This is a genomic window from Streptomyces sp. NPDC048297 (genome assembly GCF_043201585.1).
In the GTDB taxonomy this organism is placed as follows: Bacteria; Actinomycetota; Actinomycetes; order Streptomycetales; family Streptomycetaceae; genus Streptomyces.
Window position 1 is genome coordinate 393,063 of the sequence record NZ_JBICZA010000002.1, and the last position, 43,807, is coordinate 436,869.

A 43,807-nucleotide genomic window follows, 5' to 3' on the forward strand; every position below is an offset into this window, starting at 1 on the left:
CCCTGGCCCTGTTCGTGCTGGCGGCGGTCGTGTGGTGGGCGGGCCGGCGCCCCGCGGCGGAGCCCGGACAGGGCGGCGGCGGTCTGCGCTGGTCCGCCCTGCCGGTGCGGATCGTCGTGGGCGTGCTCTCGCTGGCCGTGGCGGTAGGGGCCGTGGTGGACGTCTACCGGATCGGCGACTCCGGGGCGAAGGCGGCCTGGCACGACGGCTACTCGAAGACGGCGACGGGGACGCCGGACGGCTCCTGATCCGGCGCAGCCGGCACGGGACGCTTCGGCCCCCGGCGTATGGCCCGAGTGGCACGTGGCGAGCCGGGCCGGGCTCGCCCACCCTGGAAGCAGAAGCCATGAAGGGAGCCGGTGCGATGACCTCCACCACCAGCAGCCCGCACCGGGTGGGTGACGTGATGACGCGCGCCGCTGTCGCCGTGGGCCGCGGGGCTCCGTTCAGGGACGTCGTCGAGCACATGAACCAGTGGCAGGTCAGCGCCCTTCCCGTGCTGGAGGGCGACGGCCGGGTGGTCGGCGTGGTGTCCGAGGCCGATCTGCTGCCCAAGGAGGAGTTCCGGGACAGCGATCCGGACCGGTTCACCCAGCGGAGCCGCCTGACCGACCTGGCCAAGGCCGGCGCGGTGACCGCCGGGGAGCTGATGAGCACTCCGGCCGTCACCGTCCACGCCGACGCCACGCTCGCCGAGGCCGCGCGCATCATGGCGCTGCGGCACGTCAAGCGGCTGCCGGTCGTGAACGCGGAGGGCGTGCTCGAAGGCGTGGTCAGCCGCGGGGACCTGCTGAAGGTCTTCCTGCGCCCGGACGACGACCTCGCCGACGAGATCCGGCGCGACATCGTCGACCCCTTGTTCCCCGCCCCGGTCGAGCCCGTCCACATCGCGGTCAGCGACGGCGTCGCGACCCTGACCGGACGGGTCCGGGACGCCACCCGGATCCCGCTCGCCACGCGCCTGACGCGTGGCGTCGAAGGTGTCGTGGGCGTGGACTGCCGGCTCACCGTGGCGGACGGATGACGGCCGCACCGGTCGCGTGACGCTGCGCACCGGTCGCGTGACCAGCCCCGGCTGAGTCGTGTGACCAGCCCGGCCGGTCAGCCCCGGCCGCCGCCGCTCAGGTTTCCCCACCGCGGCCCGATCTGCTTCCACTCCTCGTCCCATTCGGCCAGACGACGCCTGACGAGCCGGAAACGGACCACCCACCCCACGCACCACACGGCCGCACCGGCCAGTGGGGCGACGAGGGCGCCGGTCAGGACGGCCTGCACCGTCGCCGACGTACCGGTGACGGGCGCGGGCACCACGTGGTCCGTACGGTCCGTCCACACCGTCACCCGGCTTCCCGCGGGCGCCCCCGCGAGGACCTGCGCGCGGTCCGTGTGCACGGAGCCGTCCGCGTCGCTCCAGCGCACGGCCGCCCACACGCGGCCGTTTCCGTATCCGCCGTCGGCGGCCGGGTTCTTCGGCGCGGCGTCGGTGAGCCGGGCGGACACGGCGTGTACCCGCGCCGCGCGCGCCGCGAACGCCGAGTCGGTTGCCTGCGCGGCCACCGCTCCGGCGACCACTCCCCCGGCCAGGACGAGCAGCCAGGTGGCGATCACGATCCAGGCCTCGACGACATCGCTGTGCCGCCTCAGGGAATTGGGCCTCCAGCGCCACAGCCACCGCCGGGACACCGTCGTGGGAGGTGTCCGCGCCATCGTCGCCGCCTCCTCTCGCGTGCCTCCCGCCGGTTCGGGCCACCCCGGCGTGGAGACCGGGTTGCCCGCGGACAATGCCCAGGCTGCGGCGGCGGGTGCGTGCGGGGCAAGGGCCGAGTGGCCCGATTTCCCTGCCTCGCGCACCGCGCACGTTCCCCGCCCCACATACCGCGCACTTTCCCCGCCCCACATACCGCGCACTTTCCCCGCCCCGCACACCGCGCGCGCAACCGTACGCTGGCATTGGGGGCCGCTTCGGCTTCCGCTCGGACGCCCGGCGGCGTCGGGCCCGGACAGCCCTCCACCGGGGTCCGGTCGGCCCCTCCTTCGATGGTTCGCACCGCGCGACAGTCAAAGGGACGAGGTGAGGTTCATGGACGAGACACTGTCCCTCGGCAGGATCGCCGGAGTACGGGTGGGCCTGCACTGGAGCGTCCTGGTCATCGTCGCCCTGGTGACGGTCGCGCTGGCGCGCGGCCGTTTCCCCGCGGCTCACCCGGGCCACCCGGCCGTCGCGTACTGGGCGCTCGCTGCGCTGACCGCGGTGCTCTTCCTCGTCTCGCTGCTGGCGCACGAACTGGCGCACTCCGTGGTCGCCCGGCGCAACGGGGTCCAGGTGGAGGGCATCACGCTGTGGATGCTGGGCGGTGCCGCCCGGCTGCGCGGCGAGGCCCCGTCACCGGCCGCCGAGGTGCGGATCGCCGGGGTGGGCCCCCTCACGAGTCTGCTGGCCGGTGCCGTGTTCGCGGGTGCCGCGCTGGCGCTGGACACCCTGCACGCGTCGGGGCTGGTGGTGGAGGCGGTGACATGGCTGGCCGCGATCAACGTGCTGCTGGCCGTCTTCAACGCGCTGCCCGCCGCCCCGCTGGACGGCGGACGGCTGCTGCGGGCGTACCTGTGGCACCGCACAGGTGACCGGCTGCGGGCCACCCGGGGCGCCTGCGCCGCCGGGCGGGCGCTGGGCTGGTTCATGGTGCTGGCCGGGTTCGTGGACGTGCTGTTCGCGGGAGACCTCACCGGTCTGTGGCCCGCTCTGATCGGCTGGTTCCTCATCGCCGCCGCCACGGCCGAGGCCCGTCACGCGCAGATCAGCGGTGCCCTGGACGGGGTTCCGGTGAGCCGTGTCATGACCCCGGATCCGGTCACCGTCCCGGCGACGGCGACTCTCGCGGGCTTCCTGGCCGAGGGCCCTTTCGGTCCCTACCGGCACTCGGCGTTCCCGGTCGTCGCGCAGGACGGTTCGGTCGTCGGCCTGGTCACCGTACGACGCGTGACCGCGACAGCGCCGCAGGAGCGTGCGCGTACGACGGTCGCCGAGGTGATGTGGCCGCTGGCCGAGGTCGTGACGGCCGCTGCGCGGGAGCCGGTGCTGGATCTGCTGCCGCGCATGGAGTCGAGCCCCGCGCGCCGCGCCCTGGTCCTCGACGACGGCCGCCTCGTCGGCATCCTCACCGTCGCCGACGTCACCCGCGCGCTGACGTGGCCGGCCACCGCCGCACCTCCCGGACCTCCCGGACCTCCCACGCCTCCCGCGCCCGACGGGGCGCACCGGCGCCCCCCGAAGTCCTGGGCGCCATGGACGCCCCGGACGTCTTCGAAGCAGGCGCGATGACACCCCACCGATCCCACGGAGTACCGACACCGATCCCACGGAGTACCGATCCCACGGAGTTCACCATGCACGGCACCCCGCACATCGTCAGCGATGTCATGACCCACACGGTCGCCGCCGTCGGGCGGCGGGCGCCCTTCAAGGAGATCGTGCACATGCTGCAGGACTGGCAGATCAGCGCCCTGCCCGTGCTCGAGGGCGAGGGCCGCGTGGTCGGCGTGATCTCCGAGGCCGACCTGCTGCCCAAGGAGGAACTGCGGGACGACCCGGAGACGGGCTACCTCCAGTTGCGGCAGCCGGTGGACCTGGCGAAGGCCGACGCCCTCACCGCGGGCGACCTCATGTCGTCCCCCGCCGTCACCGTTCAGGCCAACGCCACCCTCGCCGAGGCCGCGCGCACCATGGCCCGGGAGGGGGTCAAACGACTGCCCGTGGTGGACGGGACCGGGCTGCTGGAGGGGATCGTCAGCCGCGCCGACCTGCTCAAGGTCTTCCTCCGGGACGACGAGGACATCGCCGAGGAGGTCCGCCGCGAGATCGTGTCGTACCTCTTCCCGCTGTCCTCCCCGGCCGTCCAGGTGGAGGTCCGCGACGGAGTCGTCACGCTGAGCGGCCGGATCCGCGACACCTCTCTGGTCCCGGTGGCCGCACGGCTGGTGCGGGCCGTGGAGGGGGTGGTGGACGTGGAGTTCGACCTCGCCCTCGACGCCCTCGACACGGACGCGGCCCGTCACCGTTCATGACGTCCATGGTGAGCCGGTGCGTCCGCCACCAGTGACCCGGTGCGCCTCACGGACCCGGTACGCCTCACGGCCGCCGTTGCGGTACGACCGCGACCGGGCACTGAGCGTGGTGCAGCAGTGTGTGGCTCACCCGGCCGAGTTGCAGACCGAAGAGGCCCGTCCTGCGGCGCGCCCCGACGATCACGAGGTCGGCGGCTGCCGACCGGTCCACGAGGACCTTGCTCGCGGGCCCTTCGGGCACCCAACGGGCCACCCTGACCTGCGGATACTCAGCGGTCATGGCCTTGAGCCGCGCGTCGAGCAGTGCGGACGCCCGCGCGTCGGCCGGTTCGTCCGCCCGCGCGTGGCCGCCGGGCCCATGGGCGGGACGGCGCCAGGTCCGTACGACGTCCAGGGTGCAGCCCCGTACGTCGGCCTCGCGGAAGGCGAACCGCAGGGCCTCGGTACCGGTGTCGGTGTCGCCCAGGCCGAGCAGGATCCGTTCATGCGTGCCGGCGACCCCCGCTCGGTCGCCCCGGACCACCACGACGGGGCAGTGCGCGCGGGCGGCGGCGGTCAGACCGACCGAGCCCAGCAGCAGCCCGGTGAGCCGGCCACGGCCGCGTGAGCCCGTGACCAGTGCAAACGCGCCGTCACCCGCGCGTACGAGGGCGTCCGCGGGCTCGGCCGGGGCGACCTCGGTGGTGACCTTCACCTCGGGGTCGCGCCGCTCGGCGCGCTCGGCCGCGGAGGCCACGATGTGCTCGCCCATCGCCTGCTCGGAGGGGCGCCCGGTGTCGGTCGTCGGCAGCGCGCCCTCGTAGCGTTCCCAGAGGGAGGCGTAGACGAGCCTCAGGGGAAGGCCGTGCCGGGCGGCCTCGTCCACGGCCCAGTCGACCGCGAGCAGACACGAGTCCGAGCCGTCGACGCCCACGACCAGGGGGAGTGTCATCGTCGTCATCGTCTCCACCGCCTTTCAGGGCGCCGCCACGTCGTGCGGCACCGGGGCTCACTCCACCGTCGCACCCCTGCGGCCGGCGTCGCGAGGGCGCTTCGGCCCATACCGGAGGACCTTCGGCGCAGGCCGCGTAGTGTTGCCATGTGATGTGGGCCCCGGAAGTTGGGGCCGGTGTGGTTGTTCGGGAGGTAATGGCATGGTTGCTGGTCGTGTTGTGCGGTTCGACGGTGCTCGGGGTTATGGGTTCATCGCTCCGGCCGACGGCTCCGAGGATGTCTTTCTGCATGTCAACGACTTGCTCATCCCCGAGCAGCAGGTGCGCCCGGGTATCACCGTCGAGTTCGACGTCGAAGAGGGGGAGCGCGGGCTCAAGGCCTCGTCCGTGCGGCTGGCTTCGACGGCCGGCGGACGCTCGTCGGCACCGATGAGCGGTGTGGGCAGGTCCCCGTTCCCGGGTGCCGCCCATGATCTGGACGGGGACGACTCGATCTGCGACGTCTTCACGGCCGCCGAGTACACCCACAAGGTCACCGAGATCCTGCTGTCCAGCGTGCCTTCCCTGACAGGGGAGCAGATCGTCCAGGTGCGTCGCGCGATGCTCCAGTTCGGCAAGGACCACGGGTGGACCGAGGAGTGAGGTCCGGCTCCGCCGAGGGGGTGTGATCAGGCCCGGTCGGGCCTGCATCCGCCCTACCGGCCGCAGGTGTGCTCGGTCAGTTGGAACCACACCTGGTTGCCGGTGCCGCTCGGGGAGGACCGTATGCCCCAGCGCGTCGCACAGGCGTCGACGAGGAGGAGGCCCCTGCCGCCTTCGGTGAGTTCGTCCGCTGGACCCGGCGAGGCCGGCCGGAAGCGCGGGCCCGTGTCCTCGACGGCACAGTGCAGCACGCACCCGTCGTCCCGGAGCAGCACGCGCACCGAACAGTCGCCGTGCCGCAGCGCGTTGCCGACGACTTCGGTGGCCAGCAGGCATGCGACGTCGACGAAGTCCTCGGATGCGCGTGCCCCGAGCGCGGTGCGCAGCAGGTGGCGCACGACCCCGACCATGTGCAGGTCCTGGTGGATGTGTAACTCGCACGTCCAGTGGGGGCGGTCCGGACCGGGGGCCGCGGCATGGTGCTTTCTCGTCTGCTCGGGCAGGCAGTACATGGCGGTGATCCGTTCTGTCCGCGAATCGCCGGGGGACGAGTGCCCCTGATGAGCACAAACGGATTCCCCGTGCCCGACTACACGTATCGGACAGCCGGTTCGGTTCACCGCTCGACCGCACGCCTACCGACCCGCGCACCCACCGTCCCGCGCGCCCGCTCCCCCGCGCACCGGCCTTGAGGAGTCCGTCCCGGTCAACGCGCGCCCCGCGACCCGCCGTTCGCCTGCCGGGCCAGCAGGTCACGCAGTTCGCGGGCGTTGCGGCGGCTCACCGCGAGGATCTGGTCCCCGGTCCGCACCGTCAAGTTGCCGCCGTTCAGGCGGAGTTCCTCGATGCTCGCGAGACGGACCAGATACCGCCGGTGGATACGGACGAACCCGCGGGAACGCCAGCTCTCCTCCAGTGTGGCCAGCGGGGTGCGGATCAGGTGGCTGACGCCCTGGCGGGTGTGCACGCGCGCGTAGTCGCCGTGGGCCTCGACGTGGGAGATGTCGTCGATGTCGACGAACCGGGTCACACCGCCGAGTTCGACCGGGACGTGGGAGACCTCGGACTCCGTGGCGGGGGCCGCGGCGCGGTCGTGCCGGTCGGTGGTGTCCGCGGAAGTCGCGGAAGTCGCGGAAGTGGCCGAAGCGGCGGAAGCGGCGGCTCCCGCAGGCGTGGGCGCCGAGTGCGGGGCCGGGCCGGCGGTGATCGCCTCGGCGACCCGTCGTACGGCCTCCGAGAACCGCTCCTGCCGGATCGGCTTGAGCAGGTAGTCCACGGCCTTGAGGTCGAAGGCCTGCACGGCGAAGTCCTCGTGGGCGGTGACGAACACGATCAGCGGAGGCGCCGCGAAGCCGGTCAGGAGCTTGGCCATGTCGAGGCCGCTGAGACCCGGCATGTTGATGTCGAGGAACACCACGTCGATTCCCGCGTCGCCGCTCTCACCGTCCCCCATGGCCTGGCCCAGCCTGCGCAGCGCCTCGGTGGCGCCCCGTGCCCCTTCGACACGGCCCACCCGGGCGTCTCGGCCCAGCAGGTACAGCAGTTCCTCCAGGGCCGGTTGCTCGTCGTCGACGGCGAGCACGCGCAGGCCCGTGGCACCGTCCGCCCGCTTCGCCGTACGGGCCCGGTGCTCCGCGTCGGCCACGCTCCACTCACCCATCCGCCATGCCCCCTCGGTATTCGTCCAGCGGCCGATCCCACCGGGCCGGATCGACTCCGCCGCGGCAGGCGGCGGTTACACAGATCCGCCCCGGCCGTCGATCTCGGACGGTGTCTCGTCGAAACCGTCGAGCAGATCGGCTTCGGTGATCAGCGACAGAAGGCCCTGGACCTCCACCAGCTCCAGGTACTCGGTCCGGCAGGCATCGCACACCTGAAGGTGCCCGGACGCCTGCCGCTCCTCGCCCGCGGTGAGGCCGCCCAGTACATAGGCTCCGAGCAACAGGCGCACATGCGGCTCCTCGTCATGCGGTAGTGGCACGACTGCCCCCTCTCCTGGTTCGGGTCACCCGGCGCGGCATCGGAACCTCCCTCCAGAAGTATTCACCACCCTCGCCCGAACGCGTCCCCGGCAGCACGGTCTTGTCGTGACGGCGACGCCGGCGGGCGTGTGATCGCGGACTTGGGCTGCCCGTTCAGCCCTTGTGCACGGTCGGCTCCTCTCCGCTGCTCCCGATGGGAAACCCCGAACAATTCAACGGACAAGTAATGAAGGGCCGTGTGCTCGTGCCGGAAAAATTGATGCTGAATCCCCGCCGGCAAACCCGTGAACCGGCGCGCCCGGCGACCGGGAGACGGAGGGCGCGGGCTGGACACAGTCCCCCGAGTGCGCGCTGACCTCCGCCGACGCCCTCCCGGCCGCGAGTCCGGGACCGCGCCGAACGTCCGTATTGGCGGCGATTGAGGCGGAAGCTCATTTATCGGTTGCCTTGTACGGGCACCGACTGATCTTACTGACTGATCGTCAATTTCCACCAGTGTGCAGAAATTGGCGGTCGGTGAAGCTGTTGCGCGATGATACGATCACGCTCGTTTGTAGAACGGGCGGATGGGAACAGGACGGCATCCCCGACCACGGGGGCGGTCCGGGCGCAGACCCTGGTGCGGGCGGTCCGCCGGTCCATCCGTCGACGGGAATTCAGCAACTGGCCGTCGGTCGCCTGAAGAGAGTCTTATGACGCATTACATACCTGACCCGGTGTCCTGGGTTCTCCTTGTCGCCGTCATCGCCGCCATCGCGCTGGTCGTTCGGCAGCGCAAGGCGGCGCGAGGGCTCCGGCGGGAGATGACGGGCCTCCGTGATCACTATGCCGAGCTGGAGAACCAGTACGCGCAGTCCGTCGAGGCCGCTCAGGAGCGTGCCGAGGACGCGACGAAGACCGTACTGAAGTCGGCGATGCGGACCCTGCAGGGTCTCGCCGCGGAGCAGCAGCTCATCGTCTCCAGACTGCAGACCAAGTACGGCGAGTCGGTGATCCTCCAGGACCTGCTGGAGATCGACCACACCAACTCGCAGTTCGGCCGCCGCGCCCAGTCCATCGCCGTGCTGTGCGACGGCTGGCTCGGCCGGCAGCGCGACGTCGCATCGGTCTACGACGTGGTCCGCAGCGCGCAGGGCAGGGTCCGGCACTACCGGCGGGTGGAGATTCTCTCCCAGGTCGATTTCGGTGTCACCAGCCGTGCCGTCGAACCGCTGGCGCTGGCCCTCGCCGAGCTGCTCGACAACGCCACCAGCTACTCCAGCCCCGACACGGTCGTGGAGATCAACATCCGCACCGTGCCGAAGGGCATCTGCATCGTCGTCGACGACGCCGGTGTCGGCATGAACGACGAGGAGCGGGCGCGGGCGGAGAAACTCCTCACCTCCGAGCGCGTCTCCGGCGTCTCCGCGCTCGGCAACCCGCCACAGTTCGGTTTCGCCGTCATCGGTGTGCTCGCGGAGCGCTTCGGCTTCGAGGTCTCCGTCGACTCGTCCTCCCCGTACGGCGGCGTCCGCGCGGTCCTGCTGCTGCCGCACGATCTGCTGACCACTGCCCCGGAGCAGAAGGAGCCCGCGCCGATCGTGTCCACCACCGCAGCCTCCGCACCGCTCCCCGGCGGCCCCGAGCCGGTGGCCGGCACCGCCACCACGTCCGACGGCCTGCCCAAGCGACGCCGTAAGCGGCCCATGGCCATCGTGCCCGGCGGCACCTCGTCCGCCCCCGCTCCCGCCCGCACCGGCGCGGAGTCGGCGGCGATCATGGGCGCCTTCCAGCGGGGCACGCAGTCGGGCCGGGCCACGCAGTCGGACACGGCGGAGAAGACGAACACCACACGTGGTGCGAGCAGTGAAGGACATGATTTCTCGTGAGCGACGACCTGTCATGGATGCTTGACAGCGCCCTGGAGATCCCCGGGGCCCTGCACGCGGTCCTGATCTCCGCGGACGGCCTGCTGATGGCCCGTACCAAGGAATTCGAGAGGGACGACGCCGACCGGGTGGCCGCCGCGATGAGCGGGGTGCAGTCCCTCAGCCGTTCCCTCGCGTTCTTCTGCGGGAGTGCCGACCAGCAATGGCGGCAGACGCTGGTCGAGTTCGACGGCGGCTGGGTCTTCCTGATCTCCGCGGGCGAGGGCGCCTACCTCGGTGTCTCCGCCTCGCCGGACGTCGACATGGCGGACATCACCTTCCGGATGCAGCAGCTCGTCGGCCAGCTCGGCAAGGCGCTGATGACGCCGCCGCGCGAGAACATGGGCGCGCGGTCATGACCGGGTTCGGCGAACTCGAGCCCCAGACGCCGGAATTAGTGCGACCGTACGTCATCACGAAGGGGCGCGGGCTGCCGGACGAGCAGCAGTTGTCGCTCATCACCCTGGTCACGGCGGTGGCCGACCACCAGCAACGGCCCACCCGCCTGTCGCCGGAGGAACACAACCTGCTGGAACTGTGCTCCGCCGGCTATCTCTCCGTGGCCGAGATCGCGGGCCACACCCAACTGCCGCTCGGCGTGGTGAAGATCCTCCTCGCCGCTCTCACCGAGGGCGGATACCTCATCACCCGCCCGCCGGTGCAGCGGGCCCATCTCGCCGACAGGGACATCCTGGAGGAGGTGCTGAATGGTCTCAGGGCCAAGTTTGGATGAGACGGCATACGTGCGCGACGGCGCGTCCCAGACCGCCGTGAAGATCCTTGTGGTGGGCCACTTCGCGGTCGGCAAGACCACGTTCATCGGGGCGATCTCGGAGATCGAGCCGCTGACCACCGAGGAGACGATGACGCGGGCCGCCGAGGCCATCGACGACCTCAAGGGCGTCCAGGGCAAGACCACCACCACGGTCGCCATGGACTTCGGGCGTCTGACCATCAGCGACCGGGTCGTGCTGTACCTGTTCGGCACGCCCGGCCAGCAGCGCTTCGTACAGATGTGGGAGGACATGGCGCGCGGCGCGCTCGGCGCGCTGGTGCTCGTCGACCCCGAGCGGCTCGCCGACTCCTTCACCGTGATCGACCTGATCGAGCAGTACGGGCTCGACTACGCCATCGCGGTCAACCACTTCGCGGGCTCCCCGCTGCGCGACGAGGACGCCCTGCGCGAGGCACTGGACCTCCTGGACGACACCCCCGTCGTCACCTGCGACGCGCGAGACGAGAAATCGTCGGCCGAAGCGCTCATCACCCTCGTCCGGCATCTGCAGGACCGCGCCCACTAGGAGCAACCATGGACGCTCAGACCACCCCCGTGCCCCCGCCCGGGTGCCCGGCCCACAACTCCGGGGCCCGAGTTCCCCTGTACGGTCCCGAGTTCGCGGCCGACCCGCAGGCGTACTACGCCTTCCTGCGTCACTACGGGCCCACCGCGCCCGTCGAACTCGCTCCCGGCGTGGAGGCCACCCTCGTCACCGACTACGCGGCGGCGCTGCAACTCCTGCAGGACTCGGCGTCGTTCCGCAAGGACGCGCGCCGCTGGCGGGATCTCGCCGAGGGCAAGATCCCCGCCGACAGCCCGGTCGCGCCCGTGCTGACGTACCGGCCCAACGCCATGTTCAGCGACGGCGCCGAGCACCTGAGGCTGCGTCAGGCGATCACCGACAGCCTGGCCAAGGTGGACACGCGCCGGCTCAGCCAGTCCGCCGAGCGCATCTCCGACTACCTCATCGCGCAGTTCGCCGAGCGCGGTTCGGCCGACCTGATCGCCGACTACGCCAAGCAGCTGCCGCTGTTCGTCTTCAACGAGCTGTTCGGCTGCCCCGCCGGCATCGGCGACCGGGTGGTGTTCGGCATCACCGGCATGTTCGACGGCGTCAACGCCGAGAAGGCGATGGGCGTGATGTTCACGGCCATCGGGGAACTGGTCGCCCTCAAGCGCGCCCAGCCCGGCGAGGACGTCACCACCTGGCTGATGCAGCACTCGGCCCGGCTGACCGACGAGGAGATGGTCCACCAGCTGGCCCTGCTGCTGGTCGCGGGCAACGAGCCGCTGCGCAACCTCATCGGCAACACCCTGCACCGGCTGCTCACCCACGACGCGTACGCCAACCAGGGCGGTCTGATCGACGAGGCGCTCGACGACACGCTGTGGGAGAACGCGCCCATGTCGAACCTGGCGGCCCACTACCCCGTGGCCGACATGGAGTTCGCGGGGCAGCAGCTGAGGGCCGGCGACCTGATGCTGGTCAGCTTCGCCGCCGCCAACACCGGCCCGGCGCTGACGGCCGCCCGCAAGGCCGGCAGCAACCGCGCCCACCTGGCGTGGAGCGCGGGCCCGCACGCCTGCCCGTCCAAGGACCCCGCACGGCAGGTCACCGTCACCAGCGTGGAGAACCTGCTCAACAAGCTCCCCGACGTCGAACTCGCCGTCCCCACCGACAGCCTGAGCTGGCGCCCCGGCCCGTTCAACCGCGGCCTGACCACCCTGCCCGCCCGGTTCACTCCGGCCCAGCCCACGCGCCGGCCCGCTGCACGACCGACCGACCGGCCGGCCGCGCAGCAGCAGGCGGCGGCACCGTCAGCGGCGGGCAAGGGTGAACGCGGGGGCATGTGGAGCGGGTTCCTCAACTGGCTGAAGGGGTGATTCACACAACACCCCTCAATTCCTCACTACTGCATGACGGTTCAACAGTGAGGGTAGTGAGCAATGCGTCACATTGTGTTGCTCACGAGTCGAAGGAGGTTTCGTGGAGACCATATCCATCGATGCCCTTTCTCTACGGCGCCCCGCCGTCGTGCATCCCGGGATACCCGCCCTGACCGGCGGGTATCTTCTTGTCCCCGATCTTCTTGTCCCCGATCTTCTTGTTCCCGCCGGCCACGGGCGGGTGGCCGGATGACCGCCCGTCACGCCGGCACGACGGCCCTCCCGGACGCCGGCACCCTCGGCGGTCACTCCGTCCGCCAGTTGGTGCGGCTGTGCGAGACCGCGGGGCTGAGCGACGCGGACACCGCGTCCTACGCGGCGATCCTGCTGGAGGCGCTGGGCAACGTGGCCGAACGTCCCCTGGACCTCCCGCCGCCCAGCCTCTCCTTCCTCTCCGACGACCACTCGCCGGTGGAGTTCTCGCTGTCGTTCGTCCCGGACGAGGCCCCCAGCCTGCGCGTCCTGCTGGAACCGGGGTACGGCGCAGGTACCCTGGCCCACAACGGCCGTGCGGGACTGCGGTTCGTACGCGAGGCGGCACGGCGCTGGAACTTCTCCACCGCCCAGCTCGACAAGCTGGAGGACCTCTTCTTCCCGGACTCCCCCGAGGGTCCGCTGGCCCTGTGGTGCGCGCTGGAGCTGAGACCCGGCGGGGTACCCAAGGTCAAGGTGTACCTCAACCCCGCGGCCTCCGGACCTGACCGCGCCGTCGACACCGTGCGCGAGGCGTTCGACCGGCTCGGGCACCACAAGGCGTTCGCGGCCCTGCCCGCGGCCGACCGCCCCCTGTTCCTCGCCCTCGACCTCGGCGACTGGGACGAACCCCGCGTCAAGGTCTACCTCGCCCACCGCGACCTGTCGGCCACCGAGGCCGGCGCGCTGAGCCGGATGGCGGCCGGTCCCCCGCCCGCACAGATCGAGGACTTCTTCCGGGTCGCGGCCGGAATCGCCCCGGGTCCGGGCGTGGACGGGGACGAGGACGAGCGCCTCACCCGGCGGCCCGTCCAGTCCTGCCACGCGTTCACCGAGACCGCGACCGGCCTCCCCAGCGGCTTCACCCTCTACGTGCCGGTGCGCGACTACGCCCGGCACGACGGCGAGGCCCTGACCCGCGCCACGGCCCTGCTGGAGGGCCACGGCATCGACGCGGCGCCGCTGCGTCAGGCACTGTCCGCCGTCACGGCGCGGCGGCTCGAGGACGGCGTGGGGCTCATCGCCTACCTGTCCGTCGCCCACCAGGCCGGCCGGCCGCCGCGGGTGAGCGTGTACGTCTCCTCGGAGGCGTACCGGATCCGTCCGCCCGCGCTCCGCCCGCCCGTGCCCCGCCCGCTCGCGGAGCGTGTCGCCGCGGGCTAGCCGCGGACCGCAAGCACCGCCCGGAGGGGAGCCGTACGCCAAAGCCGCCGGACCGCTCCCCTCGGTACACCGGCGTCGCGTCGGTACCACCGGCGTCGCGCGGGACGACGAGACGGCGAACGGGATCCGGCCACGCGGCGCCGACCGCGCACCCAACCCCGCACCGCGCCTGCCGCCCACCGCCCGACGCGCCCCGGCCGTCCCGCACCGCCCGACGTGCGCCGCCCGACACGCACCGGCCGCATCGCCCGCCGCACCCCGCCCGCGTCACATCGCGCGCAGCTCCTCCAGGTACGGCCCCACGTCGACCTGGATCGAGGCGCCCTCCCGGTCCCCGTACTGGCCCGCGATGCCGCTCAGATGGCCGGCGATCTCCTTGTGCATGACCTCCGGTGCGGGCAGCACCGTCTCGCCCGCGCCGACCCGGGCCACCCAGCGGGACTGGGCCTCCACGATCCGGGTGATCGAACCGTGCGGGCGGACGAGCCCGATGAAGGACAGCCCGGGGTGGTCCGGCGCGAAGACGCGCTGGTACAGCTCGACGGCGCCCTGCGGGCCGACGGGGCAGCCGTCGGGCAGGAACGGGAAGGCCATGCGGTAACCCGTGCAGTACACGATCACGTCGGCCTGTTCGACGGTGCCGTCGGTGAAGACGACCCGGTCGCCGTCGAGGGAGGCGATGCCGGGCCTGGGCACGACCCCGCCGTGGCGGATCCGGCTGAGGATCTCGTCCGAGATGGTCACGGCGGAGGCGAAGACCGGGTGGTCGGGGTCGGGCAGTCCGTAGTCCGAGAGCCTGCCCCGCGCGGTGTGCAGCGCCTTCTCGATGAACTCGCGCTGCTCCTCAAGGTTCATCGCGGTCCACCAGGAGGCCTCGGCGACCTCGTCCAGGGGGATGCCGAAGAGCTGCTTGGGCAGGATGTGCAGCCCCCGGCGCACCGACAGCACGGTCCGGTCGGCGTGCCGGGACAGGTCTGCGGCGATGTCCACCGCCGAGGCACCGAGGCCCACGACCACCACGCGCCGGCCGGCGAAGTCGCTGCCGTCGCGGTAGTCGTACGCGTGAAGAATCGTTCCCTCAAAATGGTCGGCCCCCGGCGGCGGCACCGGCATGAAGGGTTCCGTGTTGTGGCCCGAGGCGACGACGACGTGGGTGAAGGAACGGGTGGTGCGTGTGCCGCCGGCGTCCCGGCTCTCCACCGTCCAGGAGCCGTCGGCAGCCCGCCGCACGGACTCCACCGTCGTCTCCAGCTCGATGTGGTCCATGACGTCGGCCCAGTCGGCGTAGTCCCGCAGATAGGCGGCGATGTCACGGTGGCCGGGGTAGACGGGATAGGAGTCCGGCATCGGGCGGTCGGCGTAACCGGTGAGGTGCTTGGTCGAGTTCAGGTGCAGCGAGAGGTACCCGGGACCGCGCTCACCCGCCTGCGGCCGGCGCCAGATCCCGCCGACGCCGGCGGACTTCTCCAGGCAGACGAACCCGACGCCCCGCGACGTGAGGGCGCGTGCCGCCGCCAGCCCCGACAAGCCCGCACCGATGACACACACTCTCACGGCTTCCCCCACAGGTCGGACACCATCCTTCCGCATCCTGCACTGACTGCCCATGGGGCACCGCGCGCACACGCGTCACGGCAGCGACAAGGATCACAGGAGGCGTTCTTGCGGGATCGCGCCGTGGGTGAAGGGCACCGGTGGGTAAGCGGCGTACCGGGGATCGGAGACGCAGCGGCCGGCGTGGGCGACGTCGAGGTTCCGGCTGAACGCGGTCAGTTCCCCGAGCAGGAGCCTGCCGTAGTCGCTGAACACGCCCTCGTGCCGCTGGAGATCCGCGCATGCCCGCTGGAACTCCTCGGGCCCTGACGCGTCGAACGGGCTCATGCCGAGGCGGTGCCGCATGAGGATCACGGGCACGGTGACGACAGCCGCGTGGAAGGCCCTGTCGAGCGGCCGGCGACGTCCCTTGACCGCGGACAGGGCGAGGTACCTCTCGTCCTCCAGCTCGTCGGAGGAGAGGGTGAAGACGCCGTAGACGCTGTCGGCCAGGAAGAGGTTGAGGTGCATGAACTCGTGGACGAGGCTCATGGCGTAGTCGCCCGTGTCCCAGTCCGCACCGGGGCTCAGTACGACGAGCCCGGGAATCGAGGAGTGCGAGCCACCGCCCGCCTCGTCGGTGTCGACCAACAGCACGTCGGTGACGAGCAGTTCCACCATGAGGCGGAGGTCGGGGCTGATGTCCTGGACGAGGTCAAGGGCTGCGGCCATGCGGGAGTCACGGTGCGCACGGGTCGCCGCGCCGACGGGCCCGGCCCCGGCCCCGGCGAAGATCTCCTCGAAGATGCCGCGGCCCCGGCAGTGGCTCGCCCACGGCTCCACGTCGTGGACGATGGACACCCCCTCCCGCTCGGCCGGGAAGGGGCGCATCCAAGGGGCCGAGATCGCCGCCCGGTAGGCCTCATGAAGGGTGTCCGCACCGGGGGGTTCACCGGTGACGGCGTGCACCAGCCGGGCCGCGTTGACACACGTGTGCCCGACGTTCATGAAGTGCATGGCGCGCCCGAGCCCTTGCCGCTTCTCAGGTGTTCCAGGAGCCCATGCCGCAGCCGCCGGCCTTCTCGGCCGCCCGCCTGACTCGGTCCTCGACCTGGCGGACGACGGCCTTCGGATCGTTTCCGACGCCGGCGACCAGGCCGGCCAGCACGTCGTGAGGCATCCCGGGGGTGCGGGACGCGGGCGCGTGGATGTTCATCAAGGGGCGTCTTTTCGACTTGGCGTGGCCGAAACCCGCGCCTTGCACGGGAGTTCCCGAAGCCTTCACTATTGTGTGCTCCCGGTGCCGGGCCGGTGTCCACTTCTGCCCGCCGGGGAAGTCGCCATGCCCCTTGGTGCACAGTGCGCCTCGCGCGCAGCACCTGGCGGCCGCGCACGCGGACGCGTACGACCAGTACCCCGTCGCGCGGCTCGGCAAGCTTCCGCAGTCACTTCAAGCACCAAGATGCACACCCTGAGCCACATGGGGCATCGGCGTGTCCGCGCACTTCTGCCCCTCGCCGAATCTCTCGATAGTCGCTGTGTCTGGAGTCAGAGCGGACCGGCTGTGACCAGGCATCCCCCGGTGCTTCAGGAGACATAAATGACCCATGCGCAGACCACGGACAGCGCTCTCTCGCCTGCCCCACTGATGGAACTGGCCGGTGCTTTCTGGGGATTCAAGACGTTCGCGGCTGCGGTCGAACTGAATCTCTTCAGCCTTCTGGCCGACGGGCGCCGCATGTCGCTCAAGGAGATCGCCGCGGAACTCGGTATTCACGAGCGCCCCGCCGACATGTTCCTCGCCGGCTGTGCCTCCCTCGGACTCCTCGACAAGGAGGGGGACGCCTACGGCAACACCCCGATCTCCGAAGAGTTCCTCGTCGTCGGGCGTCCCCGGTACTTCGGCGGTTTCGTCCGCTACTGCGACCAGCGGGAGTACCCGGCCTGGCACCGGGTGATCGATGCGATGCGGACCAACGCGCCCCTGACCTGGGATCCGCGTACGCAGGACTCGGTGTTCGCCGCCGAGGACCCGGTGATGCTGGAATTGTTCTGGGAAGCCATGTTCTCCCTGTCCGCCTACACGGCCGCGAAACTCGCTGATGTCGTGGACTTCCACCAGCACCGGCGACTGCTGGATGTGGGAGGCGGTTCGGCGGCGTTCCCCATCGGGCTCTCCAAGTACTACCCCCACCTCACGGCGACGGTGTTCGACCTCCCGCATGTGCGCCCCATCGCGGAGGAGAAGATCTCCAAGGCAGGGCGATCGGAAGCCATTTCCTTTGTGGCCGGTGATTTCGTCGCCGATCCGGAACTCCCCCGCGGACACGATGTCATCCTGCTCAGCTCGATTCTGCACGACTGGGACGAGCACACCGGCCGGCAGTTGCTGTCCAAGTGCTATGAGGCGCTGGAGCCGGGCGGCCAGATCGTTATCTGCGAACTCCTGCTGAACCCCGAGCGCACCGGCCCGGCGTCCGCCGCTCTCATGGGACTGAACATGGTCGTCGAAACGGCGGGCGGCAAGAACTACGCGGAGGACGAGTACCTCTCCTGGCTCGCGGAGGCCGGATTCACCGACGGGCGAGTCATCCATTTCGAGGCCGCGGGCGCCAATGGCGCGGTCATCGCCCGGAAATAACCGCGCAGGAAACAGAAGCGCAGGAAACAGGCGCGCCAGAAACAAATGCGAAGGAGTGCAGAAATGAGACGTGTCGTCATCACCGGACTGGGCGCGATCACCCCGCTGGCCCTCACCGTGGACGAGAACTTCGCCGCCCTCATAACCGGCAGGAGCGGGGTGGCACCGACCACCCGCTTCAACACGGACCGCTGCCCGGTGAAGACCTCCGGGGAGATCTCCGCGTTCGACCCGGCGGCCTACGGCATATCCCCCCGCGACCAGCGTGTGCTCGACCGGTACCAGCACTACGTTCTGGCAGCCGCCGACGCCGCCCTGAACGACGCCGGGCTGGACGTGCCGCGCAACGAGATCGTGTCGCGCAAGAAGTCGCCCGCGCGGTTCGAGCGGTTCGGCGCGGCGATCGGCATGGCCTTCTCCAGCACCGAGGTGCTCCAGGGGCAGTTCAAGCGCCTTGAGGAGGCGGGGACCAGGGCCGTGTCACCGCGGCTGTTCAACCAGACCCTGCCCAACGCGGGCACCTCGCTCCTCTCGGTGCGCCACGGGCTGTGCGGTCCGCTGGTCACCGTCTCGGGAGCGTCGGCGTCCGGCGCCGAGTCGCTGATCGCCGCGTACGAGAAGATCCGCTTCGGCCGGGCGGAGGTCATGGTCGCCGGCGGCGCCGAGTCCCCCGTGACCGAGATCATCGTGTCCGGCTTCGCGCAGAACCACACCGGCTCGCGCGCCGGTGCCTGCCGCCCGTTCGACCGCGACCGCGACGGCACCGTGCTGGGCGAGGGCGCCGCCGTCATGGTGCTGGAGGAGCGCGAGCACGCGCTGCGCCGCAAGGCCCGGATCTACGGGGAGATCCTCGGCTATGGACAGCGCGGCGACGCGTTCGACATGAGCGACATCCCGCCCGGCGACGCCCCCGGAATGACCGCGTGCCTCGTGGAGGCCCTGGAGGACTCGGGCGTCCGCGCCGACGAGATCGGCTACGTCAACGTGCACGGAACGGCCACCAAGACCAACGACCCCGCCGAGGCGACGGCCCTGCGCAAGGTCTTCGGGCCGCACGTCGACAACATGCCGGTGAGCGGCGTGAAGGGCGCCACCGGGCACATGCTGGGTGCCTCGGGCGCGTTCGAGGCGATGGTCGCGCTGCTGGCCAGCTGCCGGGACCAGGTGCCCCCGAGCGTCGGCCTGCGCGTGCCGGACCCGGAGTGCGAGCTGACCCATGTCATCGGCGAGGGGATCAACGCGCCTGTCTCCGCCGCGATCTCGACCAGCGTGGGCATGGGCGGAAACAACTCCGCCATCGTGTTCCGGGGAATGTGAGGCTCTGGTCACCATGCTGCGGCACAGCAATCGCGGTCCTTCCACCGGTGACGCCCGCACCGGCGGGCTGATCGACGTCCACGCGCACTGCCTGCCGAAGAGCTATCTCGATGCCGCGCGGGCCACGGGCCTGAGCGTGTTCGACGGCGGTTTCCCCATTCCGCGCTGGGACGCGGACGAAGCGGTGGCCTTCATGGACCGTGCGGGGATCGACTTCCAGCTGCTCTCGCTCGCCTCTCCGCCCGTGCACACGCTGGCGGACGGAGCCCAGGCGGACGCACTGGCGGCCTGCGCCAACGAGGAGATCGCCGCCATCGTCGCCGAGCGGCCCGAGCGGTTCGGCTCCACCGCCGTGCTCCCGCTGCCGAACGTCGAGGGGGCGCTGAAGGCCATCGAGTACTGCTTCGGTGAACTCGGTGTGAGCGCGGTGACCCTGTTCACCCACTACGCCGGTGTCTATCTGGGTGACCCGATGTTCGAGCCGGTCTTCGCGGCCCTGGCCGACTGGGAGGCCGTGGTCCTCCTCCATCCCACCTCGCCGGTGTGCTGGGAGGCGACCACGCTCGGCCGCCCCTCCCCGGTGCTGGAGTTCCCCCTCGACACGACCCGGGCGGTGACCAACCTCCTGTACAGCGGAACCCTGCAGCGCTACCCGGGACTTCGCGTGGTCGTGCCGCACGCCGGCGCGGCCATACCGGCCCTGGCATGGCGGCTGGCCAGCTTCGCCGGGGACATGCCGATGCCCGGCCGGGCGCCGGGCCTGTCACCTCAGGGGATCCTGGACCAGATCGGGTCGCTCTACTACGACGTCGCGCTCAGCGGCAACGAACCCGCCCTCGCCGCCCTGCTGTCCGTCACCGACCCGGGGCACCTGCTGTACGGCAGCGACTACCCCTTCGCTCCCGAACCCGCGGTGGCCGCCAACACCGACGGCCTCTTCGCCTCCGAGCATCTGGACGTGGCCGCGCTGGAAGGCGTGATGCGCACCAACGCCGTCACGCTGCTGGACCCTCCGCTGTCGTCCGTCCGTCACCAGCGTCTTCTGGGAGAAGCCTCATGACACGCCCGTACAACGTCCTCGTGGTCGGTGGAGGTCCGGCGGGTTCCGTGACCGCGACCCTGCTGGCGCAGCACGGGATGAACGTACGACTGCTGGAATCGGCGCGTTTCCCCCGCTACCACATCGGCGAGTCCCTGACACCGGCCACCCGGCAGGTGCTGGAGCTGATCGGGGCGGCGGAGCTGCTGGACGCGGGCGGGTACCAGGTCAAGCGCGGCGGGGTGTTCCACTGGGGGTCCGACAACTGGACCATCGACTGGAGCAAGCTGTTCGGTGACAGCGTCCGGACGTGGCAGGTGGACCGCGCCGAGTTCGACGCGCTGCTGCTGGCCAACGCCGCCGCGAAGGGCGTCGAGGTCCGCGAGCAGGTGGCCGCGAAGTCCGTCGAGTTCGACGAGACCGGACGGCCGACGGCGGTCACCTGCGTGCCCGAGAACGGTGACCCCTATGTCCTGAACGACTTCGACTTCCTCATCGACGCCTCCGGGCGTGCCGGTCTGCTCAGCGTCCGCCACCTGCGCAACAGGCAGCAGCACAGCCTCTTCCGGAACGTGGCGCTGTGGGGCTACTGGAAGGGGGCGCGGCTGCTGCCCGGCAGCCCCGAGGGCGGCGTGAACGTCGTCTCGTCGCCGCAGGGCTGGTACTGGGTCATTCCGCTGCACGGCGGCCGCATGAGCGTCGGCCTGGTGACGCACAAGGACCTCTTCGCCGAGCGCCGTCGTGCCGCCGGCTCGCTCGACGAGCTGTACCACTCCGTCATCCAGGAGTCGGACACCGTACGCGACCTGCTCTCCGGAGCCGAGCAGATGGACGAGGTGCGCGCCGAGACCGACTACTCCTACGTGGCCGACCGCTTCTGCGGACCGGGCTACATGCTCATCGGCGACTCGGCGTGCTTCCTGGACCCGCTGCTGTCCACGGGGGTGCATCTCGCGCTCCACGGGGCCCTGGTGGGGGCTGCCTCGCTCCTGTCCGCGCACCGCGGCGAGGTGTCCGAGGCGGAGGGCCTGAGCTTCTTCGAGGCCTCCTACAGGCGCGCCTACACCCGCATGCTGGCGCTCGTGAGCAGCATGTACGAGAGCTACCACGGCATGAACGACTTCTTCTGGACCGCTCACCGGCTGGCCCGCCCCGACGCGGGTTCCGCACCCGGCGGCGACGGCCCGGCCTCGTTCGGTTCGGCCGACTTCGGGGAGATCATCGCGGGGATGTCGGACCTGCGTGAGGTGAGGGACGCGACCACGCGGGTGACCGCCGCGACCCTCACGGCGGAAGCCGACCGTGTGGAGGAGGAGTTGCACACCCGCGCCGGCCAGCGGCCCGCCTTCGACGCCCTGCGGGCCACGCCGCAGAGTGACGCGGCCCTGCTGGGTCTCCGTCTGGTGAGCGAGCCGGCCCTCGGGCTGGTGCGCGTCCCGGTGGACGACGACGACCACGAACCGGCGCCGGACGCCGTCGTCCCCGCGCAGGCCTCCCGCGCTCGCGCCGTCCACGACAAGATGAGCTGACGAGGCTGTTCACAGGGGCTGATCACGTCCCCTGATCACACCCCCTGATCACACCCGAGCGGGCTCCCTCGCGACACCGTCGCGAGGGAGCCCGCTCGTCTGCGCGGATGGTCACCTGCGGACCCTGGTGATGGTGTCCTCCTCGGGCGGCGTCGCCTCGACGGCGGCGGCGAGTTCGGCGACGGTCGGGCCGAGCAGCACCGTCGCGAGGCCGATCGGCCGGCCGGTCGTGGCCGAGATACGGGAGACCAGGCGCATCGCCTGCAGCGAGTGCATGCCGAGGTCGTACAGGTTCTCGTGGATGCCGGGCCGCACGCCGCACACGTCGGTGACCGCCTGCGCGATCACCTCCTCCCACGGGGTGCGGGGCGCCTCGTACTCGGTGCGCGGGAGCGGCGCCTTGCTCAGCGCCGGCACGTCCACCTTGCCGTTGGCGTTGAGCGGGAAGCTGTCGTACGGCACCACGACGCTCGGCACGAGATGGCGGGGCAGCACCTCGGCGAGCGCGCGCCGGATGTCCGCGCCGGTACGCGTGCTGAGGACATGGCCCACCAGCTTGTGCTCGTCACGGTCGACGAGGACGACGGCGTCACGGACCTGGGGGAGCGACAGGAGCGCGGCCCGCACTTCGGCGGGCTCGACCCGGAATCCGCGGATCTTGACCTGCGTGTCGCCCCGTCCGGCGAAGTCCAGCACCCCGCCGTCGAGCCAGCGTCCCCTGTCGCCCGTGCGGTAGAGGGTTCCGTCGTCGAAGGGGTTCGGTACGAACCGGTTGCCCGGTCGTGTGTAACCGCGTGCCACCCCCACGCCGCCTATGCAGATCTCTCCGACCGCGCCCGGCGGGAGCAGCCGCAGCTGCTCGTCGAGTACGTACACCGAGGTGTTCGCCGTCGGCCGGCCGATGGGGAGACCCGGTCCGGCGTCCGCCGGCCAGTCCTCCAGCGACATCACGGTGGCGTAGATGGTGGTCTCGGTCGGTCCGTACCCGTTCGTCACATGACGCACGCCCCGCTCCCGCATCGCCGCGACGGCCTCGGGCGCGATGATGTCGCCGCCGCTGGCGACGCGCCGCATGCCGTCGAACGCGTCCGGGTACGCCATGGCCAGTTCGTTGAAGACGGCTGCGGACAGGAAGGCCCGGGTGACCTCCTCCCTCTTCAACTCGTCCGCCACGTCGGCGAGATGCCAGGGACGAGGCAGGACGCGCGCGGTCGCACCGTGCACGAGGGGGCTCCACATCTCCTGCACGGACAGGTCGAAGGAGGGGGATGCCACGGCGAGGACGGTGTCGTCCTGGGCGGTGACGCCGGTCACCTCGTCGTCGAACGCCCGTGACGCCACAGAGCGATGCTCGATGATCACGCCCTTGGGCACCCCGCTGCTTCCGGAGGTGTACAGGATGTAGCCCGCGTCGGAGGCCTCGCCGCGCGGCAGTTCTTCCCCGGCGGCGTCGGCGGGCGCGTCCTCGATGTCCTCCACCACCACGGTGCGGGCGTGCTCGGGTGCGTCGCAGGCCAGGGCCGCCGCCGTCAGCATCGTCGTCGCGCCGCAGTCGGCCATCAGCGCCGCCGCGCGGGCCGGCGGATCCGCCGGGTCCAGCGGCAGACAGGCCGCGCCCGACCTGATCACGCCGAGGTGCGCGACGACCATCTCCGGGGCGTGCGGGACCCGCACCCCGACCACGTCGCCACGGCCCACTCCGAGGCCGCGCAGATGCCGGGCGATCCTCGCCGAAGCGGCGTCCAGCTGCGCGTAGTTCAGCTGCGTCGGACCGTCGAGGGCCAGCGCCTCGGGCGTCTCACGGACCCAGCGGGCCACGAGATCCGGCAGCCATGAGGAGGGGGGCTCGGTGGTACGGCCGCGCCCCCACGTGAGCAGGTCCGACCGGGTGGCCCCGTCGAGCAGGTCGAGCTGGGAGACCGGGGTGTCCGGCGCGTCCAGGAGGGAGCGCAGGAGTGTCTCGTACGCGGTGAGCATGTGCGCGCAGAAGAACTCGTCGAACATGTCGGTGTCGAACTCCCAGGCGAGCGTGATGCCTTCCAGCGCGGTGCGCGCGCTGGGCAGCACGGGCTCGGTGGAGCGCGGGATGGTCACCAGGTCGCCGCCGAGCTGGGAGATGCGACCGGGTTGGGCGTAACGCGGCACCCCGACCACGGAGATGTCGAACTTCGCCGACCCGTTGCCGAGCCCCTCGACGATGCTCGTCTCCAGCGGCGTCGGGCGCAGGGCGCCCAGCGGGGAGTCGTGGAAGTTGAACATAGCCTGCACCAGGGGGCGCGCCCCGTCTCCGCGGGCGGCCTGGGACTCGGCGAAGATCAGGTCGTACGGGAGTTCCTGGTGGTCGTACACGGCGTGGGAGCGCTCACGGATCCGGTCCAGGAACTCGACGAAGGTGGGGTCGCCGTCGAACCGGCCGCGGAACACCACGTTGTTGACGAACATGCCGAGCAGGTTCTCGGTCTGCTGCCAGCGCCGGTCCGCGACCGCCGACCCCACGAGGAGGTCGCGGGAGCCCGTGTAGGTGTGCAGCAGGACGAAGAACGCGGCCAGCAAGGTGTTGTAGAGGGTGGTCCCGCACTGTTCGGCCAGGTCCGCGAGGCGCTGGGACGTCATCGCGTCGATGTCCAGTCGCGGTGTGCGCCCCAGGAACCGGGTGGCGGGCGCCTGGGTGCGGCGGGGCAGCCGGAGCACGGTCTCGGCTCCGTCCAACTCCGCGCGCCAGAAAGCCCGTTGCGCGTCCGCCTCCGGGGAGGAGAGCCACTCCTGTTGCCAGCGTGTGTAGTCGTAGTAGCTCACGGCCGGCGCGGCACGGCTGATCGTGCCGTGTTCGAGGTGCTCGGAGTAGCCGTCGAGGAGATCACGTACGAACACGCGGAACGACCAGCCGTCGTGGACCACATGGTGCTCGATGTGGACGAAGACGTGCTCCTCGTCCCCGAGACGCAGCAGCCCCCAGCGGAACGGCGGGGCGTGCTCCAGGTCGAAGGGTGCCTCCAGCAGTTCGCGTACGGCCGTGCCGACGGCCGCCGACGGGTCGGCGCTGCCCGTCAGGTCCCGTATGTCCAGCCTGACCGGCCATGGTTCGTCGATCACGCAGGTCAGCTCGCCGTCGATCACGGGGAACCGGCTGCGCAGCACGTCCTGGGTCCGCACGATCTCGGTGAGGCTCGCCTCAAGGGACTCGATGGACAGTTCACCGGCCAGCCGGAACACGGACTGCGAGTGGTAGGCGCGCGAGTCCGGGTTCAGGCCGTGCATCAGCCACACGCGCCGCTGCCCGTACGACGGCTGCGGCGGGCCGTCGCCGCCGGGCCGGGGGCCCGTGTCGCCTGCCGTGCTGCCGATCCGCGCGGCGATCGCCGCCGGTGAGCGGCCCTCCAGGACGCTCCGTACGGCGACCTCGGCCCCCAGCCTGGTCCGCAGCCGGGCGACGAGTTGCGCGGCCAGCAGCGAGTTGCCGCCCAGCTCGAACAAGTCGTCGTCCACGTCGATCCGTTCCTCCGGGATGCCGAGCAACTCGGAGGCGACCTCGACCACACAGGCCTCGGTGTCGTCGCGTGGCCCCTGCACGCTGCGGGCGGCGTTCCCCGGCCGGGGCAGCGCGGCCCGGTCCACCTTCCCGCTGACCGTGAGCGGCCAGTGGCCGACCACGACCACCTGGTCGGGCACCAGGTACCCGGGCAGTTCGCGGGCGAGGGCCGCCCGCAGTGCCGCCGGGTCCACGTCGCCGATCACATAGCCGAGCAGCCGCGCCTCGCCGGTGTGACCGGCGCCGTGACCGGCGCCGTGATCGCCGGGGCGATCGACCACCGCGAGGGCGTCGCGCACCCCGGGCTGTGCCGCGAGCGCGGCCTCCACCTGGCCGAGTTCGATGCGCACCCCGCGCACCTTCACCTGGTCGTCCGCGCGGCCGAGGAACTCGATCGTGCCGTCAGGGAGGAGCCGGCCGAGATCACCACTGCGGTAGACGCGGCCGACGCCCGGGAGTTCGACGAACCGCCGGGCCGTCAGTTCCGGGTCGCCCAGATAGCCGCGGCCGACGCCCGCGCCGCCGATGCAGATCTCCCCCACCGCGCCGGCCGGCACCGGCTCCAGGTGCTCGTCCAGCAGGACGACGGAGTATCCGGGGACCGGCCGTCCGATGGGGACGCGCGTGCTCTCTGCGCCGGTCGCCGTGTACACGGTCGCGCAGATCGTCGTCTCGGTGGGCCCGTATCCGTTGATGAACCGGTGATGCGGGGCCCACTGCCGCGCGGTCTCGGGCAGGCAGACGTCCCCCATGCTCACCAGCACCTGGAGGTCGGGGAACCCACCCGGTCGCAGCGTGCGCAGCACCGCCGCCGACACCACCGCGTGCGTGACGCCCCGGGTGACGAGGAGGTCCGCGAGCGTGTCACCGGACAGTTCCTTCTCGCCCGGTACGACGAGGCGGGCGCCGTTCGCCAGGGCCAGCAGAATGTCGAACGTGGCGGCGTCGAAGGCCGGGTGGCCGAACTGGAGCACCCGCGAGCGCGCCGAGATCGTGCCGAGGGAGGCGCGCTGCGCCCGCACGAGATTCGCCAGCCCGCCGTGCTCGATCATGACCAGCTTCGGCACGCCCGTCGACCCGGACGTGGCGATGACGTACGCGAGATCCCCGGGACCGTTCGGATCCCCACTGGAACCAACGGCCCCGGCCACCTCGCGCGGGCCGGCGGGCGCGGGTGCTTCGCTCAAGTCGATGGCGGCCAAGGGTTCGTGCAGGTGAGGGAGACCGGGGACGGGCTTGCCAAGGCCGAGAACGGCTCCTGCCCGGCGTGTGGCGTCCGTGAGCCATGTTTCGGGGTGCGTGGGTGACAGGGGCAGATAGGCGGCGCCGGCGCGCCACGTGGCGAGGGCGGCCACGACGAACTCCACGCCCCGGTCGAAGACGAGGGCGACGATGTCGCCCTTGCCGACGCCCGCGTCCACCAGCGCCGTGGCGAGGGCGTCGACCCTCGCCCCCAGCTCGCCGTAACTGACCTCGGTAGTGCTGTCGTACACCGCCGGCGCCGTGGGCGAGTGTGCGCACCGCCTGGCGACGCTTTCCCCGACCGACTCCCAGGGACCCGGCTCGTCGGGAGCCGTGTCGGTCGTGTCGGCCCTGCTCGGCGGTGCGGGTACCGGCCGGGTCACGGCCCAGGGGGAGTGGCCACGAAGGCTGTCGAGGAGGGTGTCGTACTCGGAACCAGAAGACAGCCGGCGCTGTCGGGAGTCGGCCATGCCCGCAGGGTAGGCGGTTACCCGTGGGCGGCACGAGTCACGGGTGCCGCAAACCGGCACTCTCGACCCTCGGTTGTGCACCTACGTGCCCTACGCGCGCTTTGAGCCACGAGCGGCCGACCGCCTCACGAGGCCCGACGGTCCGGATCCACCGCCAGTACGATCTTGCCCGAAGTCCGCCCGGTCTCCCCCAGGGCGTGTGCCCTGGGCGCCTCGGAGAGCGGGAACACCGCCTCGACGTGGGGGCGCAGCCGGCCGGCCTCGACCAGGTCGGCGATGGCCCGCATACCGAAGTGGTCGGACTCGACGAGCATGGTCTCCACGCGCACGCCCGCCGCGCGTGCCTTGGACGCCTCGTCGGGGTCGTTTCCGGGCAGCAGCGAGACGAGGATGCCACCCGGGCGCAGAACGTCGAGCGAACGTGTCCGGGTGTCCCCCGCGACCGGGTCCAGGACCATGTCGATGTCCTTCGCGCAGTCCCTGAAGTCGGTGGTGCGGTAGTCGATCACCTCGTCGGCGCCGACGAACCGGACGAAGCCGTGCTTCGGGGCGCTCGCGGTCCCGATGACATGGGCACCGCGCGCCTTGGCCAGCTGCACGGCCAGGTGCCCCACGCCCCCGGCCGCCGCGTGGATCAGGACCCGCTGGCCGCCCTGGACCCCGGCCGTGTCGACGATCGCCTGGTACGCGGTGAGTGCGGCCAGCGGCAGTGCGGCGGCCTCGACGTGTCCGATCCGTAACGGCTTGCGGGCGAAGGAGCGGGCCGGGCCGGTGACGAATTCGGCGTGCGAGCCGACCCCCTGCGGATACGGCAGCATCCCGAAGACGTCGTCGCCGGGCTTGAAGAGCGTCACGCCCAGGCCCACCTCCTCGACGACTCCCGAGACGTCCCAGCCGAGGACGAGCGGCAGCCGGTTCAGGAACAGGCCCGCCGACCGGTGTTTCCAGTCGCTCGGGTTGAGTCCGGCCGCTCGTACGGCCACCAGGATCTGCCCGGGCCCGGGTACCGGCCGGGGCAGATCGATCTCGCGCAGCACTTCGGGTCCGCCGTAGGCGTTCTGCCCGATCACGCGCATCACAGGGGTGTTCATGGCGCCAGCCTCGGGTCCTGCTACGAGGCCCCGCCACCGCCGGGGCGTTTTGTTGCCCGAAAGGACACCGTTGTGGGCACGACGTCCAAGTGCCGTTCATGTCGTTCGGACACGTCGTGGAGCACGGCCTCGTAGGCGTCGAGGAGCGCGCTGATCTCCGCGTCCGGATGGTGGGCGCGGTCGTACTCCGCCCGGATCTCGCAGCTGCCGTCGGACGCTTCCCGTGCCCTGATGGTGAGGGCGAATCTGGCCGTGTCGGGGTCGGGCCGCTCGACGATCTCGCAGCCGTCGAGTTCCAGTGTGCCGAGGCTGCCCGCGGGGTGGTGGGCGAACACGGCCGGGAGCGAGAAGGTGCCGTCGTCCGACTCGGGCAGACCCGTGGCCGCGGCGACCAGGTGCAGGGGCAGCTCGCGGTGGCTGTAGGTGGCCGCCCGCGCCTGGGCGACGCGCTCGGCCAGGGCGCCGAAGTCGCGGGCGTCCCGCAGGTCGACGGGCAGCACCGTGAGGGTGACGAAGAACCCCAGGGCACGCTCGATCTCGGGCCGGTCCCGGTTCGCGACGGCCAGGCCCAGCAGGACGCGGTCCTGGCCGCTGTCCCGGGTCAGGGCGAGCGCACAGCCGGCCGCGAGGACCGAGAACATGGACTGGGCCCGCCGCCGGGCCAGGGCGCGCAGCGCGTCCATCCGGTCCGCGCTCACGGTCCGCACGTGGCTTTTGGCCCGTCCCGGTGGCCAGGCCGCTGAAGGAGCGTGCTCACCCGGACGTGTCTCACCCGGATGTACGCCGTCCTTCGCCGGACGCGCATCGCTCGCGTCCGGAGGCGAGTCGCGCGGGGCCGGCACCGGGTAGCCGTCGAGCGCGGCACGCCACCACTCTTCGAGTTCCCGGATCCGCTCGGGACCCAGCCGGCCGTTCTGCCAGGCCGCATAGTCCACGTACTGCACGGGCAGGGCGGGGAGTTCGGGTGCCTTGCCGTGGCGGGCGGCGCGGTAGCAGGCCGAGAGATCGGCGAAGAACACGTCCATGGACCAGCCGTCGGCCGCCAACAGGTGCAGGAACACGGTGACTTCGTACCGAAGGTCGCCGAGTTCACGGACCGCGAGGCGCAGGAGCGGGCCCTGCGTCAGGTCGTAGGCGCGCGGTTCGGGCGCCGTGGAGACGATGTCGAGCGGGGCGGGCAGGTGGGGGCGTATGCGCTGGACGGGCCCCTCCAGGAACACGGTGCGCAGGGGTTCGTGGCGTTCGACGACCATGTCGACCGCCGTCCGGAGCGCCTCCAGGTCCAGCGGCCCCGTCACCACGAACGTCCGCTGGGTGCTCTGCCGGTGCCCGCTGGGGTCCTTGCGGTGCATGTCCCAGACGGTGCGTTGTGCGGCGGACAGCGGGAAGGAGGTCGTCATCTGGCCACTCTCGCGATCGTGCTGACGTCGACCGCGGCCGGCGTCCTGTCCGTCAGCTCCCCCGGCGTCCCCGGCATCCCCGCCTTCCCCGACTCCCCCAGTTCTTCGGCGAGTTCGGCGACGGTCGGCCGGGTGAGGAGGAGTTCGAGGCCGACGACGTGGCCCAGCGCGACGGAGACGCGGTGGGACAGCCGCATGGCCTGCAGAGAGTGCATGCCCATACGGAACAGATTGTCATGCACGCCCGGCCGGATGCCACACACCTCGGTGACCAGGTGCACCAGGAGTGTCTCGAGGTCGTTGGACGGCTCGGTCCGCGGCTCCTCCCGTACGGGCGCCAGGGGAAGCGCGCGCACGTCCACCTTGCCGCCGGAGGTGAGAGGGAAGTGCCGGTGCGTCATGATCACGCTGGGTACGAGGTGATCCGGCAGGCGCTCGGCCAGCGCCATGCGGACGTCCGCGCCCTCGCGTTCGGTCAGCACATGGGCCACGAGCCGGTCCGCCGCCCCGTCCGCGACGACGACCGCGTCACGGACTCCGGGCAGGCGCAGGAGCCCGGTGCGCACCTCGGCGGGTTCGACGCGGAAGCCGCGGATCTTGACCTGTTCGTCGCTTCGCCCGAGGTATTCGAGGCAGCCGTCGGCGAGCCACCGGCCGCGGTCGCCGGTCCGGTACAACCGGCCGGGCGCGTACGGGTTGCCGGTGAACCCCTCGTGAAACTCCTCGTGAAGCTGTTCTTCACCCCCTTCCTCGAACCGCTTCTCGGCCCCCTCCGCCGCGCCCACGTATCCGCGCGCGACCACGGGACCGCCGACACAGATCTCCCCGCTGACGCCCGGGGGGACCAGGTTTCCCTGCCGGTCCAGCACGTAGAGCAGGCTGTTGGGCAGGGGGCGGCCGATGGGGACCCGGGGCCGGTCCGCGGCTGCCCGCCACCCGGTCAGCGGCATGCCGGTGACGACGACGGTCGTCTCCGTGGGCCCGTAGGCGTCGTACACGCGGGGGATCCCGGTGCTTCCCAGCGCCTCGGCCAGTGCGGGTGGCACCACGTCACCGCCGGTGACGAGGCACGTGAGCGGGGAATCGGTCAGCGCGTGCGGGAACTCGGTGAGCAGTTCGTCCAGCACCGCGACGGACAGCATCGCGTGACTCACGCCCGGAGCGGCCAGTGCGCGGGCGAGGCCGGCCATGTCCCAGGTCGCGGGCAGGAAGCGTACGGCCGCGCCGTGGACGAGCGGGCCCCACAGTTCCAGCACGAAGGGGTCGACGGCGACGGAGGACGCCGAGAGCATGACGTCGCCGGGCCGGAACGCGTTCATGCCGTCGTCCCAGACGCGCGCGGCGACCGAGGAGTGCGGGACGACGACGCCCTTGGGTGTGCCGCTGCTCCCGGAGGTGTACAGGACGTAGCAGGCGTCCTCGGCCTTGCCGCGGGGCAGTTCGACGGCCACGTCCGGCACGGTGTCCAGGACCACGCGGGACATACCCTGCGGTATGCCGCCGGCCAGGTCGGCAGTAGTGACGACGACGTCCGCACCGCAGTCGGCCATCAGGTCGGCGAGCCGGTGGGGCGGGGTCGAGGGGTCGAGCGGCAGCGAGGCGGCGCCGGTCTTCATCACCGCGAGGAGGGTCACGGCGATGTCGGGGCCGCGGGGAAGCCACACGGCCACCACGTCGCCGCGCCCGACTCCGCGCGTGCACAGGTGGCGGGCCACGCGGTCGGCCTGCTCGGCCAGTTCGGCGTACGTGAGCGGCTTCGGGCCGTCCACGGCCGTCGCGTCCGGGGTGCCGCGGACCCAGCGGTCGATCAGGTCGGGCACCCGTGCGGCCGGTGGCTCGGACCGTGGGCCGACCGCCAGGTCGAGCAGTCGGCTCCGGGTGCGGGAGTCGACCAGGGGCAGGCGGGACACCGGTGTCCCGGGCTCGTCCAGGAGTGATCGCAGGAGGGTGTCGAAGGCCGCCGGCATGTGGTCGGTGAAGAAGGTGTCGAAGAGGTCCGAGTCGGTCTCCCAGGCGAGCGTGATGCCGGTGAGCGCGGAACGGTCGCTGGGCGCGACGGGCGTGCTCGACGCGGGGATCGACACGAGGGCGCCGGGGAGTTGGGAGACGCGTCCGGGCTGTGCGTACCTGGGTGTCGCCACCACGGACAGGTCCACCTTGGCCGATCCGTTGCTCACACCTTCCAGGACGGTGACGTCGAGCGGGTTCGACCGCAGCGGCCCGAGGGGTGCGTCGTGGAAGCTGAACGCCGTCTGGATCAAAGGGCGGGCGCCGTCGCCGTGTACGCCGGGAGACTCCTCGAACACCGCGTCGTAGGGAAGTTCTTGGTGGTCGGCCATGGCGAGGCCCCGTCGGTGGATCTGCCGCAGGAAGTCCTCGAACGTCGGGTCGCCGGCGAAGTCGCCGCGGAACACCACCGTGTTGACGAACATGCCGACGGTGTCCTCCGTCTGCCGCCACCGCCGGTTCGCCACGGCCGAGCCCACCAGCAGGTCACGGGCACCGCTGTAGCGGTGGAGCAGGACGAAGAAGGCCGCCAGGAGCACGGTGAACAGGGACACACCGGCGCGGTCGGCCAGTTCGGCGATCCGTCGGGACAGTTCGCCGTCCAGTTCCCGCCGCGCAAGGCGCCCGCGGAAGCTGGAGGCGAGTGCTTCCGTGCGCCGGGGCAGAGGCAGTACGGTCGGGGCGCCTTCGAGTTCGGCCCGCCAGAACGCGCGCTGTACGTCGGCCTCGTGCGACCCGAGCCACTCCTCCTGCCATCGCGCGTAGTCGTAGTAGCCCACCGAGGGGATCTCCGCGCTGATCGCTCCGGTCGCGAGGTGCTCCGCGTAGCCGTCGAGCAGGTCGCGCAGGAGGACGCGGAAGGACCAGCCGTCGTGGATCACGTGATGCTCGACGTGGACGAGGAGGTGTTCCCGGCTGCCGAGGCGCAGGAGGGTCCACCGGAAGGGCCTTTCGGTGGCGAGGTCGAACGGCGCCTCGGCCAGCTCGCGTACGACGTCGGCGACGGCCGCGTCCTGGTCGTCCGACGTGCTGAGGTCGCGCACGTCCAGCACGACCCGCCAGGGTTCGTCCAGTACGCAGGTCAGCTCGCCGTCCCGCTCCGGGAACCGGCTGCGCAGGACGTCGTGCCGGCGCACCAGATCGGTGAGACTCGCCTCCAGGGACGCGCGGTCGAGCGTCCCGGCGAGGCGGAGCACCGCCTGCGCGTGGTAGGCGCGTGCCTGCGGCCTCAGCCGGTGCAGCAGCCAGACGCGCCGCTGCCCGGCCGACGGCCGCGGCGCGGCGTCGGTGGGCCGCGGTCCCGGTCCGGCGGCCACGCTCGCCCGGCCGAGTTCGGCCGCGACGGCGGCGACCGTGCGTCCGGACAGGACGGTCCGCAGGGGGACTTCGGCGCGCAGCCGGGACCGCAGCCGGGCCACTAGCTGTGCGGCGAACAGGGAGTTGCCGCCCAGTTTGAAAAGGTCGTCGTGCACGCCGGTCACGCGCGTGCCGAGCAGTTCGGAGGCGATCTCGGCCACGGCTCGCTCGGCGTCGCCGGACGGGGCGGCCTGGGCGTCGGGGATGGCCTGGGCGTCGAGGGCGTCCGGGGCGCAAGTGGTGGGCCGGGGAAGGGCGTTGCGGTCGACCTTGCCGCTGGAGGTCAGGGGCCAGTGGTCGACCACGACGATCCGGTCGGGCACCAGGTAGGACGGCAGGACGTCCGCGAGACCGGCCCGCAGGGCCTCGGAGGTGCCGGCGGTGACGGCGTCGGCGTCGATGCCCGTGCCCGTGTCGGTGCCGGTTTCGGTTTCAGTTTCGGTTTCGGTTTCGGTGAGGACGTAGGCGAGCAGCCGGGGTTCGCCTCGTCGGTCGATCACGGCCACCGCGTCGCGTACGCCGGGCAGGGCGATGAGCGCGGACTCCACATGGCCGAGTTCGACGCGCGCCCCGCGCACCTTCACCTGGTCGTCCAGCCTGCCAAGGAACTCGATGGTGCCGTCTTCGAGCCTGCGCCCCAGATCGCCGCTGCGGTACAGGCGTCCGCCCGACGGGCCCACGACGAATCGCCGCGCGGTCAGCTCCGGCCGGCCCAGGTACCCTCGGCCCACGCCCGCCCCGCCGATGCAGATCTCGCCCGCGACGCCCGTCGGTAGTTCCCGCAACTCCTCGTCCAGGATGTGGACTTCGCATCCGGTGAGCGGACGTCCGATCGGGACGCGGGAACGGTCCGCGCCGTCGGCGGTGTACATCGTGGTGCACACGGTCGCCTCCGTGGGGCCGTACCCGTTGACGAAGCGGTAATGAGCGCTCCAGGCGCGGGCGGTCTCCGGCAGGCACACGTCCCCGACGCTCGCGATCATGCGCAGGTCGGGGTACCCGCCGGGGCGCAGCGTGCGCAGGACGGCGGCGGGCAGGAGGGCATGCGTGACGCGCCGCCGGGTCAGCACGTCCTCCAGTGGTTCGCCGGACCAGCCCGGACCGGGCGGGCACTCCAGCCGGCCGCCGTTCGTCAGCGCCAGGACCGTCTCGACCAGAAAGCCGTCGAACACGGGCTGGGCGTACTGGAGGACCCTCGCGCCGTCCGGCACCCCGCCCAGGTGGTCGCGCAGCGCCGTCACCAGGTTGGCCGGACCACGATGCTCGATCATGACGAGCTTGGGCGTCCCGGTGGATCCCGACGTGGCGATCACGTACGCGAGGTCGCCGGGTGCGTTCCGGCCGGCCGGCGGCGCTCCGCCTTCGCGCACGTCGTCGCGGACGCCATCACGGACGCCGTCGCGGGCTCCGTCGCGGACTTCGTCGTACGCGTCGTCCCAGTGCGGGAAGCCGGGGATGGGCTTTCCGGCCACCAGTGCGACGCCCGCCGGTCGCGCCACCCGGCTCAGCCACGCGGGCGGGTGTGCCGGCGACAGGGGGAGGAAGGCGGCACCGGCCCGCCACACGGCGAGCAGCCGGACCACGAAGTCCGTACCCGCGTCCATCACCAGGGCGACGATGTCGCCCTTGCCGATGCCTCGTCGTACGAGCGTCGCGGCGAGCGCGTCGGCCCGCTGGTCGAGTGCGCCGTAGGTGATGTCGGTGAGGCCGTCCGACAGGGCGGTGTGGAACGGTCTGTCGGAACACCAACGGGAGATCACGGCGTCGAGGGACGCCCACTCCCCCGGCGCCTCGGGGCCGGTCGTGACCGCCCGCTCCAGCGCGACGCCGCGCCGCGTTCGCGTCCACCGCGTCTGTTCGCGCAGACGCCCGAGAATGCCGTCGTAGTCGTTTCCGTCCGACGGCGGGACGCGGTCGGACGGGGGTTCCACGGGTGCAACGGCGGTCATGAGCCCTCCAGGCATCGGCACGAGCCGTGTCCGGGGGCGACACGGCAACGGGCGGCGATTTCGGAGAGTAGATCCACGCCGAGGAGATGTGTCCAGCCAATTCGCGCGTGCACCCCTTCGGGCACAGCGGTGTCCCTTCGGGGCGGTGCGCGCCTGGCGTACCACGCGACGCGCGCCCGCGCCGGGCCGGCCGGAGCGCCTGGTGGAGAGGTGGTCCGGCCGGCTCGCGTCACTGACCTTCGGGGCGGAGGTCGAGGCGGCGCAGCAACTGCGCGTTGATCGCGACGACGATGGTCGAGGCCGACATCAGCAGTGCGCCGACGGCCGGGCTCAGCACGACTCCGGCCCAGGCGAGGGCGCCGGCGGCCAGCGGCAGGGTCACCACGTTGTAGCCGGCCGCCCAGGCCAGGTTCTGGATCATCTTCCGGTACGACGCCCGCGACAGCGTGACGACGGCCCGCACCCCGCGCACGTCGGACGAGGCCAGCACCACCCCGGCGGACTCGATGGCCACATCGGTGCCCGCGCCGATCGCGATGCCCACGTCGGCCCGTGCCAGCGCGGGCGCGTCGTTCACGCCGTCACCCACCATCGCCACGGTGAGCCCGCGCTCCTGGAGGCGCGCCACCGCGCTGTCCTTCTCGGACGGCAGGACCTCGGCGTAGACCTCGTCGACGTCCGGGCGGAAGCCCAGGGACTGTGCCACCTTCGTCGCGACGGACTTCGCGTCCCCGGTGATCATCACGATCCGGATGTCGTCACCGCGCAGCCGCTCCAGCAGCGTCCGCGCCTCCTCGCGCACGGCGTCCTCCAGTTCGAACGCGGCCAGTGCGACCGGGCGCGGCTGCGCGTCCAGGTCCAGCAGATGCAGTACGGCGCCGCCGTCCCGCTCCCAGGCCTCGGTCGCCGTACGGATCTCCTCGGGGATCTCCGCCTTCGTCTCCCGCAGCAGTCCCGGTCCTCCGACGGCGTACCAGGTGCCGTCCACCTGAGCGCGCACGCCACGGCCCGGGAGCGGCTCGAACTGCTGCGCCGCGAGCGGGGCGTCGGACGCCGCGGTGAGCGCCTTGGCCAGGGGATGCTCGCTGTCCGCCTCGATCCCCGCGGCCAGCGCCAGCGCCTTCTCCTCCGTGACGCCGGGGGCGACGGCATGGCCGGTGACCGTGGGGGTGCCCTTCGTCAGGGTGCCCGTCTTGTCGAAGAGGATGGCGTCCACGGTGCGCATGCGCTCCAGGGCCAGCCGGTCCTTGACGAGGATGCCCGCCTTGGCCGCCACCGCGGTCGACAGCGCGATGACCAGCGGGATGGCCAGCCCCAGGGCGTGCGGGCAGGCGATGACGAGCACCGTGACCGTACGCACCACCGCTTCCCGCACGTCACCGGTGAGCCACCAGGCGACGAAGGTGACGAGCGCGGTTCCGGTGGCGACGTAGAAGAGCGCCCCGGCGAACCGGTCCGCGAGGACCTGGGCCCTTCCCCGGGACTTCTGCGCCTCCTCCACGAGCCGGCTGATCCCGGCCAGCGCCGTGTCCTCCCCGACCGCCTCGACCCGCACGCGCAGCACCGAGTCGGTGGCGACGGTACCGGCCACTACGCGGTCCCCCACGGCGCGCGCCACGGCACGGGACTCCCCTGTGATCATGGACTCGTCCACCTCGGCCCGGCCGTCGACGACCGTCCCGTCGGCCGGCACCCGGCCGCCCGGCCGCACGAGGACCTGGTCGCCGACGCGCAGCTCCGACACCGGGACCTGGCCGGTCCCCTCCGCACGGACCACCTCGGCCGTGTCCGGAAGGAGCGCGGCGAGCGCCGACAGCGCGCCCTGTGCCTGGCCGATGGCCTTGGTCTCCTGCCAGTGCCCCAGCAGCATGATCGTGACCAGGGTGGCCAGTTCCCACCAGAAGTCCAGGTCGAACAGGCCCACGGTGGTGGCGAGCGAGGCCACGTAGGCGACCACGATGGCCATGGAGATCAGCAGCATCATCCCGGGGGTCCGCCCCCGGATCTCCGCGACCGCGCCGGAAAGGAACGGCAGCCCGCCGTACAGGAACACGGCCGAACCGAGCAGGGGTGCGACGAGCGAGTCGCCCGGCAGCGTCAGGTCGTAGCCGAACCAGCTCTGGAACATCGGGCTCGCCACGACGAGCGGGAGGGCGAGTACGAGGCTCACCCAGAAGCGCCGCCGGAAGACCTCGGGATCGTGGCCGGCGTGCTGGTCGTGACCGCCGTGCTGATCGTGGCCACCGTGCTGAGCGTGACCGGCGTGCTGGTCGTGGCCACCGTGCTGCTGACGGTGTTCGTGACCCTCGTGGCCCTCGTGACCCTCGTGGCCTTCGTGACCCTCGTGGCCTTCGTGGCCTTCGTGGCTCTCATGGTCCGTGTGGTTCTCGTGGTGCGAGGAGCCATGGGCGGCATGCGGGTCCGTGTGCCGCACGGGCGGATCAGCTTGGGCGGCCGGTTCCGTGGGAGGTGAAGGTTGCCCGTGATGCCCGGTGTGACTCATCGATCTGCTCCTTGGAACGGGCCGGCCAGGCCGGCGAGCCGACGTCGTCGTCCGCTGCTTCGGTTGTCCGCCTGGCTGCGGCTTGCACGGTGCCGTCGGCGCGGGGCGGCGGCCGACGGTACCTGACAGCGAATCTAGACACCGGTTCCGGCGCAGCGGTGACTACGCGTGCAGACCCTCTTTTCCCGGGGCGCACTGCCCGTCGCCGGTTGCCCCTCTCCGCAGAATTTTTGCCCCAACCTGCAGAACCAGTGCTCTCGGCTGTTCCGTGGTGAATCTTCTCTTTAGGGTGCGCAGCAGAGCGATGCAGGAGGTTCCGATGACGACGACGAAGTGGGGAACGTCGACTCTCCCCGTGGGAGATCGCGCTGACGCCCTGCGTCAGACCATCAGAGATCAGGTGGTCCCCGTCGAGCTGGTGCTTCCCAAGGACCCTGATCGAGTGTTCGCGGACGTGGCCCTCACCAACGTGGGCCCCATACAGCTCAGCCGTGTCCAGGCGAATCCCGCCACGGTACACCGGACACCGCGGCTCGCGAAGGCCGACTGGGAACCGGTGCTGTTCATCAGTCTGCAGGTGTCGGGCGAGAGTTCGGTCATCCAGGACGGCAGGCACGCGGTCCTGAATCCCGGCGACATCGCCTTCTACGACACCAGGCGCCCGTACACGCTGTTGTTCGACCAGGGCGTCGACATGCATTTCTTCCGGATTCCCCTGAAGGACATCGCGCTTCCCGACGCGGCGGTCGGGCAGTTGACCGCGCGCACGCTGGGGGCCGACGGTTCCATATCCGGCCTGACCGCGAGTTACCTGTCCCAGCTGGCCGGAAGCCCGCACCTGACAACCGGGTCCGCGGCAAGCCACCTGGCCGTCCCGAGCCTGGAGCTGATACGTTCCGTCATCGCTGCGGAGACGGAACGGCCGGCGCTGGCGGCGGGTCCGCTGAACGAGACCCTCGGCGTGCGCATCGTGGAGTACATGCGGGCCCACCTGGCGGATCACGACCTCTCGCCCGCCTCGGTGGCCGCCGCCCATCACATCTCGGTCCGCTACCTCTACTCCATTCTCGCCCGCTGCGACATCGGCTTCGGCGAATGGGTTCGGACCCACCGTCTTGACGCCACTCGCCGGGAACTGTCCCGGCATCCACCGAGCGCCGACACGGTGTCGTCCATCGCGCGCCGTTGGGGCTTCAAGTCGGCGTCCCACTTCAGCCGTGCGTTCAAGGACGCCTACGGCGTGTCGCCGCAGATGTGGCGTTCGGCGCACATCCTGTCCGCCCAGGGCGGGTCCGCGGGCCAGTCGTCCCCGGCGCCCGACGACGGGGCCGCCGGCGACCCGACGGCGTGAGGCGGGAGCGGCTCCTCGCTTTCTGCACTTCTGCACTCCTGCCTTCCTGGCTTCCTGACCCCCCAGCCTCTTGACTTCTCCTAACCTCTCAGCCGGAGCACGCCGGCGACCCCCGTCCGGGTCGGCCGGCCGTCCTCCCTCCACGTGTCGCCGATACGGGTGTCATCGGTCACCCGCCCGTCGAAGAGGCTGACGACACGGTCGGCACCGCTCGCCAGTCCGGCGTCGTGCGTCACGGTCACGATGGTCTGGCCTCGTTGGTGCAGGCGGGACAAGAGGCGCTGGATCTCACGGGAGGCCCGCCCGCCGAGCGTGCCCGTCGGTTCGTCGGCGAGGAGGATCGCGGGGTCGTTGACCAGGGCTCGCGCCAGCGCGGCCCGTTGCCGTTCACCTCCGGAGAGTTCACCGGGCATGGACCGTTCGCGCCCTTCGAGCCCCAGCTCGGTGACGAGAGTGGCCCGACGCTCCTGGGCGGCGCGGGGAGGAGCACCGGCCAGGAGCGCGGGCAGTTCGATGTTGTCGGCCACGGTCATGTGCGAGACCAGGTTGCAGAACTGGAGCATGACGCCGATCCGGCGTCGGCGCAGGACCGACCACCGCGCCGCGCCGCACCGCTCGACACGCTGCCCGTCCAGCCACAACCGCCCGCTGTCCGGCCGCTGCAGGCCCCCGATGAGGTGCAGCAGGGTGGACTTGCCGGCACCCGAGGGGCCGGTCAGGGCCACGAACTCGCCCTGGCGCACCGTCAGGTCCACACCGCGGACCGCGTACGTCGGCAGCCCGGCGCCGTGGTATGTCTTCGACAGTCCCTCGGCGCGCACGACCGCCTCGCAGGGCGACGGAACCGGACAGGCGGCGCTCATACCAGCTCCTTCGTTCTCGGCGATCGGCGCGAACACTCACCCACGGCTTGCGGGGACTTGGCCGACATATGGTGAAGCATGCTGACCTCGGCGTCGTTCAGCAGTCCCCGGGGGACGCCGGTGCACTTCGGGCTCCAGGTTCCGGCCGAAGGGGCAGGGGGCGGACCGGGCCGCCGAACGGCAACCCGTTCCCCGGCCATCCTCTGGGCATGTTCTCTTCCGGGCTCCAGAAGGTCGCCGTACTGGGTGGTGTGCGCACCCCTTTCGCCCGCGCTCGAGGGACGTACGCCACCGACACCAACCGAGCGTTGCTCACCGCCGCGCTCGACGGGCTCGCCGCCCGGTTCGACCTGGCCGGAGAGCGTGTGGACGAGGTCGTCGCCGGCGCGGTGGTCAAGCACAGCAGCGACTTCAATCTGACGCGGGAATGCGTGCTGGACTCGTGCCTCGACCCGACCACCCCCGCCCACGACGTACAGCAGGCCTGTGCGACCGGTCTGCAGGCGGTCGTCACGGCCGCTGCCAAGATCGCGGTGGGAGCGACGGAGAGTGCCGTCGCGGGCGGTACGGACACGATGAGCGATGTCCCGATGGCGCTAGGCGCGGGTCTGCGCCGCGCGCTGACCGAGGCTCGCTTCTCGCGCGGTGTCTCCGGTCGTGTCCGAGCGCTCTCCCGGTTACGCCCTCGGGACTTCGCGCCCACGGTCGTCCACCCCGACACCCGCACCGGGCACTCGATGGGAGAGCACGTGGCGGTCTCGGCCCGCCTGTGGGGCATCGGACGCGAGGAGCAGGACGAGCTGACGCTGACGAGTCACAGGCGGCTGGCCGCCGCCTACCGCAGCGGGTTCATGGAGGACCTCATCGTCCCGTACCGGGGACTGACCGTGGACGAGGTTCTGCGCCCTGATACATCGATGGAACAACTCGCCCGCCTGAAGCCGGTGTTCGGCCGTGCGGAGCCGAACGCGACGATGACGGCGGGCAACTCCACGCCGCTGACCGACGGCGCTGCCACGGTTCTCCTGGCGAACGACGCCTGGGCACGTGCACGGGGGCTCGCTCCCCTGGCGTACCTGACGGCCTTCGACTCGGCGGCGGTCGACTACGCGGGGCAGCCCGAGGATCCGCTCGAGGGCATGATGATGGGCCCCGCACACGTCGTTCCACGGCTGCTGCGCCGAGTGGGGCTGGGCATCGAGGACTTCGACTTCATCGAGGTCCACGAGGCCTTCGCCGCCCACGTGCTGGCCGTGCTGGCGGCGTGGGAGAAGGCCGGTCTGGCACCGGTGCCCCGCGAGCGGCTGAACGTGGCCGGTTCCTCGCTGGCCACGGGTCATCCCTTCGCCGCGACCGGCGTGCGCATCGTCTCCACACTGGCCAAGCTCCTCGCCGAACGGGACGGCCGCCGCGGCCTGTTGTGTCTCGGAGCGGCCGGAGGACTGGGCATGGCCGCGATCCTGGAACGTCCGCCGTCCTGACGGCGCCGGCCCTGCGGAACGTCCTCCCGTGCGGAACGTCCTCCCATGCGGACCGTGCCTCTGACGGCCGGCATCCACACTCCGGACCGAGTCGCCCAGGTGGAAGAGGCCGGCAGCAGGACCCTGTGCAGCCCGCTCGGTACGCTCTCGTCCCGGGCCGGGCGGGCTGTGCCGCGAGCGCATGCTGCGGGAGCCGCCGCCGTCGCGCCCGTCGGTGGCGGAAGCCGAGGCGGCATCCGCCACCGAGGACCTCAGGTCCGCGGAGAGCACCTCACGGCTCGAACGGTCGCCCTCACCCTTCGGGGTGTCCGGCCGTGGCCGGCCGGAAGGTGAGCCAGGTTCCCTCGTTCCCCTTCGGTCCCGTGCGGACGTTCAAGAGGACCGAAACCTCGGCGGACGGCGCGTACACCGTGCGACCAGTGGTGTCCGCCAGGCGCTGGGCCGTCTGCCACTCCGGAACGCGGAACTCACCGCCGGTCCGGCAGGACACCAGGACGATCGGCGCGTCGGCGGGCCGCTGACTCAGGCTGGGCCGGCGCTTGAGCATGGCCCCCAGCTGACCTGCGTCCACCCGAGCCACATTGTCCGGGTTGTCGCGGCTGCGGGGCAGCTCGACAAAATGATCCCAGCCGTGGGCGACCAGGAAATAGGGCCGGGCGTTCGGTGAGTCCGTGACCCAGGGCAGGGGGCGTTCCGTCCCCGGGATCGGGACGTTGTGCCCTGACTCATCCTTGCGTTGCTGCCTGTAGGTGGTCCGCCTGCCCAGGCTCGCGAAGCCCCGCTCCATATCGGCCATGTCGTCGTCCGCGAGGAAGGCCCGGCCCAGCGACTCGTGGCTGCTGTCCGTCACCGTCTCGTTCACGAAGGACCCGTCCATCAGCACCCCGCCGTTGAGCAGGCTGACCATGCCGGACTCCGGGAGGACCGTGGCACGTTCTGCGGGCGTGTGCGCGCCCAGGTCGTCGGGCCGACTGAGAATCCAGCGGCCGACCGGACGCGAGCGGTCCGCGGGAACGGCCGTCTCCATGATGGAGCGGCTCGATCCTGGGGCGGCCACCAGGCGCAGGCTGCCGGAAAAGCTCCACACCGGCCGACCGGTCCGGGCGGCGACGAGCCGCGGCATCTCCAGCCCACCGCTGCCGCTGTGCTCGGCAAGCAGCACGATCGGCACGTCGGCTCGCAGACGAGTCACCTCCGGGTGGGCGGCGAGGAAGTCCGCGACCTCGTTCGGTCTCATCAGGGCACTGCCCTTATCGGTAAGCACGTTCAAGCCCCTGGGCGAGCCGCCCGCCACCACGAAGTACGGGGCACGGGCCAGGAGGTAAGGGGTCCACCACGGAGCATGTTCTGTATCGCTGCGCCCCGCCACCCCGTTTACTTCCTGACGCGTGATGCGGAAACGCCAGGCATCCACCTTGGCCAGAGGTGCCTGATCCCGGAGCTCAGGGGAGCGTAGGTCGAGGCCGGCGGGACTGCCGTACTCCGTGACCACCTGCGCGCGCGGTACTGGCGCCGAGCGGTGGGAAAGGCGGCCCGACTGCCGCGAGACCTGGGCGGGCCCGGCCCCGGACGGCGTCACGCGGTCCTCGCCACGGCGCGACGACAAGGACCGGAACCCGCTGTCGTCGGCCTCCTGACCGACGTCTCGCACACCGTGCCCGCGTACCGTCTCGCCGCGGCGGGAGGCGGAGAGCTCGGCGTTGAGATCGGTTCGGGGGTCGCCGGGCAGCAGGCTGCCCCGCTGCTCGTGCCCCGCGTCGTCCTCAGCGGCAGGCTGTTCTTCGTCGGGCTCGGCGGCAGGGTGTTCTTCGTCGGGCTCGGCCGTCGGATCCGTCGGGTCCGGCGTGACCGGCGTGACCGGCCCCTGGACCGTCGGTCCCGGAGGCTGCTGCGGGGAGCCGGGGTCACCGTCACCGCCGTCGTCCGGGCCACCCTCCGCGTCGGTCCTCGTCCACTGTCCATCGCCGAGCACGAAGACCCGTCCTACGCCGTGCGGGTCGGTGTGCAGGCGCGACGGCGACGCGGAGTACCACACGGGTTGTCCCGTCTGCGCCGCCAGATGATGGGCGAGGTCCTCGCGCACGACCGCGTTCCCCTCGGCGATCAGCACGAGCGCCGGGACCGGGTCCCGCCTGCTCTGCCCGAGCTGGACCGCGATGAGCTCGGCCGCCTGGTCCGGCGCGAACGGCTCCACCGGCTGGCCGGCATCGGACAGCAGCGCGTTCTCACCGTCGGTCTCCAGGGCCACGAGGCGTACGGAGTCGCCGGACCAGGGCGCCGGCGCGCGGGACGCAACGCGTCCCGCGTACCTCCAGACGTCGTCCGGCTCCACGCGGATGATCCTGGAACCCCGGCCAGGAGTCCGCAGATCCATGAGGGCCTCGGCGTCCAGCTGGGGCTGTTCCTGCGGTTCGACGGCGTCCGTTGCGTCAGTGGCGTCGGATTCTCGCCTGGCCGGCCGGGACTCGTCCTGCGGATCGCTGACAACCGGTCCCCACGCAGCCGGACTCGTCCGCCCCTGAGGTTCAGGCACGTCCGATCCCCACACAGCCGGACCGGTCCGCTCCTGGGGTTCGGGGGCGTCCGGTTCCCGGACGTCCGCACGGGTCCGCTCCTGGGGTTCGGGGACGTCCGGTTCCCGGACGTCCGCACGGGTCCTGGGCAGTGGCGGGGGCTTCATGGTCCAGCCGCCCGGCATGGCATCGTCGTCGTCTTCCTCGTCCAGCCGCCCCGGTGCCTCCGCGCCCACGATCGGCTCGTCGATGACCTGGGGCGTCGATCGAGTGAGATCAGGGACTCGTTCCGTCGGCACGAACAGGGTGAGGGCCTCACTCTGCACCGTGACCTGAACACCACGGCGCGTGCCGTTGCTCTGCTCAAGACCGATGTTCCAGCGGACA

34 protein-coding genes (1 of these 34 running past the window's edge) are annotated in these 43,807 nt (G+C 71.5%); 19 read left to right on the top strand and 15 right to left on the bottom strand.

Annotated features, from left to right (window positions below; translation table 11 throughout):
• Positions 1 to 248: the 3' end of a DUF2231 domain-containing protein gene (locus tag ACGFYV_RS03755; protein ID WP_393876693.1), read on the top strand. Its footprint begins 268 nt before the window's first position; the window shows 248 of its 516 coding nt (coding positions 269-516); the start codon falls outside the window, past its left edge; the stop codon is at positions 246 to 248.
• A gap of 116 nt (positions 249 to 364) precedes the next feature.
• Entirely contained in the window at positions 365 to 1,024 is a 660-nt protein-coding gene (locus ACGFYV_RS03760; RefSeq protein ID WP_393876694.1) for a CBS domain-containing protein, read from the top strand.
• A gap of 77 nt (positions 1,025 to 1,101) precedes the next feature.
• Here the strand turns inward: ACGFYV_RS03760 and ACGFYV_RS03765 are convergent, their stop codons facing one another.
• Entirely contained in the window at positions 1,102 to 1,707 is a 606-nt protein-coding gene (locus ACGFYV_RS03765) for a hypothetical protein (RefSeq protein ID WP_393876695.1), read from the bottom strand.
• 373 nt (positions 1,708 to 2,080) lie between these two features.
• On the opposite strand from ACGFYV_RS03765, the gene ACGFYV_RS03770 reads away from it, so the two are divergent.
• Both ACGFYV_RS03770 and ACGFYV_RS03775 read left to right on the top strand, forming a co-directional pair.
• Positions 2,081 to 3,319 carry a site-2 protease family protein gene (locus ACGFYV_RS03770; RefSeq protein ID WP_393876696.1) on the top strand — a complete coding sequence of 413 codons (1,239 nt, stop codon included), beginning with the start codon at positions 2,081 to 2,083 and terminating at the stop codon, positions 3,317 to 3,319.
• A gap of 65 nt (positions 3,320 to 3,384) precedes the next feature.
• Positions 3,385 to 4,062, top strand: coding sequence for a CBS domain-containing protein (locus ACGFYV_RS03775; RefSeq protein WP_393876697.1), 678 nt, complete (start codon positions 3,385 to 3,387; stop codon positions 4,060 to 4,062).
• 64 nt (positions 4,063 to 4,126) lie between these two features.
• On the opposite strand, the gene ACGFYV_RS03780 is transcribed toward ACGFYV_RS03775, so the two are convergent.
• Complete coding sequence (locus tag ACGFYV_RS03780; protein WP_393876698.1) at positions 4,127 to 4,993, bottom strand: universal stress protein; 867 nt, start codon at positions 4,991 to 4,993, stop codon at positions 4,127 to 4,129.
• A gap of 202 nt (positions 4,994 to 5,195) precedes the next feature.
• Here ACGFYV_RS03780 and ACGFYV_RS03785 point away from each other — a divergent pair, with 202 nt between their 5' ends.
• A complete protein-coding gene (locus tag ACGFYV_RS03785) occupies positions 5,196 to 5,636 on the top strand; it encodes a cold-shock protein (protein ID WP_393876699.1) in 441 nt (146 codons plus the stop codon).
• A 53-nt stretch (positions 5,637 to 5,689) separates the two neighbouring features.
• Here the strand turns inward: ACGFYV_RS03785 and ACGFYV_RS03790 are convergent, their stop codons facing one another.
• The 3 genes from ACGFYV_RS03790 to ACGFYV_RS03800 all read right to left on the bottom strand — a co-directional run bounded on the left by ACGFYV_RS03790 (position 5,690) and on the right by ACGFYV_RS03800 (position 7,617).
• Entirely contained in the window at positions 5,690 to 6,148 is a 459-nt protein-coding gene (locus ACGFYV_RS03790; RefSeq protein ID WP_393876700.1) for an ATP-binding protein, read from the bottom strand.
• A 194-nt stretch (positions 6,149 to 6,342) separates the two neighbouring features.
• Positions 6,343 to 7,296: a LytR/AlgR family response regulator transcription factor gene (locus tag ACGFYV_RS03795; protein WP_393876701.1), complete on the bottom strand. Its 954-nt coding sequence runs from the start codon at positions 7,294 to 7,296 to the stop codon at positions 6,343 to 6,345.
• A 75-nt stretch (positions 7,297 to 7,371) separates the two neighbouring features.
• Entirely contained in the window at positions 7,372 to 7,617 is a 246-nt protein-coding gene (locus ACGFYV_RS03800; RefSeq protein WP_393876702.1) for an anti-sigma factor family protein, read from the bottom strand.
• A 693-nt stretch (positions 7,618 to 8,310) separates the two neighbouring features.
• Here ACGFYV_RS03800 and ACGFYV_RS03805 point away from each other — a divergent pair.
• The 7 genes from ACGFYV_RS03805 (at position 8,311) to ACGFYV_RS03835 (ending at position 13,606) form a co-directional block, all read left to right on the top strand.
• On the top strand, positions 8,311 to 9,486 hold the full coding sequence (locus ACGFYV_RS03805; RefSeq protein ID WP_393876703.1) for an ATP-binding protein: 1,176 nt from the start codon (positions 8,311 to 8,313) through the stop codon (positions 9,484 to 9,486).
• Entirely contained in the window at positions 9,483 to 9,884 is a 402-nt protein-coding gene (locus tag ACGFYV_RS03810) for a roadblock/LC7 domain-containing protein (protein ID WP_393876704.1), read from the top strand. The genes ACGFYV_RS03805 and ACGFYV_RS03810 overlap by 4 nt, the downstream gene beginning before the upstream one ends.
• Entirely contained in the window at positions 9,881 to 10,258 is a 378-nt protein-coding gene (locus ACGFYV_RS03815; protein ID WP_393876705.1) for a DUF742 domain-containing protein, read from the top strand. The genes ACGFYV_RS03810 and ACGFYV_RS03815 overlap by 4 nt, the downstream gene beginning before the upstream one ends.
• Positions 10,233 to 10,826 carry an ATP/GTP-binding protein gene (locus tag ACGFYV_RS03820; protein ID WP_393876706.1) on the top strand — a complete coding sequence of 198 codons (594 nt, stop codon included), beginning with the start codon at positions 10,233 to 10,235 and terminating at the stop codon, positions 10,824 to 10,826. Before ACGFYV_RS03815 ends, ACGFYV_RS03820 begins: the two co-directional genes overlap by 26 nt.
• 8 nt (positions 10,827 to 10,834) lie before the next feature.
• On the top strand, positions 10,835 to 12,187 hold the full coding sequence (locus ACGFYV_RS03825) for a cytochrome P450 (protein ID WP_393876707.1): 1,353 nt from the start codon (positions 10,835 to 10,837) through the stop codon (positions 12,185 to 12,187).
• A 103-nt stretch (positions 12,188 to 12,290) separates the two neighbouring features.
• Positions 12,291 to 12,443, top strand: a complete 153-nt coding sequence (locus ACGFYV_RS03830) for a hypothetical protein (protein ID WP_393876708.1) — start codon at positions 12,291 to 12,293, stop codon at positions 12,441 to 12,443.
• Positions 12,440 to 13,606: a tryptophan dimethylallyltransferase family protein gene (locus ACGFYV_RS03835; protein ID WP_393876709.1), complete on the top strand. Its 1,167-nt coding sequence runs from the start codon at positions 12,440 to 12,442 to the stop codon at positions 13,604 to 13,606. Before ACGFYV_RS03830 ends, ACGFYV_RS03835 begins: the two co-directional genes overlap by 4 nt.
• Before the next feature lie 267 nt (positions 13,607 to 13,873).
• Here ACGFYV_RS03835 and ACGFYV_RS03840 read toward each other — a convergent pair whose 3' ends face one another.
• The 3 genes from ACGFYV_RS03840 to ACGFYV_RS03850 all read right to left on the bottom strand — a co-directional run bounded on the left by ACGFYV_RS03840 (position 13,874) and on the right by ACGFYV_RS03850 (position 16,355).
• Positions 13,874 to 15,160 carry a flavin-containing monooxygenase gene (locus ACGFYV_RS03840; protein WP_393876710.1) on the bottom strand — a complete coding sequence of 429 codons (1,287 nt, stop codon included), beginning with the start codon at positions 15,158 to 15,160 and terminating at the stop codon, positions 13,874 to 13,876.
• 93 nt (positions 15,161 to 15,253) lie between these two features.
• On the bottom strand, positions 15,254 to 16,156 hold the full coding sequence (locus ACGFYV_RS03845) for an aKG-HExxH-type peptide beta-hydroxylase (protein ID WP_393876711.1): 903 nt from the start codon (positions 16,154 to 16,156) through the stop codon (positions 15,254 to 15,256).
• A gap of 25 nt (positions 16,157 to 16,181) precedes the next feature.
• Positions 16,182 to 16,355, bottom strand: coding sequence for a hypothetical protein (locus ACGFYV_RS03850; RefSeq protein WP_393876712.1), 174 nt, complete (start codon positions 16,353 to 16,355; stop codon positions 16,182 to 16,184).
• Positions 16,356 to 16,739: 384 nt separating this feature from the next.
• Between ACGFYV_RS03850 and ACGFYV_RS03855 the strand changes: the two genes are divergently transcribed.
• From ACGFYV_RS03855 to ACGFYV_RS03870, 4 genes are all read left to right on the top strand, one after another.
• Entirely contained in the window at positions 16,740 to 17,780 is a 1,041-nt protein-coding gene (locus ACGFYV_RS03855) for a methyltransferase (protein ID WP_393876713.1), read from the top strand.
• 63 nt (positions 17,781 to 17,843) lie between these two features.
• Entirely contained in the window at positions 17,844 to 19,097 is a 1,254-nt protein-coding gene (locus tag ACGFYV_RS03860; RefSeq protein ID WP_393876714.1) for a beta-ketoacyl-[acyl-carrier-protein] synthase family protein, read from the top strand.
• Between the two features lie 13 nt (positions 19,098 to 19,110).
• A complete protein-coding gene (locus ACGFYV_RS03865; protein ID WP_393876715.1) occupies positions 19,111 to 20,157 on the top strand; it encodes an amidohydrolase family protein in 1,047 nt (348 codons plus the stop codon).
• Entirely contained in the window at positions 20,154 to 21,665 is a 1,512-nt protein-coding gene (locus ACGFYV_RS03870; RefSeq protein ID WP_393876716.1) for an NAD(P)/FAD-dependent oxidoreductase, read from the top strand. Before ACGFYV_RS03865 ends, ACGFYV_RS03870 begins: the two co-directional genes overlap by 4 nt.
• Positions 21,666 to 21,776: 111 nt before the next feature.
• On the opposite strand, the gene ACGFYV_RS03875 is transcribed toward ACGFYV_RS03870, so the two are convergent.
• The 5 genes from ACGFYV_RS03875 to ACGFYV_RS03895 all read right to left on the bottom strand — a co-directional run bounded on the left by ACGFYV_RS03875 (position 21,777) and on the right by ACGFYV_RS03895 (position 36,879).
• Positions 21,777 to 26,906, bottom strand: a complete 5,130-nt coding sequence (locus ACGFYV_RS03875) for an amino acid adenylation domain-containing protein (protein WP_393876717.1) — start codon at positions 26,904 to 26,906, stop codon at positions 21,777 to 21,779.
• A gap of 125 nt (positions 26,907 to 27,031) precedes the next feature.
• Positions 27,032 to 27,982, bottom strand: coding sequence for an NADP-dependent oxidoreductase (locus tag ACGFYV_RS03880; protein ID WP_393876745.1), 951 nt, complete (start codon positions 27,980 to 27,982; stop codon positions 27,032 to 27,034).
• A 35-nt stretch (positions 27,983 to 28,017) separates the two neighbouring features.
• Positions 28,018 to 29,397, bottom strand: coding sequence for a condensation domain-containing protein (locus ACGFYV_RS03885; protein ID WP_393876718.1), 1,380 nt, complete (start codon positions 29,395 to 29,397; stop codon positions 28,018 to 28,020).
• The gene (locus tag ACGFYV_RS03890; protein ID WP_393876719.1) at positions 29,394 to 34,709 is read right to left on the bottom strand and encodes an amino acid adenylation domain-containing protein; all 5,316 of its coding nucleotides are present in this window, start codon (positions 34,707 to 34,709) and stop codon (positions 29,394 to 29,396) included. Before ACGFYV_RS03890 ends, ACGFYV_RS03885 begins: the two co-directional genes overlap by 4 nt.
• A gap of 229 nt (positions 34,710 to 34,938) precedes the next feature.
• Positions 34,939 to 36,879 carry a copper-translocating P-type ATPase gene (locus tag ACGFYV_RS03895; RefSeq protein ID WP_393876720.1) on the bottom strand — a complete coding sequence of 647 codons (1,941 nt, stop codon included), beginning with the start codon at positions 36,877 to 36,879 and terminating at the stop codon, positions 34,939 to 34,941.
• 39 nt (positions 36,880 to 36,918) lie between these two features.
• Between ACGFYV_RS03895 and ACGFYV_RS03900 the strand changes: the two genes are divergently transcribed.
• Both ACGFYV_RS03900 and ACGFYV_RS03905 read left to right on the top strand, forming a co-directional pair.
• Entirely contained in the window at positions 36,919 to 37,182 is a 264-nt protein-coding gene (locus ACGFYV_RS03900; protein WP_393876721.1) for a hypothetical protein, read from the top strand.
• 349 nt (positions 37,183 to 37,531) lie between these two features.
• The gene (locus ACGFYV_RS03905; RefSeq protein ID WP_393876722.1) at positions 37,532 to 38,563 is read left to right on the top strand and encodes a helix-turn-helix domain-containing protein; all 1,032 of its coding nucleotides are present in this window, start codon (positions 37,532 to 37,534) and stop codon (positions 38,561 to 38,563) included.
• An 80-nt stretch (positions 38,564 to 38,643) separates the two neighbouring features.
• On the opposite strand, the gene ACGFYV_RS03910 is transcribed toward ACGFYV_RS03905, so the two are convergent.
• Positions 38,644 to 39,426, bottom strand: a complete 783-nt coding sequence (locus ACGFYV_RS03910) for an ABC transporter ATP-binding protein (protein ID WP_393876723.1) — start codon at positions 39,424 to 39,426, stop codon at positions 38,644 to 38,646.
• 209 nt (positions 39,427 to 39,635) lie between these two features.
• On the opposite strand from ACGFYV_RS03910, the gene ACGFYV_RS03915 reads away from it, so the two are divergent.
• Complete coding sequence (locus tag ACGFYV_RS03915) at positions 39,636 to 40,907, top strand: acetyl-CoA C-acetyltransferase (protein ID WP_393876724.1); 1,272 nt, start codon at positions 39,636 to 39,638, stop codon at positions 40,905 to 40,907.
• 292 nt (positions 40,908 to 41,199) lie between these two features.
• Here ACGFYV_RS03915 and ACGFYV_RS03920 read toward each other — a convergent pair.
• Positions 41,200 to 43,807 (bottom strand): hypothetical protein (locus tag ACGFYV_RS03920; RefSeq protein WP_393876725.1); only part of this gene is annotated, 2,608 nt, incomplete at its 5' end.

What these genes read in the sequence shown, in the direction of transcription:
- ACGFYV_RS03760 (WP_393876694.1), top strand. Translation starts at nt 365, where the DNA reads ATGACCTCCACCACCAGCAGCCCGCACCGGGTGGGTGACGTGATGACG.
- ACGFYV_RS03765 (WP_393876695.1), bottom strand. Translation starts at nt 1,707, where the DNA reads ATGGCGCGGACACCTCCCACGACGGTGTCCCGGCGGTGGCTGTGGCGC.
- ACGFYV_RS03770 (WP_393876696.1), top strand. Translation starts at nt 2,081, where the DNA reads ATGGACGAGACACTGTCCCTCGGCAGGATCGCCGGAGTACGGGTGGGC.
- ACGFYV_RS03775 (WP_393876697.1), top strand. Translation starts at nt 3,385, where the DNA reads ATGCACGGCACCCCGCACATCGTCAGCGATGTCATGACCCACACGGTC.
- ACGFYV_RS03780 (WP_393876698.1), bottom strand. Translation starts at nt 4,993, where the DNA reads ATGACACTCCCCCTGGTCGTGGGCGTCGACGGCTCGGACTCGTGTCTG.
- ACGFYV_RS03785 (WP_393876699.1), top strand. Translation starts at nt 5,196, where the DNA reads ATGGTTGCTGGTCGTGTTGTGCGGTTCGACGGTGCTCGGGGTTATGGG.
- ACGFYV_RS03790 (WP_393876700.1), bottom strand. Translation starts at nt 6,148, where the DNA reads ATGTACTGCCTGCCCGAGCAGACGAGAAAGCACCATGCCGCGGCCCCC.
- ACGFYV_RS03795 (WP_393876701.1), bottom strand. Translation starts at nt 7,296, where the DNA reads ATGGGTGAGTGGAGCGTGGCCGACGCGGAGCACCGGGCCCGTACGGCG.
- ACGFYV_RS03805 (WP_393876703.1), top strand. Translation starts at nt 8,311, where the DNA reads ATGACGCATTACATACCTGACCCGGTGTCCTGGGTTCTCCTTGTCGCC.
- ACGFYV_RS03815 (WP_393876705.1), top strand. Translation starts at nt 9,881, where the DNA reads ATGACCGGGTTCGGCGAACTCGAGCCCCAGACGCCGGAATTAGTGCGA.
- ACGFYV_RS03820 (WP_393876706.1), top strand. Translation starts at nt 10,233, where the DNA reads ATGGTCTCAGGGCCAAGTTTGGATGAGACGGCATACGTGCGCGACGGC.
- ACGFYV_RS03825 (WP_393876707.1), top strand. Translation starts at nt 10,835, where the DNA reads ATGGACGCTCAGACCACCCCCGTGCCCCCGCCCGGGTGCCCGGCCCAC.
- ACGFYV_RS03835 (WP_393876709.1), top strand. Translation starts at nt 12,440, where the DNA reads ATGACCGCCCGTCACGCCGGCACGACGGCCCTCCCGGACGCCGGCACC.
- ACGFYV_RS03845 (WP_393876711.1), bottom strand. Translation starts at nt 16,156, where the DNA reads ATGCACTTCATGAACGTCGGGCACACGTGTGTCAACGCGGCCCGGCTG.
- ACGFYV_RS03850 (WP_393876712.1), bottom strand. Translation starts at nt 16,355, where the DNA reads ATGAACATCCACGCGCCCGCGTCCCGCACCCCCGGGATGCCTCACGAC.
- ACGFYV_RS03855 (WP_393876713.1), top strand. Translation starts at nt 16,740, where the DNA reads ATGACCCATGCGCAGACCACGGACAGCGCTCTCTCGCCTGCCCCACTG.
- ACGFYV_RS03860 (WP_393876714.1), top strand. Translation starts at nt 17,844, where the DNA reads ATGAGACGTGTCGTCATCACCGGACTGGGCGCGATCACCCCGCTGGCC.
- ACGFYV_RS03865 (WP_393876715.1), top strand. Translation starts at nt 19,111, where the DNA reads ATGCTGCGGCACAGCAATCGCGGTCCTTCCACCGGTGACGCCCGCACC.
- ACGFYV_RS03870 (WP_393876716.1), top strand. Translation starts at nt 20,154, where the DNA reads ATGACACGCCCGTACAACGTCCTCGTGGTCGGTGGAGGTCCGGCGGGT.
- ACGFYV_RS03875 (WP_393876717.1), bottom strand. Translation starts at nt 26,906, where the DNA reads ATGGCCGACTCCCGACAGCGCCGGCTGTCTTCTGGTTCCGAGTACGAC.
- ACGFYV_RS03880 (WP_393876745.1), bottom strand. Translation starts at nt 27,982, where the DNA reads ATGCGCGTGATCGGGCAGAACGCCTACGGCGGACCCGAAGTGCTGCGC.
- ACGFYV_RS03885 (WP_393876718.1), bottom strand. Translation starts at nt 29,397, where the DNA reads ATGACGACCTCCTTCCCGCTGTCCGCCGCACAACGCACCGTCTGGGAC.
- ACGFYV_RS03890 (WP_393876719.1), bottom strand. Translation starts at nt 34,709, where the DNA reads ATGACCGCCGTTGCACCCGTGGAACCCCCGTCCGACCGCGTCCCGCCG.
- ACGFYV_RS03905 (WP_393876722.1), top strand. Translation starts at nt 37,532, where the DNA reads ATGACGACGACGAAGTGGGGAACGTCGACTCTCCCCGTGGGAGATCGC.
- ACGFYV_RS03910 (WP_393876723.1), bottom strand. Translation starts at nt 39,426, where the DNA reads ATGAGCGCCGCCTGTCCGGTTCCGTCGCCCTGCGAGGCGGTCGTGCGC.
- ACGFYV_RS03915 (WP_393876724.1), top strand. Translation starts at nt 39,636, where the DNA reads ATGTTCTCTTCCGGGCTCCAGAAGGTCGCCGTACTGGGTGGTGTGCGC.